This is a genomic window from Streptomyces roseochromogenus subsp. oscitans DS 12.976 (assembly GCF_000497445.1).
Lineage (GTDB): Bacteria > Actinomycetota > Actinomycetes > Streptomycetales > Streptomycetaceae > Streptomyces > Streptomyces oscitans.
In genome coordinates this window covers 2,545,035-2,586,576 of the sequence record NZ_CM002285.1, presented here as the reverse complement: position 1 = coordinate 2,586,576, position 41,542 = coordinate 2,545,035, and the positions used below count along the sequence as shown (strand labels likewise).

Annotated in this window: 30 protein-coding genes and 3 pseudogenes; 22 read left to right on the top strand and 11 right to left on the bottom strand. The window is 70.9% G+C overall.

All coding sequences use genetic code 11. The annotated features are described in order from the left end of the window. Positions 1 to 4,332, top strand: a 4,332-nt coding sequence (locus M878_RS60985; protein WP_023546401.1) for an NACHT and WD40 repeat domain-containing protein, incomplete at its 5' end; no start/stop codon positions are given. Positions 4,333 to 4,447: 115 nt separating this feature from the next. Here the strand turns inward: M878_RS60985 and M878_RS60980 are convergent. After that, on the bottom strand, positions 4,448 to 5,134 hold the full coding sequence (locus tag M878_RS60980) for a glycerophosphodiester phosphodiesterase (RefSeq protein ID WP_023546400.1): 687 nt from the start codon (positions 5,132 to 5,134) through the stop codon (positions 4,448 to 4,450). Between the two features lie 31 nt (positions 5,135 to 5,165). Beyond that, positions 5,166 to 6,340 (bottom strand): annotated as a pseudogene (locus M878_RS60975) (adenosine deaminase); the annotation flags it as partial. A 90-nt stretch (positions 6,341 to 6,430) separates the two neighbouring features. On the opposite strand from M878_RS60975, the gene M878_RS60970 reads away from it, so the two are divergent. Both M878_RS60970 and M878_RS60965 read left to right on the top strand, forming a co-directional pair. Continuing rightward, positions 6,431 to 7,171: a DUF4190 domain-containing protein gene (locus M878_RS60970; protein WP_037730103.1), complete on the top strand. Its 741-nt coding sequence runs from the start codon at positions 6,431 to 6,433 to the stop codon at positions 7,169 to 7,171. Between the two features lie 105 nt (positions 7,172 to 7,276). Further along, the gene (locus M878_RS60965; protein WP_023546397.1) at positions 7,277 to 7,699 is read left to right on the top strand and encodes a DUF4190 domain-containing protein; all 423 of its coding nucleotides are present in this window, start codon (positions 7,277 to 7,279) and stop codon (positions 7,697 to 7,699) included. 119 nt (positions 7,700 to 7,818) lie between these two features. Here the strand turns inward: M878_RS60965 and M878_RS60960 are convergent, their stop codons facing one another. Continuing rightward, positions 7,819 to 8,382 (bottom strand): riboflavin biosynthesis intermediates N-glycosidase, encoded by a 564-nt coding sequence (locus M878_RS60960; RefSeq protein ID WP_023546396.1) that lies wholly within the window; start codon positions 8,380 to 8,382, stop codon positions 7,819 to 7,821. Positions 8,383 to 8,591: 209 nt separating this feature from the next. On the opposite strand from M878_RS60960, the gene M878_RS60955 reads away from it, so the two are divergent. From M878_RS60955 to M878_RS60920, 8 genes are all read left to right on the top strand, one after another. Beyond that, positions 8,592 to 10,127, top strand: coding sequence for a gamma-aminobutyraldehyde dehydrogenase (locus M878_RS60955; RefSeq protein WP_023546395.1), 1,536 nt, complete (start codon positions 8,592 to 8,594; stop codon positions 10,125 to 10,127). Between the two features lie 49 nt (positions 10,128 to 10,176). Further along, a complete protein-coding gene (locus M878_RS60950) occupies positions 10,177 to 11,424 on the top strand; it encodes an ABC transporter substrate-binding protein (protein WP_023546394.1) in 1,248 nt (415 codons plus the stop codon). Between the two features lie 8 nt (positions 11,425 to 11,432). After that, positions 11,433 to 12,581 (top strand): ABC transporter ATP-binding protein, encoded by a 1,149-nt coding sequence (locus tag M878_RS60945; protein ID WP_023546393.1) that lies wholly within the window; start codon positions 11,433 to 11,435, stop codon positions 12,579 to 12,581. Then, positions 12,581 to 13,510 (top strand): ABC transporter permease, encoded by a 930-nt coding sequence (locus tag M878_RS60940; protein ID WP_023546392.1) that lies wholly within the window; start codon positions 12,581 to 12,583, stop codon positions 13,508 to 13,510. Before M878_RS60945 ends, M878_RS60940 begins: the two co-directional genes overlap by 1 nt. Next, on the top strand, positions 13,511 to 14,311 hold the full coding sequence (locus M878_RS60935) for an ABC transporter permease (protein WP_023546391.1): 801 nt from the start codon (positions 13,511 to 13,513) through the stop codon (positions 14,309 to 14,311). Positions 14,312 to 14,346: 35 nt separating this feature from the next. Further along, complete coding sequence (locus M878_RS60930; RefSeq protein WP_031224710.1) at positions 14,347 to 15,777, top strand: NAD(P)/FAD-dependent oxidoreductase; 1,431 nt, start codon at positions 14,347 to 14,349, stop codon at positions 15,775 to 15,777. A gap of 175 nt (positions 15,778 to 15,952) precedes the next feature. After that, entirely contained in the window at positions 15,953 to 16,240 is a 288-nt protein-coding gene (locus tag M878_RS97450) for a hypothetical protein (RefSeq protein WP_023546389.1), read from the top strand. Between the two features lie 137 nt (positions 16,241 to 16,377). Further along, the gene (locus tag M878_RS60920) at positions 16,378 to 16,836 is read left to right on the top strand and encodes a hypothetical protein (protein WP_023546388.1); all 459 of its coding nucleotides are present in this window, start codon (positions 16,378 to 16,380) and stop codon (positions 16,834 to 16,836) included. 147 nt (positions 16,837 to 16,983) lie between these two features. Here M878_RS60920 and M878_RS000000101810 read toward each other — a convergent pair whose 3' ends face one another. Both M878_RS000000101810 and gabT read right to left on the bottom strand, forming a co-directional pair. Further along, on the bottom strand, positions 16,984 to 17,757 hold the full coding sequence (locus tag M878_RS000000101810) for a phosphatase PAP2 family protein (RefSeq protein WP_023546387.1): 774 nt from the start codon (positions 17,755 to 17,757) through the stop codon (positions 16,984 to 16,986). Between the two features lie 376 nt (positions 17,758 to 18,133). Beyond that, entirely contained in the window at positions 18,134 to 19,468 is a 1,335-nt protein-coding gene (gabT, locus tag M878_RS60915; RefSeq protein ID WP_023546386.1) for a 4-aminobutyrate--2-oxoglutarate transaminase, read from the bottom strand. 393 nt (positions 19,469 to 19,861) lie between these two features. On the opposite strand from gabT, the gene M878_RS60910 reads away from it, so the two are divergent. The 4 genes from M878_RS60910 (at position 19,862) to M878_RS60895 (ending at position 27,122) form a co-directional block, all read left to right on the top strand. After that, complete coding sequence (locus M878_RS60910) at positions 19,862 to 22,126, top strand: type IV secretory system conjugative DNA transfer family protein (RefSeq protein WP_342452717.1); 2,265 nt, start codon at positions 19,862 to 19,864, stop codon at positions 22,124 to 22,126. A 125-nt stretch (positions 22,127 to 22,251) separates the two neighbouring features. Then, positions 22,252 to 23,907 (top strand): PucR family transcriptional regulator, encoded by a 1,656-nt coding sequence (locus M878_RS60905; RefSeq protein ID WP_023546384.1) that lies wholly within the window; start codon positions 22,252 to 22,254, stop codon positions 23,905 to 23,907. Positions 23,908 to 24,056: 149 nt separating this feature from the next. After that, positions 24,057 to 25,505, top strand: coding sequence for an aldehyde dehydrogenase family protein (locus tag M878_RS60900; protein ID WP_023546383.1), 1,449 nt, complete (start codon positions 24,057 to 24,059; stop codon positions 25,503 to 25,505). A 249-nt stretch (positions 25,506 to 25,754) separates the two neighbouring features. After that, the gene (locus tag M878_RS60895) at positions 25,755 to 27,122 is read left to right on the top strand and encodes a S53 family peptidase (RefSeq protein WP_023546382.1); all 1,368 of its coding nucleotides are present in this window, start codon (positions 25,755 to 25,757) and stop codon (positions 27,120 to 27,122) included. Positions 27,123 to 27,369: 247 nt separating this feature from the next. On the opposite strand, the pseudogene M878_RS60890 reads toward M878_RS60895, so the two are convergent. Next, a pseudogene (locus M878_RS60890) lies at positions 27,370 to 27,745 on the bottom strand (glycoside hydrolase family 3 protein); the annotation flags it as partial. Between the two features lie 33 nt (positions 27,746 to 27,778). Then, a pseudogene (locus M878_RS60885) lies at positions 27,779 to 28,754 on the bottom strand (LacI family DNA-binding transcriptional regulator). A gap of 204 nt (positions 28,755 to 28,958) precedes the next feature. Between M878_RS60885 and M878_RS60880 the strand changes: the two are divergent. Further along, on the top strand, positions 28,959 to 30,896 hold the full coding sequence (locus tag M878_RS60880) for an acyl-CoA dehydrogenase family protein (RefSeq protein ID WP_023546379.1): 1,938 nt from the start codon (positions 28,959 to 28,961) through the stop codon (positions 30,894 to 30,896). A 34-nt stretch (positions 30,897 to 30,930) separates the two neighbouring features. Here the strand turns inward: M878_RS60880 and M878_RS60875 are convergent, their stop codons facing one another. Beyond that, positions 30,931 to 31,398: a hypothetical protein gene (locus tag M878_RS60875; RefSeq protein ID WP_245238076.1), complete on the bottom strand. Its 468-nt coding sequence runs from the start codon at positions 31,396 to 31,398 to the stop codon at positions 30,931 to 30,933. A gap of 325 nt (positions 31,399 to 31,723) precedes the next feature. Between M878_RS60875 and dxr the strand changes: the two genes are divergently transcribed. The 4 genes from dxr to M878_RS60855 all read left to right on the top strand — a co-directional run bounded on the left by dxr (position 31,724) and on the right by M878_RS60855 (position 36,616). Further along, positions 31,724 to 32,995, top strand: coding sequence for a 1-deoxy-D-xylulose-5-phosphate reductoisomerase (dxr, locus tag M878_RS60870; RefSeq protein WP_023546377.1), 1,272 nt, complete (start codon positions 31,724 to 31,726; stop codon positions 32,993 to 32,995). Then, positions 32,992 to 34,296, top strand: a complete 1,305-nt coding sequence (locus tag M878_RS60865) for a M50 family metallopeptidase (protein ID WP_023546376.1) — start codon at positions 32,992 to 32,994, stop codon at positions 34,294 to 34,296. The genes dxr and M878_RS60865 overlap by 4 nt, the downstream gene beginning before the upstream one ends. 169 nt (positions 34,297 to 34,465) lie before the next feature. Then, positions 34,466 to 35,623: a flavodoxin-dependent (E)-4-hydroxy-3-methylbut-2-enyl-diphosphate synthase gene (gene ispG, locus M878_RS60860; protein ID WP_031224708.1), complete on the top strand. Its 1,158-nt coding sequence runs from the start codon at positions 34,466 to 34,468 to the stop codon at positions 35,621 to 35,623. A 144-nt stretch (positions 35,624 to 35,767) separates the two neighbouring features. Next, positions 35,768 to 36,616 (top strand): GNAT family N-acetyltransferase, encoded by an 849-nt coding sequence (locus tag M878_RS60855; RefSeq protein ID WP_023546374.1) that lies wholly within the window; start codon positions 35,768 to 35,770, stop codon positions 36,614 to 36,616. An 81-nt stretch (positions 36,617 to 36,697) separates the two neighbouring features. Here M878_RS60855 and M878_RS60850 read toward each other — a convergent pair whose 3' ends face one another. Then, a complete protein-coding gene (locus M878_RS60850; protein WP_023546373.1) occupies positions 36,698 to 37,741 on the bottom strand; it encodes a questin oxidase family protein in 1,044 nt (347 codons plus the stop codon). 188 nt (positions 37,742 to 37,929) lie between these two features. Here M878_RS60850 and M878_RS60845 point away from each other — a divergent pair, with 188 nt between their 5' ends. Both M878_RS60845 and M878_RS60840 read left to right on the top strand, forming a co-directional pair. Further along, the gene (locus M878_RS60845) at positions 37,930 to 38,460 is read left to right on the top strand and encodes a GNAT family N-acetyltransferase (RefSeq protein WP_023546372.1); all 531 of its coding nucleotides are present in this window, start codon (positions 37,930 to 37,932) and stop codon (positions 38,458 to 38,460) included. Between the two features lie 74 nt (positions 38,461 to 38,534). Beyond that, the gene (locus M878_RS60840) at positions 38,535 to 40,238 is read left to right on the top strand and encodes a proline--tRNA ligase (RefSeq protein WP_023546371.1); all 1,704 of its coding nucleotides are present in this window, start codon (positions 38,535 to 38,537) and stop codon (positions 40,236 to 40,238) included. Between the two features lie 99 nt (positions 40,239 to 40,337). On the opposite strand, the gene M878_RS60835 is transcribed toward M878_RS60840, so the two are convergent. Further along, positions 40,338 to 41,246 (bottom strand): aminoglycoside phosphotransferase family protein, encoded by a 909-nt coding sequence (locus M878_RS60835; protein ID WP_023546370.1) that lies wholly within the window; start codon positions 41,244 to 41,246, stop codon positions 40,338 to 40,340. Positions 41,247 to 41,306: 60 nt separating this feature from the next. After that, positions 41,307 to 41,486: a DUF4439 domain-containing protein gene (locus M878_RS60830; protein ID WP_425347930.1), complete on the bottom strand. Its 180-nt coding sequence runs from the start codon at positions 41,484 to 41,486 to the stop codon at positions 41,307 to 41,309. Positions 41,487 to 41,542: the final 56 nt, after the last annotated feature.

Genomic DNA, 41,542 nt, shown 5'->3' with positions numbered 1-41,542 from the left:
CCGGGGGAGCCACGGCGGCGGGCGGTCCAGTGGCGGCGGGCCGACCGGGCCTTCGCGCCCGTACCGGGGGAAGCCCCTGATCCGGACCCGGTCGCCCCCGACCCCGAGCCCCGCGCCGTACAGACTCCCGCCGAGATACTGCTCGCACGGGTCGCCGAAGTGTGCCGCACCCGGCACGAGGGCGCCCAGCTGCGCCCGGTGGACGGGCCGGTGCCCCAACTGCTCGTCACCTGGACCCAGTCGGGCTTCGTGCGGCAGCAGCGGGTGGCGGTCCACACCGGTACGCCGACCGCGCAGGACGTCGACCGGTTCGTGGCCCTCGTGCACGCCGCCGACGCCGAGACCGAGGCCGAACTCGTCCACGACGGCCCGCCGCCCGCCCGCGAACTGCGCGACGCGGCCCGCCGCCGGGGCGTCAGGGTGCGCAGCTTCACCGAGTTCCAGGGCCTGCTCGACCTGCGCGGCTACGTCTCCGCGCAGAGCGAGCGGCTGCGCACCGACCCCCGCTATCCCCCGGGCATGTACCTGCCGCAGAGATATCGCGAGGTGGAGCGCCTCGACGCCGAGGACCGCGACGGGCTGGTCGACGAGATGCTGCGCCTGCTCGACTCCGACCAGGGGCGCTTCCTGCTGCTCCTCGGCGACTTCGGGCACGGCAAGACCTTCGCGCTGCGCGAGCTGGCCCGCCGTATCCCCGTCGAACTGCCCCACCTCGTCCCGCTGTTGATCGAGCTGAACGCCCTGGACCGGGCCTACTCCTTCGAAGGACTCGTCGCCGGCCACCTCGCCGCCCACGGCGTCGACAACATCGACCTGCGGGCCTTCAGGTACATGCTCCAGCAGGGCCGGATCGTGCTGCTCTTCGACGGCTTCGACGAACTCGTCAACCAGGTGACGTACGACCGCGCCGCCGAACGCCTCCAGGTGCTGCTGGACTCCGCCGTGGACAGCGCGAAGATCCTGGTCAGCAGCCGTACCCAGCACTTCCGCTCCCAGGGCCAGGTGCTCACCGCGCTCGGCGAACGCGTCGGCCTGCTCCCGCACCGCCGGGTGCTGGCCGTCCAGGAGTTCAGCCCGCAGCAGATCCGCGCCTACCTGGTCAACCGCTACGACGGCGACGAACGCGCCGCCGAGCACCGGCTGCGGCTGCTGGACGCCATCCCCGACCTGCTCGCCCTGTGCCGCAACCCCCGGCTGCTCGGCTTCGTCGCCGACCTCGACGACGACCAGCTGCGCGCCGTCGCCGGCGCCGGGCGCGCGCTCAGCCCCGCCGGCCTGTACCAGGAGGTGCTCACCGCCTGGCTGGGCTTCGAGGCGCAGCGCGCCAGCGGCGGCCCCGGCCGGGCGCCCGGACTCTCCCTGGACCAGCTGTGGGACGCGGTCACCGCGCTCGCCCTGCGGCTGTGGGAGAGCGGCCAGGACTCACTGCGGCTCGACGAGCTGACCGACGTCGCCGAGACCCTCACCGGGCTCGCGGAGGCGCGGCTGTCGGTGCCGCAGACCGCGCACGCCATCGGCTCCGGCAGCCTGCTGGTGCGCGGCGACGACAGCGTGTTCCGGTTCATCCACGGCTCGGTGGTGGAGTGGCTCGTCGCGCGCGAGTGCGCCCGCAGGCTCACCGACGGCGACAGCACCCTGCTCGGCCGGCGTCAACTCAGCCAGCTGGCCGTCGAGTTCCTGTGTGACCTCGCCGACCACCGGATCTGCCAGGCCTGGGCCGAGCGGGAGCTGTCCGGCACGCCCGGGGACGGCTCGCTGGACGCCGCCCACGCCAACGCGGTGAAGATCCTCAGCCGGCTCCGCGTGCCCGCCCACACCGACCTGCGCGGCGCCGCCCTCGCCGGGGAGGACCTGTCCCACCGCGACTTCTCCGGCGTCGACCTCACCCGCGCCGACCTCACCGACGCCCGGCTCGTCGGCGCCGGCCTCTCCGGTGCCGTGCTGCGCGGCGCCCGGCTGGTCGGCGCCCGGCTCGACGGCGCGGATCTGACCGGCGCCGACCTGCGCGGCGCCGACCTCAGACGGGCCCGGCTGATCGGCACCGACCTGACCGGCGCCCGGGTGGACGGCAGCCGGTGGCGGCGCGCGGCGCTGATCTCGGCGACCACCGGGACCCTGGCAGGGAGCCCCGAACTCGCCATCGCCGCGAGTGCGCCCGGCATGGCCGTCGACTCCGGCTTCCGGCCCGCCGCGGTCGGGGTGCCGTACGGGTTCAGCAGCCGTACCCGGCTGCCCGAGCCCATCTCGTACAGTCCCGACGGCGAACTGCTCGCCGTGGGCAGCGAGGACGGCGGCGTCCTGGTCGCCGATGTCGCGACCGGCCTGCCCCTGCGTACCTTGCAGGGCCACACCGGCCGGGTCTACGCGGTCAAGTTCCGCGAACGGGTGCTGGCCACCGGCAGCTCCGACGGCACCGTACGGCTGTGGGACCCGGTCTCCGGGCGCTGTCTGCACCGGCTGGAGATTCATCCGGACGGGGTCTGGCCGGTCGTCCTCGACGCCGAGGGGCTGCTGCTGGCCACCGGGGACGCCGACGGCGTGGTCACCGTCTGGGACACGGCCTCCGGTGTCGCGCTGCACCGGCTGCCCGGACACACCGGGCCCGTGTACACGGTGGCGTTCGCACCGGACGGCGCCACCCTGGTCACCGGCGACGCGACCGCCGTCGTACGCCTGTGGGACCTGTCCACCGGCCGGCTCACCGGCGAGCTGCCGGGGCACCGCAACGCGGTGTACCGGGCGCGGTTCAGCCCGGACGGCACCGTGCTGGCCACCGGCGACCAGGGCGACGACCGGGCCAACGGCACGATCCGGGTGTGGGACCTCGCCGCCGGGACCGTGCGGCACGAGTTCACCGGCCACTCCGGGCGCGTCTACACGCTGGACTTCCACCCGGGCGGCCGGTTCCTGGTCAGCGGCGACACCGACGGCGAGGTACGGCTGTGGGACCTGGCCGCCGGACGCTCCGCGGGGCTGCTCGGCGGCTGCAGCGGGGCCGTCTACCAGGTGCTGTTCGACCCCGACGGAAACCTGCTCGCCGCCGGGGACAGCGCCGGGGTGGTCCGGCTGTGGCGGATCGACCCGGAGGCCGACCCCGTCGCCGTACCGCTGAACCGGCAGCCCGCCGAGCACCGCGGCTCGGTGTGGGTGTGCAAGTTCCGCCCGCACGGCGACACACCCGCCCAGGGCCCCGGCACGCTGCTGGTGACCGGCGGCAACGACGGCGTCGTACGGCTGTGGGAGCCGGCCACCGGCCAGGGGCGGCGCATCCTGCGTGGCCACGGACGGCGCATCGGCACCCTGTCCTTCAGTGCCGACGGCTCGCTGCTGGCGGCCGGTGGCAACGACGGTGTGGTCCGGGTGTGGCACTCCGCCTCGGGCCGGCGGCTGCGCGAACTGACCGGGCAGAGCGACCGGCTGGTCTCGGCCGCGTTCGGCCCCGCCGGACCCCTGCTGGCCACCGCGAGCAGCGACGGCGACATCTATCTGTGGAACGCGGCCACCGGCGAGTACCAGCGCGAACTGGACGTCGAGACCGACCATGTGTGGGCGGAGTCGTTCAGCGCCGACGGCGAACTCCTCGCCACCGCCAACGACGACGACACGGTACGGCTGTGGTACCGGACCACCGGAGCGCATGTCGCCACCATCACCGAGCACTTCGGGCGGGTCCGCGCGATCGCCTTCCGGCCCGACGGCGCGGTGCTGGCCACTGGCTGTGACGACCGCAAGGTGCGGATCGTGGACATGGACGGCCACCATGTCTCCGCCGAACTCGACGGCCACTCCGACCGGGTGTACGCCGTGGCCTTCGCCCCTGACGGCTCCTGGCTGGCCAGCGCCTCCTGGGACGGTACGGCGGTGATCTGGAGGGACGGCGAGATCGACCACCGCCTCACCGGCCACACCGGCAAGCTCTGGACGGCCGCCGTCCATCCCCGGCGCCCCCTGCTGGCGACGGCGGGCGACGACCGGACCGTCCGGCTGTGGGACCCGGACACCGGGGAGCAGACGGCGCTGCTGACCGGTCACACCGGCCGGATCCTCGCGGCGGCGTTCAGCCCCGACGGCTCCCTGCTGGCCAGCGGCGGCGAGGACGGCACGGTACGGCTGTGGGACGTCCCCGACGACGCCCCGCCCGCCCTGCGGGCCACCCTGGTCGGGATGCCCGGCGGCTGGGCCGCGCTGTCGCCGTCCGGCGGCTACAAGTACGAGGGAGACGTCACCGGCGAGTTCTGGCACGCGGTCGGGATGTGCCGCTTCGAACCGGGGGAGTTGGACGGGTATCTGGCGGGGGTGCGGCACGTTCCCCTGGACGAACCGCTGGGGTGACACCGGGAAGAGGGGTGGTTTTGAACGCGTTCAATTTTCGGTGCCCGTCCCGCAGTACGTCACCCGCGCCACGCCCACGGACCCGGCGACGGTGGCTCAGCGCTCGCGGGTCTGGTCAGGCGCCGTCGCGCAGGGCGCGCAGGACGTCGACTCGGTTGGTCGTGATCGAGTCGACCCCCAGGTCCAGCAGGCGGCTCATCGAGCGGCGGGTGTCCGGGGTCCAGACGGAGAGGAGATGACCGTCGTGGTGGACTCGGGCCGCCAGGTCCCGGCTCACCAGGGAGAAGCGGTAGTTGAGCCAGCGGGGGCGGACCGCGTCCAGCAGCGCGGGCCGGGGCGGGGCGAGGGTCGTCCAGGTCAGCGCGATCTCGGCGGCCGGGTCGGCGGCGCGGACGGCGAGCATGGCCTCGGCGCCCGCGCAGTAGTAGACCCGCTCGCCGGCCCCGCTCTGCCGGATCACGTCCACCACGCGCTCCGCCGTCCGCCGGTCGACGCGCCCGCACAGGTCCACCATCACCCGGCTGTCGCCGGTCGCCATCAGCGCCTGAGCCAGCGTCGGCACGCCGCCCGCCGTGAGCCCGCGCACCTCCTCGGCGGACAGCGCGGCCAGCGGCCGGCCGAGTTCCCACAGCCGCTCCAGCGTGTCGTCGTGCAGCAGCACGGGGACGCCGTCGCGGGTGAGCCGTACGTCGATCTCGACCGCGTCCGCGCCCCGGTCGAGCGCGGAACGCAGCGAGTCGAGGGTGTTCTCGCGGAAGCGGTAGGGGTCGCCGCGGTGGGCCACGGCGGTCACGGTCTGCATGACCCCCATTGTGGTGTGCCCACCGCTGGGCTCAGGAGGCGAGCCAGGTGCTGGTGTACGTGTCGATCTCCGCCGCGATCCGGGCCTTGCCGGCCGGGTCCAGGAAGGACGCCTCGACGGCGTTCTTGGCGAGGTCGGCCAGCCCCCGCTCGTCCAGGTCGAGCAGCCGGGCGGCCACCGCGTACTCGTTGTTCAGGTCGGTGCCGAACATCGGCGGGTCGTCGGAGTTGATCGTGACCAGCACCCCGGCCCGTGTGAACTCCTTGACCGGGTGCTCGTCCAGGGTGCGCACCGCGCGGGTGGCGATGTTCGAGGTCGGGCAGACCTCCAGCGGGATGCGGTGCTCGGCGAGGTGGGCGAGCAGCCTGGGGTCCTGTGCCGAGCTGGTGCCGTGCCCGATGCGCTCGGCGCGCAGCTCGTTCAGCGCGTCCCACACCGTCTCCGGGCCGGTCGTCTCGCCGGCGTGCGGCACGGAGTGCAGTCCGGCGGCGATGGCCCGGTCGAAGTACGGCTTGAACTGCGGCCGGGGCACGCCGATCTCGGGCCCGCCGAGCCCGAAGGAGACGAGTCCCTCGGGGCGGGTCCGGTCGTCGGTGGCGAGGCGGGCGGTCTCCTCGGCGGACTCCAGCCCCGCCTCCCCGGGGATGTCGAAGCACCAGCGCAGTACGGTCCCGAACTCGGCCTCAGCCGCCTTGCGGGCGTCCTCGATCGCCGCCATGAAGGCCAGCTCGTCGATGCCGCGCCGGGTGGAGGAGAAGGGCGTGACGGTCAGCTCGGCGTAGCGCACCTGCTGCCGGGCCAGGTCACGGGCCACCTCGAAGGTCAGCAGCCGGATGTCCTCCGGGGTGCGGATCAGGTCGACGACCGCCAGATACACGTCGATGAAGTGGGCGAAGTCGGTGAAGGTGAAGAAGTCGGCCAGGGCTTCGGGGTCGGCGGGGACCTTGGAGTCGGGGTGGCGGGCGGCCAGTTCCGAGACGATGCGCGGGGAGGCGGATCCGACGTGGTGGACGTGCAGTTCGGCCTTGGGCAGTCCGGCGATGAAGGTCCGCAGATCGCGGTCGGCGGTGCCGGCGGCTGTTACGGAGCTGTCGGTCATGGGGTCCTCCCCGGGAAGGGCGCCCGCCGAGCGGAGTCCGTGGTGCGGAGTCCGTCGTGCGGGCGCGGTGATCGGCTGATCGGTTGCGCGGGATCATCGTAGGCGGGTGGCGGCCCGGGCGGCCGGGGGACCGGGCCGCCGTGGTGCGGAGGCGAGGCCGTAGCATGGCGGGACGAACGACCGAGGGGGACACGCCCGTGAGCGACGGAGCACAGCCGAGTGGAGCCTCGGGGGGCGACTACAACCCGTGGGCGCCGCCCGAGCAGCGGACTTCACTGGAGAAGACGCCGCCCGAGCCCCAGGATCAGGTGCCCGCGCAGCCGCCGTCCGTGCACGACCAGGCGACCGTGACCTCCTTGCAGACCGACGGCTTCACCCCGCCCATGTCTCCCCCCGGCTTCGCTCCGCCCGCGTCTCATCCCGGCTTCGCTCCGCCCGCCGCCTCCGGTTTCGGCGTACCGGGCGCGGCCCCGGTGGGCGCCGAGGCGGTGCCGCCTCCGCCGATCGCGCCCTCGGGCCCCGGCATACCCGCACCGCCCGCTTCCGGCGGCTACGGCTACCCCGGCTACCCCGCGGGCTACGGCTGGCCCGGTATGCCGATGGCCCCGCAGAACGGCATGGGCGTCGCGGCGCTGGTGCTCGGCATCCTCTCGATCTGTCTGTTCTGCCTGTACGGCGTGGTCTCCCTGGTGCTGGGCATCCTCGCGGTGGTCTTCGGCATCAAGGGCCGCCGGCGGGCCGAGCTCGGCGAGGCCACCAACCACGGCCAGGCCCAGGCCGGCCTGATCATGGGCATCATCGGCATCGTCCTCGGTATCGCCGTGATCGTCCTGCTCGCGATCGGCATCAACGCCGCCATCCATGAGGGCAGCACGCACTCCGACCCGTACGACGACTCCGCCCGCAGCGTCTCGGTGACGGCGGCCGCCGACCGCTGAATCCGGCGGAGCGCAGCCTTCCGGAACCGTCGGCCGGAACCCGCCCTCTCCTCCTGTGTCCTGCCATTACGATGCCTTGACTGTCAACGGAGGGGAGACCACTTCATGTCCTATACCAACCCCACACCCGGCGGCTACGGTCCGCCGAACCAGCCCCCGCAGCAGCCGGCCCCGGGCTACGGCTACCCCCAGGCGGGTCCGTCGTACCCGGCCGCGCCGCCGGTGGGCTACGGGCAGGGCCCCGGTTATGCCATGCCGATGCAGCCGAGCAACGGCATGGGCACCACGGGACTGGTGCTGGGCATCATCGGGGTGGTCTGCAGCCTCACCTTCTTCCTCTGGTTCTTCGGAGTCATCCTGGGCATCCTCGGGATCATCTTCGGTGCCATCGGCCGAGGAAAGGCCAACCGGGGCGAGGCCACCAACAGGGGAGCGGCGACCGCCGGACTCGTCTGCGGCATCGTGGCGACCGTGATCCTGCCACTGCTGGGTCTGCTGCTCTTCGCGAGCATCATGGGCGCGTCCTGAACCGGGACCGGCCCGGCCGGTGAGGGGGGCGGCCCACGCGGCCGGCCCCCTCAGCCCTCAGGCCGCGTGGCGGCGCCGCATCCGACCCTCTCAGCTCTCGGCCTGCGTGGCCGGCCCTCTCAGACCTCGGCCCCCGACAGCCGCTCTCGCGCCTCCATCAGCGCGAACCCCAGCAGATTCGGCCCCCGCCACCGCTCCGGATCCGAGGCCGCCGCATCGTCCGCCGCGAGCCCGATGCCCCACACCCGGTCCACGGGACTGGCCTCCACCAGGACACGGTCACCGGTGCCCAGCAGGAACGACCGCAGCTCCTCATCCGCCGCGAACTTGTGCACGCTGCCCTCGACCACGATCCGGAAGCGCTCCCGCTCCCATATCGCCTCGTCGAAGCCGCGCACCAGCCGCCCCGCCTTCTTCGCCTCGGCGGGATGCTCCGCGGCCAGGATCCGCCGCTCCGCCTCCGCGTCCTCGAACAGCCGCGCCTTGCCCGCCATCATCCAGTGCTCGGCCGTCGCGTATTCCACCCCGTCGACCACGAAAGGTGACGGCCACCACTGGCTCAGACAGCTCGCGCCGATCCTGCCGTCCGGCCTCGGCCGGTGCCCCCAGAAGTGCAGGTACTTCACCCTCGCTCCGGCCCGGACCTCGCTGATCAGTGCTTCCACCCCGTCGATCTTTCCCATGCACGCGAGTCTGGCACGCACCACTGACACTCCGTCCGCCCTTTTCGACCTCCACTCGACACCTGGTCGACAGATTCCGTCGCGTAACCAAAAGGCAACAACGGAATCACTTGTTGGAGTCCTGTTGCTCTGTCAGGATCGGCACTCAAATCGAGCTGGAGCTACGCCACCCACCCCCTGGGACGGGGCGAACGGCGGAGGAGAGCGACATGCACAACCCGGGCACCGCCACCCCGGAACGATTCCCCGCACAGGACCGACTCGCCGCTGGCGCGCAGTTCATCGCCGGTCGCCTGACCCAGGGCACCTCGGGCCGCACCCACGCCGTGGTCGACCCCGCCACCGGCGCGGAGGTGTACACCTATGAGCTGGCCGGCACCGACGACGTCGACGCGGCTGTCGCCGCCGCGCGCGAGGCCTTCCCGGGCTGGTCCTCGGCCACCCCGGGTGAGCGCTCCGATGCCCTGCACCGGTTCGCCGCCGTGCTCGCCGACCGCGCCGAGGACTTGGCCCGCGCCGAGTCCCTGCAGTGCGGCAAGCCGCTGAAGCTGACCCGCGAGTTCGATGTGCCGGGGACCGTCGACAACACCGCCTTCTTCGCGGGTGCCGCCCGGCATCTGCAGGGGCAGTCCGCCGGTGAGTACTCGGGCGACCACACGTCGTACATCCGGCGCGAGCCGATCGGCGTCGTAGGGTCCATCGCGCCCTGGAACTACCCGCTGCAGATGGCCGCCTGGAAGATCCTCCCGGCGATCGCCGCGGGCAACACCGTCGTGCTGAAGCCCGCCGAGCTGACCCCGCTCACCTCGCTGTTGTTCGCGCAGGCCGCCACGGACGCCGGTATCCCGGACGGAGTCGTCAACATCGTCACCGGGACCGGGAAGGAGGCCGGGCAGCACCTCGTCGGGCACCCCGACGTCGCCATGACCTCCTTCACCGGGTCCACCGCCGTCGGCAAGCGCGTCGCCGAGGTCGCCACCGCCACGGTCAAGCGGCTGCACCTGGAGCTGGGCGGCAAGGCGCCCTTCGTCGTCTTCGACGACGCCGATCTGGAGGCCGCCGTCCATGGAGCGGTCGCCGGGGCGCTCATCAACACCGGCCAGGACTGCACCGCCGCCACGCGCGCGTACGTGCAGCGACCGCTCTACGACGCCTTCGTGGAGCAGACCGCCGCGCTGATGGAGACCGTTCGCCTCGGGGACCCGTTCGCCGCGGGCACCGACCTCGGCCCGCTCATCTCGCACGTCCAGCGGGACCGGGTGGCGGGGTTCGTGGACCGGGCGCGTGGCTACGCGCGCGTGGTGACCGGCGGCGAGGCGCCACAGGGCGACCTAGCGAAGGGCGCCTACTACCGGCCGACCCTGATCGCCGACGCCGGCCAGGACAGCGAGATCGTCCAGTCCGAGATCTTCGGGCCGGTACTGGTCGTACTGCCGTTCGACCATGATGATGAGGGCATCCGGCTGGCCAACGACACCCCGTACGGCCTCGCCGCCTCGGCGTGGAGCAGCAATGTGTACCGCGCGAACCGCGCCACCCGCGAGATCAAGGCGGGCTGTGTGTGGATCAACGACCACATCCCGATCATCAGCGAGATGCCGCACGGCGGCTACCAGGCCTCCGGGTTCGGCAAGGACATGTCCGTGTACTCCTTCGAGGAGTACACGCAGGTCAAGCACGTAATGTTCGACAACACCGCGGTGGTCAGGAAGGACTGGCACCGCACCGTCTTCGGGGACCGATAGCCGACCGGGCCCTGACCAGGCCCACCCCTCCCGAAAGGGCACCACGCGCATGGAGCAGTACGAGCCCGACCGCCTGACGCCGGTCGAAGCCGCCGCCGTACGGCGCAGCCTCCGCAACGGCCGGGCCGCCATGACCCGCCGCTCGCTGCTGCGCGCCTCCGCGGGCGGCGCGCTGGCGGTCGGCGGCCTAGGGGCGCTGAGCGCCTGCGGGATCCCCGCGGCGAACAAGTCGCAGGGCGGGGTCTCCGCCGACGACCACTCGGCCACGGAGAAGGTCGTCAACTTCTCCAACTGGCCGGAGTACATCGACGTGGACGACAAGACCAAGCGCCACCCCACGCTCGACGGGTTCGCCCGGCAGACCGGCATCCAGGTCAAGTACACCGAGGACATCAACGACAACGACGAGTTCTTCGGCAAGATCCAGCCGCAGCTCGCCGCCGGCCAGGACACCGGCCGTGACCTCATCGTCCTCACCGACTGGCTGGCCGCCCGCATGATCCGGCTGGGGTACGTCCAGAAACTGGACGCGTCCAACCTGCCGCACGCCTTCGCCAACCTGTCGGACCAGTTCCGCGACCCCGACTGGGACCCGGGCCGCGCCTACTCGTACCCCTGGCAGGGCGTGTCGACCATCATCGCGTTCAACAAGAAGGCCCTGAACGGCATCGAGGTGAAGTCGGTCTCCGACCTGCTGGACAACCCCAAGCTCAAGGGCCGCGTCGGCTTCCTGACCGAAATGCGCGACAGCATCGGCATGACCATGCTCGACATGGGCAAGGACCCGGCGAAGTTCACCGGCGACGACTTCGACGCGGTGATCGCCCGCCTGCAGAAGGCCGTCGACAAGGGCCAGATCCGCCGCTTCACCGGCAACGACTACACCTCGGACCTCACCAAGGGCGACTTCGCCGCGTGCATAGCGTGGGGCGGCGACATCGTCCAGCTCCAGGCGGACAACCCGGACGTCGGTTATGTCATCCCCGACAGCGGCTACATGACCTCGACCGACAACATGCTGATCCCCAACAGGGCGCGCCACAAGACGAACGCCGAGCGGCTCATCGACTACTTCTACGAGCCCCAGCCGGCCGCCGAGCTGGCCGCGTACATCAACTACGTGAGCCCCGTCGCGGGAGTGCAGCCCTATCTTGCGAAGATCGACAAATCGGCGGCGAGCAACCCGCTGATCATTCCCGACAAGGCCATGCAGGCGAAGTCCCATGCCTTCCGCGCGCTGACGCAGAAGGAAGAGACGGCCTATCAGCAGAAGTTCTCGAAGCTCACAGGGGCGTGACGACGACGATGACGACACCAGACAACAGCGGCGACGTCCGCCTCTCCGGTATCTCCAAGACCTACGGCGCCTTCACCGCCGTACACCCGCTGGACCTGACCGTGCCGCAGGGCTCCTTCTTCGCCCTGCTCGGCGCCTCCGGCTGCGGCAAGACCACCACCCTGCGCATGATCGCCGGCCTGGAGGAGCCCACGTCGGGCGCCGTCCACCTCGGCGACCAGGAAGTGACCCACCTGCCGCCGTACAAGCGGCCCGTGAACACGGTCTTCCAGTCCTACGCCCTCTTCCCGCACCTCGACATCTTCGAGAACGTCGCCTTCGGCCTGCGCCGGCGCGGCATCAAGAGCGTGAAGAAGCAGGTCGAGGACATGCTGGAGCTGGTCCAGCTCGGCGAGCAGGCGCGCAAGAAGCCGCATCAGCTGTCGGGCGGCCAGCAGCAGCGAGTGGCGGTGGCCCGCGCCCTCATCAACCACCCGAAGGTGCTCCTGCTCGACGAGCCGCTCGGCGCCCTCGACCTCAAGCTCCGCCGCCAGATGCAGCTGGAGCTCAAGCGCATCCAGACCGAGGTCGGCATCACCTTCGTACACGTCACGCACGATCAGGAGGAGGCCATGACCATGGCCGACACGGTCGCCGTGATGAACGCGGGCCGTGTCGAACAGCTCGGCTCGCCGACCGATCTGTACGAGAACCCGAACACGACCTTCGTCGCGAACTTCCTCGGCACCTCCAACCTCATCGAGGCCGAGGTGGACACGAAGAACGGCGACGACATCGTCCTCAAGGCCGGCGGCGGCAAGCTCGTGCTGCCCCAGTCGCGATGTTCGGCGCCCGCGAAGGCCGGCGGGAAGGTGCTGGTCGGCATCCGCCCCGAGAAGATCTCCCTCACCCACGCCGACGACGCGGGCGAGATCCCCGAGGGCCGCAACCGCCTCACCGGCAAGATCGCCGACGCCAGTTTCATCGGCGTCTCCACGCAGTACGTGATCGACAGCCCGGTCTGCGACGAACTCTCGGTGTACGTGCAGAACGTCGAACGCGACGGCCGGCTGGTGCCCGGCGCCGACGTCGTCCTGCACTGGAGCCCGGCGCACACGTTCGGCTTCGACGCCGCCCAGGATATCGATGCGGGCACCGAGGAAGAGGCGGCCGCCTGATGTCGACGCTCACCGAGGCACCCCCGCCTCTCGCGCCCACCGCACCGGAGAAGAAGCCCCCGCGGGGGCGCGGCCGTTGGACGCCGTACTGGCTGCTGCTCCCCGGCATCCTCTGGCTGATCATCTTCTTCGCGCTGCCGATGATCTACCAGGCCTCCACCTCCGTGCAGCAGGGCTCCCTGGAGGAGGGCTACAAGGTCACCTGGCACTTCGCGACGTACTGGGACGCGCTGTCCGAGTACTGGCCGCAGTTCCTGCGGTCCGTCTTCTACGCCGCCGCCGCGACCGTCCTGTGCCTGCTGCTCGGCTATCCGCTGGCCTACCTCATCGCCTTCCGCGCGGGCCGCTGGCGGAACCTGATCATGATCCTGGTGATCGCGCCGTTCTTCACCAGCTTCCTGATCCGCACCCTGGCCTGGAAGACGATCCTCGCCGACAACGGCCCGGTCGTGCACGCCCTGAACTCGCTGCACGTCCTGGACCTCACCAACTGGCTCGGCTGGACGGCCGGCGACCGCGTCCTCGCCACACCGCTGGCGGTGGTGTGCGGACTGACGTACAACTTCCTGCCGTTCATGATCCTGCCGCTGTACACCTCGCTGGAGCGGATCGACGGACGGCTGCACGAGGCGGCCGGCGACCTGTATGCCAAGCCCTGGACCACCTTCCGCAAGGTCACCTTCCCGCTGTCCATGCCGGGCGTGGTCTCCGGCACGCTGCTGACCTTCATCCCGGCGGCCGGCGACTACGTCAACTCCGAACTCCTCGGCTCCACCGACACCCGCATGATCGGCAACGTCATCCAGACGCAGTTCCTGCGCATTCTCGACTACCCCACGGCCGCGGCCCTGTCGTTCATCCTCATGGCCGCCATCCTGGCCATGGTCACGATCTACATCCGCCGGTCCGGGACGGAGGATCTGGTCTAAATGCCCTTCGTCAACTGGCTCAAGCGCCATCTCGTCGTCATCTTCGGGCTTTTGACGCTCGCCTATCTCCTGCTGCCGAACGTCATCGTCACCGTGTTCTCCTTCAACAAGCCGAAGGGGCGCTTCAATTACGAGTGGCAGCAGTTCTCGCTGGACGCCTGGAAGCAGCCGTGCGGCGTCGCCGACATGTGCGGCTCGCTGTCCATCAGCCTCCAGATCGCGATCTGGGCGACGATCGGCGCCACGGTCCTCGGCACGATGATCGCCTTCGCGCTGGTCCGCTACCGCTTCCGTGCCCGCGGCGCCGTCAACTCGCTGATCTTCCTGCCGATGGCGATGCCCGAGGTCGTCATGGCCGCCTCGCTGCTCACCCTGTTCCTCAACATGGGCGCTCAGCTGGGCTTCTACACGATCCTCATCGCGCACATCATGTTCTGCCTCAGCTTCGTCGTCACCGCGGTCAAGGCGCGTGTGATGTCGATGGACCCGCGCCTGGAAGAGGCCGCCCGGGACCTGTACGCCGGTCCGGTGCAGACCTTCCTGCGGGTCACCCTGCCGATCGCGGCACCCGGAATCGCCGCGGGCGCGCTGCTGTCCTTCGCGCTCTCCTTCGACGATTTCATCATCACCAATTTCAACGCGGGCTCGACCGTCACCTTCCCCATGTTCGTGTGGGGTTCGGCGCAGCGCGGAACACCCGTTCAGATCAATGTCATCGGTACGGCCATGTTCCTGGTCGCCGTACTGTTCGTCCTGATCTCGATGATCATCAACAACCGCCGTAACAACCAAAAGGCATAAGCCTTTCAAGAAAGTCCTCGTAGGGAGTTGAAATCATGGCCCCAAGCGCCATGAGTCGTGGCAAAGACAACTGGATCGCCTCTCTCTCCGAAGCCCAGCCGGTCCCGTACTGGCTGGAAGACCCCGGCAAGCCATCCGCCGAGCCCGCCCTCACCGGCACCGACACCTGCGATCTGCTGGTCGTCGGCGGCGGCTACAGCGGGCTGTGGACCGCGCTCAACGCCAAGGAGCGCGACCCGCGGCGCGAGGTGGTGCTGCTGGAAGGCCGCGAGGTGGGCTGGGCCGCCTCCGGCCGCAATGGCGGCTTCTGCGCCGCCTCCCTCACCCACGGCCTGCCCAACGGGCTGACCCGCTGGCCCGGCGAGATCCACCGGCTGGAGGAGCTGGGCCGGCGCAACCTCGACGAGATCGAGGCCGCGGTCGTCCGGCACGGCATCGACTGCGACTTCGAGCGCACCGGCGAGATCGACGTCGCCACCGAGACCTACCAGGCCTGGGAACTGCGCGACTGGCACCGGGAGTTGGAGGAGAAGGGGCTCGCGGACGGCATCGAGTTCCTGGACGCCGACGCGGTGCGCGAGCAGGTGAACTCGCCGACGTTCGAGGCGGGCCTGTGGGACCGCCGCGGCGTGGCCATGCTGCACCCGGCCAAGCTCGCCTGGGGCCTGAAGCAGGCCTGCGTCAAGCTGGGCGTGCGGGTGTACGAGCACACGCCCGCGCTCACCCTGAAGCAGTACGGCGCCGGCATGGCCGTCAGCACGCCGTACGGCGCGGTCCGCGCCCGCAGGGTCGCGCTCGGCACGAACATCTTCCCGAACCTGCTGCGGCGCGTGCGCTCCTACACCGTCCCGGTCTACGACTACGCGCTGATGACGGAGCCGCTGACCGCCGAGCAGCTGTCGGACATCGGCTGGAAGAACCGCCAGGGGCTCGGCGACTCGGCCAACCAGTTCCACTACTTCCGGCTGTCCGCCGACAACCGGATCCTGTGGGGCGGCTACGACGCGATCCACCACTACGGCGGCCGGGTGCGCGCCGAGTACGACGACCGTCCGGAGACGTACGCCAAGCTCGCCGGCCACTTCTTCACCTGCTTCCCGCAGCTGGAGGGCATCCGCTTCACGCACGCCTGGGGCGGCGCGATCGACACCTGCTCGCGCTTCTCGGCGTTCTTCGGCACGGCGCACCGGGGGAGGGTCGCGTACGCGGCCGGCTACACCGGCCTCGGCGTGGGCGCGACCCGCTTCGGCGCGGACGTGATGCTCGACCTGCTGGACGGGGAGCGCACCGAGCGGACGGAGCTGGAGATGGTCCGCAAGAAGCCGTTGCCGTTCCCGCCCGAGCCGTTCGCCTGGACCGGGATCGCCCTCACCAAGTGGTCCCTGGCCCGCGCGGACGCGCACGGCGGCCGCCGCAACCTGTGGCTGCGGACGATGGACCGGCTGGGGCTGGGCTTCGACAGCTGATCCCTTTGACGGATTCTGTGGCCTGTGCGGCCTTTTGCGGCTTTTACCCGGCCCTTATGGCCGCGTCAAGCCACGAATTTCCGGAGCATGACCCCGCTCCCGCATTCCGGCGTACTGGAAGCACGGACCTCACCGGGAGGCACCGACTTCCACACCGGATCAGCAGGAGAAGATCATGAACCGCATCATCCGCGTCAACCGTAAGCGGGACGAGTCCCGTCCCAAGCGCCGCCTGGGCCTGGCTACGGCGGTGGCCGCCGTAGCCGTCGCCGGAGGTGTGATGCTCCCGGCCGTGGCCGCCTCGGCGGCGCCGATGCACCAGGTGTCCACGGTGACCATGGCTCCCCGCCATGACCACCACGACCATGACTCCTGGGATCACCACCACAAGCACTACTACTGGGACTACTACCACCACTGCTGGTCCTACTACTGGGACTGGGACCACGACTACAGCTGGTAGTCGACAGTCGGCCAGTGAAATGTGACCTAGGTCACCGCAAGGGGAACGCGGAACCCGCGTAATGCCCCCGGGAAAGCCTCCCTCTCTCTCCCTGACGCGACCGCGCACGGTCGGGCGAGAGAAAGGGAGGCCTTCTGATGACTGGGGCGAAGACGGCCGTCGAGTGGCTGGCATCCGTCGCACCGGATCCCGACGCCTGCCGCTGGGAATGGGAGCGCAACCCCCTGGGAGTCGCGCTGCTGCCCGCCGGCAGGGCCTGGGACGTACTGATCCTGCCGGGCGACCTCGGCCATCCGACCCTGGACGTGCTCACCCGGGTCCTCGACCAACCCGGCCCGGTACTCGTCGGCCTCGGCGACAATCGGGTCGGGTTCTTCGTACCGCCGGGCACCGCGGCCCGCTGGGTAGGCACCGGCATCCGTACCGCGGGACCCGGCACCTGGATCGTCGTACCGTATCCAGGCCGGGCGACCCAGGGCGTGCGCTGGCTGGTGCCACCGGACGGCTCGGGCACGCTGACCGATCCCGCGCTGCTGGAGCTGGCGATGCACGAGGCGGCGGCGGGGCTGGCCGGGGGCGGGGACGGGGGTGGCTAGGGCCTCTTTTTCGGATCTTGCCGGGGTCGCGGGCGCCGATGCGCCCTGCACGCGAGGTGTCCCAGATCCGTCCTCGCCCTGCTCATGGTTGCTCTGCTCGCCGCGCCCCTGCCCCGGTCGGCAACGGGTGCGTACCGCCGTCCGAGGTCACGAAGCCCCCGGACTGCCTGACGGAGAAGACGAACTGCGGCGCGTACGCGACCCATGGGACCTGGTCGGCGCTGCGTGGTCTGATGCTGCGTGGTCTGATGGCATGGCCGGTGAACCGGGACCGCTGCCCGGACGGGGAGGTCCGGAAGAACTTCGACGCGTACTTAGGCCGATCACCAGGGACAGGCTGGTCAGCAGCACGGTGCACAGACACCAGCTGGCCAGCACGTCCAGCGGCCAGTGATAACCGCGCCGGACCAGGCCGTACGACACCCCGAGGACCAGGGCGGTACAGAGGACGACCAGGCTCCGGCGAGCGGCAGGCGAGCGCAGCCAGGGGAGCAGGAGCAGGGTCGCGGAGCCGTAGGCGACGGCCGCCGTGGCCGTGTGGCCGGAGGGAAAATAGCCGACGGCCGGGGGCACCACGGGGGTCCCCGGCCGGGCGGTCCAGTCCTTGAGCGGGACGATGATCGCCGGGACCAGTGCCATCAGGACGAACGCGGCGAGCGGCGGCAGCCACCAGCGGGGCATACCGCTGCCGCGGCCCCGCCACAGGACGTAGCCGATGGCGACGAGGAGCACCGGCACGGCGATCTGGCCGTTCCCGAGGTCGGAGAGGATCTCGGAGAACCGGTCCGGATGGACGAAGGCCCGGCTGAGCCGGGCGTCCAGGCGCAGCAGCGGGCCGTGCGCCACGACCTGCCAGGTGGACAGGGCGAGGAGCACGGCCGGGAGGACGAGCAGCGGGGCACGGCGGACAACGGTCGACACGGCGCCCAGCTTCGCAGGTTGTTCGGAGGAAGGAGGTCGGCCGCCCCGGAACAGGGGGGGTGGTTCCGAGGCGGCCGTCCGGATCGGAACGTCGCGCGCCCCGGGGGGTTTGGGGCGGCGACCGTCCGATCGGTGAGGAGATCCCGGAGCCGTCAGGCGCCGGTTATGTGCGCGAGGGCACGACCAGGTCGAAGCTGGGGAGGCCCCGGCCTGAAATCGCCCACAGTCCCCTGTGGACGGGGTGTATCTCTCATCTGGGTAGAACCTACGGCAGGCCGAGGCGCTTGGGCAGACGGAATCGCGTCCCGTCATCCACCTCCCACACGTTCTTCACACGGCCTGCCGTAGGTGCCGTTCAGAGGTGCGGATCGCTCGCTCAGATGCGCGCGAAGGCCTGCTCGATGATGTCGAGCCCCTCGTTCAGGAGGTCCTCGCCGATCACCAGCGGGGGCAGGAAGCGCAGCACGTTGCCGTAGGTGCCACAGGTCAGGACCAGCAGGCCCTCCTGGTGGCAGGCCTTGGCGAGCGCGGCGGTGGCCTCGGGGTTCGGCTCCTTGGTCGTACGGTCCTTGACCAGCTCGATGGCGATCATGGCACCGCGCCCACGGACGTCACCGATGATGTCGAACTTCTCGGCCATGGCGGCGAGGCGACCCTTCATGATCTCCTCGATGCGCTTGGCCTTGCCGTTGAGGTCCAGCTCCTTCATCGTCTCGATGGCACCGAGCGCGCCGGCGCAGGCGACCGGGTTACCGCCGTAGGTGCCACCCAGGCCACCGGCGTGCGCGGCGTCCATGATCTCGGCGCGCCCGGTGACGGCGGCGAGCGGAAGCCCACCGGCGATGCCCTTGGCGGTGGTGATGAGGTCGGGAACGATCCCCTCGTCCTCACAGGCGAACCACTGCCCGGTCCGGCAGAACCCGGACTGAATCTCGTCGGCGACGAAGACGATCCCGTTGTCGGCGGCGAACTGCCGAATCGCCGGGAGGAACCCCTTGGCCGGCTCGATGAAGCCGCCCTCGCCGAGTACGGGCTCGATGATGATCGCGGCGATGTTGTCCGCGCCGACCTGCTTGGACATCTGGTCGATGGCCTGCGCGGCGGCCTCGGGACCGGCGTTCTCCGCCCCGGTCGGCCAGCGGTAGCCGTACGCCACCGGCACCCGGTACACCTCGGGCGCGAACGGCCCGAACCCGTGCTTGTAAGGCATGTTCTTGGCGGTGAGCGCCATGGTCAGGTTGGTCCGCCCGTGGTACCCGTGATCGAACACCACCACGGCCTGCCGCTTGGTGTAGGCACGAGCGATCTTGACGGCGTTCTCGACGGCCTCGGCGCCGGAGTTGAACAGCGCGGACTTCTTGGCGTGGTCACCCGGGGTCAGCTCGGCGAGAGCCTCCGCGACCTCCACGTATCCCTCATACGGGGTGACCATGAAACAGGTGTGGGTGAAGTCGGCGAGCTGGGCGGAGGCACGCCGTACGACGGCCTCGGCGGAGGCGCCGACGGAGGTCACGGCGATACCGGACCCGAAGTCGATGAGCCGGTTGCCGTCGACGTCCTCGATGATCCCGCCACCGGCGCGCGTGGTGAAGACCGGCAGCACCGAGCCCACGCCCTGCGCGACCGCGGCGGTACGGCGGGCCTGCAGCTCCTGCGACTTCGGACCGGGGATGGCGGTGACGACGCGGCGCTCCTGCGGAAGTGCGGTCATGAGGGCTCCTGATGATCTTGCGTACCGGGCGGTCTGATCTGGCGTCCCGGACGATTCCGGGCGGTGCGTTTCGGCCGCTTACCTATCTTTCTTCGCAGGCTAGGGCCGGGGGTGGGGGGTGGGCATGCTCCATGTGGGCGTTGTCGGGGACTGCGGTTGTCCGCCATGGACATAGCCGCGGGATCGGGGTACGCCCAGTCGGCGGGTGCTCTCGGCCACGTATGCGGTGAACTCCCCTTCCCGGGGCGTTAGATTGGCTCGCTGACGGTGGACGGAACGGCTGGTCAGGGGGCAAGGGCGATGGACAGCGACGGCACACGAGACGCACGCGGCACGCATGCGCATCCTGTACCGCGTCCTGCGAGACCGCCACAAGGGGGTGGCATGCCACCGATGCCCACGTCACCGCCTGGGGTCCCGCCCACGTCCGGCGGGGCGGCGTTCTTGCAGTGGCTGCATACCCCCCGCCCGGAAGTCACACCCGGGGTGTGGCGTTTCGGGTACCGGCCCCGGCCTCAGGAGGCGGGCGTCCGGGTCTCCGACCGTGCGCTGCTGACGGGCGCCGTCGGCGCTCTGCTCGCGGCCCTGCTCGTATGGTCGTTGTGGGGCAACAATCTGGTGCCCCACAAGAGGATCCTGCTGGAGCTGGTCACGCCATCCGATTGGTGGGGCGGTGCGCCGTCCCGAGCGGCATCCACCGCCAGCTCCATCTACGACAGCCTCTTCGCCACCCTCGTTCTGTACTACTTCGCCCGTGTGGGCAACTGGAAAGAGGTAGTCCAGCGGTACGTGATCGACCGGCCACAGCCGTCGCGCGCCCTGCGCGCCGCCGTCCTCGGGGCGCTCGTCGTCTGGCTGGTCGTCTGGCACGGTCTGCTTTCGTACTACAGGCTCGTCGTGAGCTTGACCCCGTCCGATTGGCTCTTCGGGGGCGGGGACCCGGAGACCACACTGCAGCGGCTGCAGCTCCTCAAGACTGCCCTCACACTGCTGGCCCTCTGGCCGTTCGCAGTGGCGGGCGACTGGCTGGGGCTGCTGCGCAGCCTGAATCGCCCCAAGACGGCGTCTGAGAGCCGCGTGACGGCGGCGCCCGACCCCGTCGCGGACTGGCAGGAATTGCGTATCCACGGCCAGAGCGCGACGGCCGAACGGCTGGCCGGTGAGGCGAGCACGGGTCGGATGAACGACGTGGACTGCGCGAGGATCCGTCGTGCCTGGCGTTCCGTGGTGGCCGACCCGGTACGGCTGGACGCGTTCACCTCAGCCGTGCTCAGCGACGGCGCCCGCGCCTGTCTGCACCCCTCCGGGCAGCGTGACCTTCCGACCCGCATGGCCACCCATGACTTGCTGACCTCTCAAGTGCGCATCGGCCGCTATACGGACGCCGAGCGCACACCGCCGGCCCACCGCGCCGCGGGCGCTGCCGTGGATCCCGGTACGCTCGGCACCTCCCTGCTTGTGGTTGGCCCGTCTGGCGCGGGCAAGACCTCGCGCCTGGTGCGGCCCATCGCCGAGTCCCTAGCCCTCCAGGCCCTTGCCGGGCAGGCGGCGCTCGTCATGGTGAGCGCCTCCGGAACGCCTTTGGGGCCCGATCAGGGCTACGACATCGTGATCAAGCCAGGGGACCGTACATCGACGTACGACCTCGATCTCTACGGTGGGACGGATGACCCTGACGAGGCGGCCACGCTCCTCGCAGACGTCCTGGCCGGCGACTGGACAGAGGTCGACCTACGGCGTGCGATGACCGTGCTGGCACAGCTCTTGGGGCCCTTCCGGGCCGTCCACGGCCGGTTCCCGTCCGTATCCGAACTCCGGGCGCTGCTGGATGGGGAACCGTCTGCTCTGGAGCGGCTGAAGACACTGCTCGACCCGCACGAGCACTCGCTGCTGTACCGGGAATTGGACGCGCGTGCGCGCCAAGCAGGCGTCCCTGGGGATCTCGGGATAGTGCTCAGCGACCGGCTCGGCTGTCTGGACCGTCCGGTCTTCACCGGCTTCTTCGACACCTCCGTCGACGCTCGGCCCTTCACCCTGCGGTCGCTCGACCACCCGCTGAGGATCAGGATCGACCTGCCGGAACGGGCCCATCCCGAGGCCGCACAGCTGCTGGCCCGGTTGGTGCTGGCCCAGTTCACGGCGAGCACGGCCACGCGTACGGATCGGTCCCTGTTCGCCTGTCTCGTCCTGGACGATGCGACCCATGCGATCACTGCGGGGTCCGTGCGCGCCCTGCGCAGGCTGAGGGAGAGCCACGCCGGTGTGGTGCTGAGCCTGCGCGCGCTCGGCGATGTGCCGGAACACCTGCGGCAGCCGCTGGTCGCAGCGGTCGGCTGCCACGCCGCCTTCTCGGGGATCACCACCTGGGAGGGCGCGCTGTTCGCCCAGGCGTGGGGCACGGAGTGGGTGGAGACGACCGAGGTCGCCAAGCACACGGTGTTCGCGGACCAGCCGCTGACCCGGTTGATTCATGCCGTACGGAAACTTGGCACCGGTAAGCCCGTCACCACGGACGCCGTCACCGTCCGGCAAGTCGAGCGGGAGCGGTGGTCGGCTTCTGAGTTGGCTCATGGGGTGCCGGCCGGGCACGCGGTGTTGTCGTTGACGAGTGTGCGGGGGGAGCATGCGCCGCCGTTGCTGGTGGATTTGAGGGGATGAGGTGCGGGCGCGGGGACCGTACGGTGAGGCAGAATCGGTGTAGGCCGTTCATACGGTTCGGCCAAAGATTGCAGTGATTGTCCCGATCACTGCGATCACCGGAAATTCCTCGTCCTGAAGGCCTCATGCCCCCCACCCTCGCCTCGCTCGTCCACCACTCCGCGCTCAAGCTGACCGTGCGCGCGGGCGAGGACCGTCTCGATGTGCCCGTCCGCTGGGCCCATGTCAGCGAGCTGGCCGATCCCGTGCCGTACATGGAGGGCGGCGAGCTGCTGCTGATCACCGCCCTGAAGCTGGACGCGGAGGACCGGGAGGCCATGCGGCGGTATGTGAAGCGGCTGGTCGGCGCCGGTGTCGTCGGGCTCGGGTTCGCCGTGGGGGTGAATTACGAGGAAATCCCCGACGCTCTTGTCGAGGCCGCGCAGGCGGAGGGGCTGCCGTTGCTCGAAGTGCCCCGCCGCACCCCCTTCCTCGCCATCAGCAAGGCCGTGTCCGCCGCCATCGCCGCCGACCAGTACCGGGCCGTCACCGCGGGCTTCGCCGCCCAGCGTGAGCTGACCAAGCAGGCCCTGAACGCCGGGCCCGAGGGGCTGCTGGGCGCGCTCGCCGCGCAGGTCGACGGATGGGCCGCCCTCTACGACGCCTCCGGCGCTGTCGTCGCCGCCGCGCCGGAGTGGGCAGGACGGCGTGCCGCCCGGCTGACCGCCGACGTCGAGCGGCTGCGGGAGCGGCCCGCACCCGCCTCCTCCGTCGTCGGCGGGCCCGAGCATGAGGACCGCGTCGAGCTGCACTCCCTCGGGACGGGACGACGGCCGCGCGCCGCGCTCGCCGTCGGCACCGCCGCCGCCCTCGGCACCGCCGAGCGATACGCCGTGCACTCCGCCATCGCCCTGCTCACCCTCACCACCGAACGCTCCCGCTCCCTGCACGCGGCCGAACAGCGCCTCGGTACGGCGGTGCTGCGCATGCTGCTCGCCGGGGAGCCCGACCACGCCCGCGCCGTCGCCGGTGACCTGTACGGAGGGCTGCTCGACGCGCCGTTCCGGATGATCGTGGCCGAGTCGGCGTCCGGAACCGCCGCCCGGGTGCACGCGGACGCCCACGGCCATGTCGCCCCGTCGGTGTCCGGGGGCGCCGCCCTCGTCGCCGGCGCCGGCGGTGATCCGCTGGGCGGGCTCACGGAGAGCGTGGAGGCCGCCGCCGCGCGCTCCGGAGAGGCCGTACTGGTCGTGCCCGACGGTGAGCGGCTGGTGGTGCTCGCCGCCGACGGGGGCGCGGCGGTGACCGCCTGTACGCAGTACGCGGCGGCGCTGGAGGCGGCACGGGCGGTGCCCGAGCAGGCCGGGGGCGAAGAGGAGGAGCTGGTCGTCGGGCTGTCCGCGCCCGCCGGGCCGATCGCCGCGGCCGCCGCCTACAAGCAGGCCGAGCAGGCGCTGTCCGTGGCGCGGCGGCGCGGCCGGGTGCTCGTGGAGCACGAGCAGCTGGCCGCGGGCTCCGTGCTGCCGTTGCTGGCCGACGACGCGGTGAAGGCGTTCGCGGACGGGTTGCTGCGGGCGTTGCACGAGCACGACGCGACGGGGCGGGGGGATCTGGTCGCCTCGCTGCGGGCGTGGCTGTCCCGGCACGGGCAGTGGGACGCGGCCGCGGCGGACCTGGGCGTGCACCGGCACACGCTGCGGTACCGGATGCGGCGGGTCGAGGAGATCCTCGGGCGGTCCCTGGACGATCCCGACGTACGGATGGAGCTGTGGCTCGCTCTGAAGGCGACCAGCGCCGAGTAGGCCGAGCAGATCAGCGCCGAGTAGTCCAAACAGTAGTGCCGGGGCCGGCTACTGCTACGACTCGGACAAACGACCCCCGGTCGCCCCCGCCCTACCGTTGAGCACGAAAGCCAAGCACACCTCCAACGCGGAAGGGCCGGGACTCGCAGATGACTTCCACCCACGCCTTCTGGCTCGCCGGCCGCCAGGTCACCGGCGAGGACACCTTCGACGTCACCTCCCCGTGGGACGGCCGGCTCGTCGGCAAGGTCAGCGTGCCGACCGACGCCCAGGTCGAGGAGGCCGTGGCCGCCGCGTACGCCGTGCGGGACGAGTTCGCCGCCACCCCGGCGCACGTGCGTGCCGCCGCGCTCGACCACGTCAGCAAGCGGCTGGTCGAGCGCACCGAGGAGATCGCCCAGCTGATCTCCGCCGAGAACGGCAAGCCGATCAAGTGGGCCCGAGGGGAAGTCGGGCGCGCCGTATCGGTGTTCCGGTTCGCCGCCGAAGAGGCCCGCCGGTTCAACGGCGGTGAGGCCCAGCGGCTCGACACCGACCTCGGCGGTCAGGGGCGTCTCGCCCTGACCCGCCGCTTCCCGAAGGGCGTTGTGCTCGGCATCGCGCCGTTCAACTTCCCGCTGAACCTGTGCGCCCACAAGATCGCCCCGGCGATCGCCGCCGGCGCCCCGATCATCCTCAAGCCGGCACCCGCCACCCCGCTCTCCGGCCTGATCATCGGCGACCTGCTCGCCGAGACCGAGGGGCTGCCCGCCGGCTCGTGGAGCATCCTGCCGGTCGCCAACGACAAGATGCCTGCCCTCGTCCAGGACGAGCGGCTGCCGGTCATCTCCTTCACCGGTTCCGAGAAGGTCGGTTACGCGATCATGGACTCGGTGCCGCGCAAGCACTGCACGCTGGAACTGGGCGGCAACGGCGCGGCCGTCGTCCTCGGCGACTACGCCTCCGACGCCGACCTGGACTGGGCCGCGACCCGCATCGCGACCTTCTCCAACTACCAGGGCGGCCAGTCCTGCATCTCCGTGCAGCGCGTGATCGCCGACGCGTCGGTGTACGACCGCCTGCTGCCGCGCATCGTCGTCGCCGTCGAGGCCCAGGTCACCGGTGACCCGACCGACGCCAAGACGGACGTCGGCCCGCTGGTCAGCGAGGCCGCGGCCCAGCGCGTGGAGTCCTGGGTGAAGGAGGCGGTCGAGGCCGGCGCCACGCTGCTCACCGGCGGCGACCGCGACGGCGCCTCCTACGCGCCGACCGTCCTCACCGACGTACCGGCCGATGTCACCCTCTCCTGCGAGGAGGTCTTCGGGCCCGTCCTCACCGTGCAGAAGGTGGAGGGAGAGGCCGAGGCCTTCGCCGCCGTCAACTCCTCCAAGTACGGCCTCCAGGCAGGCGTGTTCACCCACGACCTGCAGGTCGCCTTCCGCGCCCACCGCGCCCTTGAGGTCGGTGGCGTGGTGATCGGCGACGTGCCGTCCTACCGCGCCGACCAGATGCCGTACGGCGGTGCCAAGCAGTCCGGTGTGGGCCGTGAGGGCGTCAAGTTCGCGATGGACGACTACACATACGAGCGCGTGCTGGTCCTGACCGGCCTCGCGCTCTGACCTGCCACGGACAGGTCAGCCGGAGACGGCCGCAGCCCACTGTGCGGGGGCTGCGGCCGTTTCCCTCTTTTCTGCTTGTACTTTTCTGCCTGTTTTCTGCTCCTTGGTAAAGGAATCGATATCGGCGGTTCAAGAGTCATGCCCTAAGTCTTGTTCTGTCCATGACTCACCCGATGGGATGCGCCTGACCACTTCGTCCGAGTCGGGTCCGTCCTGCTCGGGACGGAACAGGACCACTCAGGGGACCACATGCACATAGCCCGTTCCGGGCGCGGCGTCGCGGCGTCCGCAGCCACCGTCGCGCTCGTCGCCGCCGCACTGGCGGCCACCTCCCAGGCCGGCGCCACCACCGCCGCGCCCGCCGGCGTACCGCACACCTTCGCGCAGCCGGCCATCGCGGGGCACAACCTGGTCCACGGCGTGGCCAGCCCCCTCCCCATCGCGCAGTGCCAGGCCAAGTGGCACATCAACTGCTACAACCCGCTGCAGTACCGCACCGCGTACAACCTGAACCCGCTGTACAAGAAGGGGATCACGGGCAAGGGGCGGACGATCGTCATCGTCGACTCCTTCGGCTCCCCGACCGTCCAGCACGATCTGGACGTCTACAGCAAGCAGTTCGGGCTGCCCAGCACCAAGGTCAACGTCGTCAAGTGGGGCCATGTCCCGCCGTTCGACCCCAAGAACTCCGACATGACCGGCTGGGCCGGCGAGACCACGCTGGACGTCGAGATGGCGCACGCCGTCGCGCCGGACGCGAAGATCGTGCTGGTCGAGACGGCCGTCGCCGAGACCGAGGGCACCACCGGTCTGCCGGAGATGATGTCCGCCGAGAAGTCCATGATCGACCACGGGGTCGGCGACGTCATCAGCCAGAGCTTCGGCGCCACCGAGAACACCTTCCCGGGCTTCGACAAGGGCGACTTCTCCAGCATCAAGAAGCTGCGGTACGCCTTCGAGGACGCCCAGCGCAAGCACGTGACGGTCCTCGCCTCCTCCGGTGACGGCGGCGCCACCGACGCCATGGCGGACGGCAAGACGTTCTACAAGTACCGCGTCAACTCCTGGCCGTCCTCCGACCCGTTGGTCACCTCCATCGGCGGCACCCAGCTCCACCTGAACGACAAGGGCGAGCGCGTCAAGCCGGACAGCGTCTACAACGACAACGGCGCGGGCGGCGGCGGCCAGTCCCACGTGTTCACCCGTCCGTCCTTCCAGGACGGCGTGAAGAACGTCGTCGGCACCCGCCGCGGCACCCCGGACATCTCGATGGCCGCCGCGGTCAACGGCGGTGCCTGGGTGTACGGCAGCTACGACCCGACCGCCACGGGCTGGGACGTCTCCGGCGGCACCAGTGAGGCCAGTCCGCTCTTCTCGGGCATCGTCGCGCTCGCCGACCAGGCGGCCGGCCACCGCGTGGGCGACATCAACGCGGCCCTCTACGCGCTTCTGAAGCAGAAGAACCCGGGCGTCGTCGACGTCAACGACGGCACGGACAACAGCTACCAGGGCGTCGAGGGCTACAAGGCCGTCAACGGCTACGACATGGCCACCGGCGTCGGCACCCTGGACGCCCTCCGCTTCGTCCCGGCCCTCGCCAAGGCGAGCCACGGCTGACGATCGGGCGCAAGCACCACCAATGCGACGGCCCGGGTCCTGGACCCGGGCCGTTTCGCATGCCCGCACGCAGAAGGAGCCCGCCACCGCTGCCTTCCGGCGCCGGGCCCCTGCCCGCCGTCGGTCTCCTCCGCGGACGTCGTGCACGCCCTCGGTGGCGAGGGCGGCGGTCAGGGTGGTGCAGGCGTAGACGTCGGCGGCGGGGGTGCCGGGCGTCAGCACAGCCAGCACCGGGCCGCCGTCCAGGCGAGCCGTCCTCGACACCGGCCGAGACGTCGGCGTACGCGAAGGACGCGTATGACAGGCCGTGGCCGAAGGGGAAGAGCGGGCTGCCGTCGAAAGAGGTAGGTCTGCCGGGCGCCTATGACGTCGTAGTCGAACAGGTCCGGCAGGTCGGCGTCGGAGGCGTACCAGGTCTGGGGGAGGCTGCCGGCCGGGGAGACGTCGCCGGCCAGGGTCCGGGCCAGGGCCGTGCCCGCCGCCTGGCCGCCGTACGCGGTCCACAGCACCGCCGGCAGCCGCGTCACGTCCACCACGTAGGGATAGGCCGAGGTCAGCTCCAGCACGGTGTGCGGGTTCGCGGCGCGGGCCGCACGCAGCAGCCGCCGTTGGTGCGCGGGCAGCGCCCGGGGTGCGGGCACGGTGAAGCATCCGCGTCAGGACGCCGCCGGTGCCGGTCCCGAACTCGCCCGTACCGTCAGCTCGGGCGCGAGCAGCACGACCTCGTCGCCGCCCCGCCCGTCCAGCTTGGCCACCAGGTGCTCGACCGCGTACCGGCCCATCTCCTGCGCCGGGATGGCGACCGAGGTCAGCCGTACCGAGGCCTGGGCGGCGACCTGGTCCGGGCAGATCGCTACGACGGACACGTCCTCCGGCACGGCCCGGCCCTGCTGGCGCAGCAGCGCGAGCAGCGGCTCCACCGCCGACTCGTTCTGCACCACGAACCCGGTCGTCGCCGGGCGCTCGTCGAAGATCCGGGCCAGGGTGAGGGCCATCGCGTCGTACCCGCCCTCGCAGGGGCGGTGCAGCACCCGGACGCCCGTCTCGCGGGCCCGGGAGCGCACTCCGTCGAGGGTGCGCTCGGCGAAACCGGTGTGCCGCTCGTAGACGGCCGGGGCCTCGCCGATGACAGTGATGTCCCGGTGACCGAGCCCCGCCAGCTGCTCCACGCACAGCGCGCCGGTCGCGCTCCAGTCAAGGTCCACGCAGGTCAGACCCGCCGTGTCGGCGGGCAGGCCGATCAGCGCCGAGGGCTGGTCGGTCTCCCGCAGCAGCGGCAGCCGCTCGTCCTGCAGCTCGACGTCCATCAGGATCATCGCGTCGGGCCCCTCCTCTCCGGTGAGCAGCAGGACGTCGTATCCGTGGAGGCGTGCCGTGGTGGCCACCGCGATGGGATCTCCATCTCACCGGCACATACATGTCGGTGCGCAGCGGGATCATCAGCGCGATGATGTTCGACCGTCTGCCGGCCAGGGCGCGGTCGCCCGCGTTCGGGTGGTAGCCCAGTTCCCGGATGCTCTGCTCGACCCGCTGCCGGGTGGTCGCGGAGATGGACCGCTTGCCGCTGAGGACATAGCTCACCGTGCTCGCCGAGACTCCGGCGTGCTGGGCGACCTCGGCGAGGGTGACCATCCGTGCTCCAAGCTGTGTGAAGCGCTTCGACAAGGCGCGCTGCTGACTAGGGCGAGTGAGGGTGATATGGACACTAGGCAGGGCTTTCGGCCGGATGGCCGCGCGAGGGGTGGTGGGGTGGGCCCGTTTCGGGTACGAACGATCCAGTAGCACTGGTCGGTAGCGAACGTCCCCGTCATCCCTCTTCGCGGCGAGGTGAGCCTCATGTCCGCCCCCACCACTTCACGCACCACCGTCACCGAGCGCGAGGCACGCCGGGTGGCGGAGGCCGCCCGGGAACAGGACTGGCGCAAGCCCAGCTTCGCCAAGGAACTGTTCCTCGGACGCTTCCGGCTCGACCTCATCCATCCCCACCCGCTCCCCGACGACGAGTCCGTGCGACGCGGGGAGGAGTTCCTTGCGAAACTGCGCGTGTTCTGCGAGACCACCGTCGACGGGGCCCGCATCGAGCGCGAGGCCCGTATCCCCGACGAGGTCGTGGCGGGCCTGAAGGAACTCGGCGCCCTCGGCATGAAGATCGACCCCAAGTACGGCGGTCTCGGCCTCACCCAGCTCTACTACAACAAGGCCCTCGCCCTGGTCGGCTCCGTGAGCCCCGCCGTCGGCGCCCTGCTCTCCGCCCACCAGTCGATCGGTGTACCGCAGCCGCTGAAGATGTTCGGCACCCAGGAGCAGAAGGACGCCTTCCTGCCGCGCTGCGCCCGCACCGACATCTCCGCCTTCCTGCTCACCGAGCCGGACGTCGGCTCGGACCCGGCACGGCTCGCGACCACGGCCGTACCCGACGGGGAGGACTACGTCCTCGACGGGGTGAAGCTGTGGACCACCAACGGGGTGGTCGCCGATCTGCTCGTCGTCATGGCCCGGGTGCCGAAGTCGGAGGGGCACAAGGGCGGCATCACCGCGTTCGTGGTGGAGGCGACGGCGGAAGGCATCACGGTCGAGAACCGCAACGCCTTCATGGGCCTGCGCGGCATCGAGAACGGCGTCACCCGCTTCCACCAGGTGCGCGTCCCGGTGGCGAACCGCATCGGGCCCGAGGGTGCGGGCCTGAAGATCGCGCTCACCACCCTCAACACCGGCCGGCTCTCGCTGCCCGCGATGTGCGCGGGCTCCGGCAAGTGGTGCCTGAAGATCGCCCGCGAATGGTCGGCGGAGCGCGAGCAGTGGGGCAAGCCGGTGGCGCTGCACGAGGCCGTCGGCTCCAAGATCAGCTTCATCGCGGCCACCACCTTCGCCCTGGAGGCCGTCCTCGACCTCTCCTCGCAGATGGCCGACGAGGACCGCAACGACATCCGTATCGAGGCCGCCCTCGCCAAGCTCTACGGCTCCGAGATGGCCTGGAAGATGGCCGACGAACTGGTCCAGATCCGCGGCGGCCGAGGCTACGAGACGGCCGAGTCCCTGAAGGCACGCGGCGAACGGGCGGTCCCGGCCGAGCAGATGCTGCGCGATCTGCGCATCAACCGCATCTTCGAGGGCTCCACGGAGATCATGCACCTGCTGATCGCCCGCGAGGCCGTCGACGCCCATCTCTCGGTCGCCGGTGACCTCATCGACCCCGACAAGTCCCTGTCCGACAAGGCGAAGGCAGGCGCGAACGCGGGTGTCTTCTACGCCAAGTGGCTGCCGAAGCTGGTCGCCGGACGGGGGCAACTCCCCATGTCATACGGCGAGTTCAAGCATGACGTCGATCTGTCCGGGCAGCTGCGCTATGTCGAGCGCACCGCCCGCAAGCTGGCCCGGTCCACCTTCTACGCCATGTCCCGCTGGCAGGGCCGCATGGAGACCAAGCAGGGTTTCCTCGGGCGGATCGTGGACATCGGTGCCGAGCTGTTCGCGATGAGCGCGGCCTGTGTCCGCGCCGAACTGCTGCGCGGCCGGGGCGAACACGGGCGCGAGGCCTACCAGCTGGCCGACGCCTTCTGCCGGCAGGCCCGCATTCGCGTCGAGGAACTCTTCGACCGGCTGTGGACCAACACCGACGCCGTCGACCGGAAGGTGGTCAAGGGTGTGCTCGGCGGGTCCTACACATGGCTGGAGGAGGGCATCGTCGATCCCTCCGGGGACGGCCCGTGGATCGCCGACGCGACCCCCGGACCGTCCGCTCGGGAGAACGAACGCCGTCCTTACGGCGCCTAGCAGCCCCCTGGTCCGGCCGACCGGGCGCCTGGGGTCAGTTGCCCCAGGTGCCCTGGTTCACGGCGCAGGTCCAGCCCGAGCCGCGCAGGGTGAACTTCACCTGGTAGGCGCGGGTGTTGAGCAGGTGCGTCTGCACCGTCACGCCGAGGCTCGCCTTCTTGTTCAGCGTCCCCGTGGACACGGTCACGGTCGTCGACGTCTTGTGGGTGACCTTGCCGCCCGTGGCCTTGGCCGAGCCGAAGCGGATGTTCTTCATGTCCGTGATGGTGAGCGAGGCGTTCTTGAAGGCCTTCGTGGTGCTCACGTTCTTGATGCCGAAGTACAGCCCCCCGTTGGTCACCCAGCCGTGCGAGTTGATGTAGAAGCGGCTCGGGTAGACCAGGTCGATCGGGCAGCCGGCGCTCTGCGGCGCGCGGGTGGCGGCGAACGCGCCCCCGGCGAGGCCGAGTTGAGCGGCGGTCAGCAGACCGGCCGTCGCCAGGACGGTCGCGGTCGTACGCATGCGGTTCATGGTGGTGGTTCCTCCCCCTATGTGGCCCTCTTGGCGGGCGCCGACGAAAGGATGTCATGATCGGCGCCCGGACGTGCGGGAATTCTGTACAGAGTCACGCCGACGAGTGCAGCCAGGGCGGAGCGCAGGCGCACGGTGCGCATGGAGATCCCCCCAGGATGCCGTCCGCGAAGCGATGTGACTGAAGTATTATCACGCGATCTTCACCAGTACTTCACAACGGGAGAACCGCTCCGTCCCGCGACGAAACCTGTTGACGCACCCGCCCGGGGGATGCCCTGTCCTGACCGTCACCGCTTGCGGCAACAATGGGGGGATGACCGACAGCCTCGCCCATCCGGCACCCCTCGCCGACCCGCACCTCGTCTACGACCCCCTCGCGGGCCACGGACCCAAGGACGTGGTGATCCTCGGCTCCACCGGATCCATCGGCACCCAGGCCATCGACCTCGTGCTGCGCCACCCCGACCGCTTCCGGGTCACCGGCGTGTCCGCGAACGGCGGCCGGGTCGCCCTCCTGGCCGAGCAGGCACACCGGCTGCGGGTGCGGACCGTGGCGGTCGCCCGCGAGGACGCCGTACCCGCACTGCGCGAGGCACTCGCCGCCGAGTACGGCCCCGGGGAGCCGCTCCCCGAGATCCTCGCCGGCCCGGACGCGGCCACCCAGCTCGCCGCCTCCGACTGCCACACGGTGCTGAACGGCATCACCGGCTCCATCGGCCTCGCGCCCACCCTCGCCGCACTGGGCGCGGGCCGCACCCTCGCCCTCGCCAACAAGGAGTCCCTGATCGTCGGCGGGCCGCTGGTCAAGGGGCTGGCCAAGCCCGGCCAGATCATCCCGGTCGACTCCGAGCACGCCGCCCTCTTCCAGGCCCTGGCATCCGGCACGAGGGCCGACGTCCGCAAGCTGGTCGTCACGGCGTCCGGGGGGCCCTTCCGGGGCCGCACCAAGGCTGACCTGGCTCAGGTGACCGTCGAGGACGCCCTCGCCCACCCCACCTGGGCCATGGGCCCGGTGATCACGATCAACTCCGCGACCCTCGTCAACAAGGGCCTGGAGGTCATCGAGGCACACCTCCTCTACGACATTCCCTTCGACCGCATTGAGGTGGTCGTGCATCCCCAGTCGTATGTCCACTCGATGGTCGAGTTCACCGACGGATCCACGATCGCCCAGGCGACGCCCCCCGACATGCGCGGGCCCATCGCCATCGGTCTGGGCTGGCCCGAACGCGTCCCCGGCGCCGCGCCCGCCTTCGACTGGAGCAAGGCCTCCACCTGGGAGTTCTTCCCCCTGGACAACGAGGCCTTCCCCTCGGTGAACCTCGCCCGGCACGTGGGGCAGCTCGCGGGGACCGCCCCGGCGGTGTTCAATGCGGCCAACGAGGAGTGCGTCGAGGCCTTCCTGGGCGGCGCGCTGCCCTTCAACGGGATCATGGAGACCGTCACCCGGGTCGTCGAGGAACACGGCACCCCGGACTCGGGAACTTCACTCACGGTGTCGGACGTCCTCGAAGCGGAGACCTGGGCCCGCGCCCGGGCCCGTGAACTGACTGCCACGACGGCGACCGCGGAGGCGCGTGCATGACGACCTTGATGTTCATCCTCGGCATAGTGGTCTTCGCGGTGGGCCTGCTCGTCTCGATCGCGTGGCACGAGCTGGGGCACCTGTCCACGGCCAAGCTCTTCGGCATCCGCGTCCCGCAGTACATGGTCGGCTTCGGCCCGACCATCTGGTCGAGGAAGAAGGGGGAGACCGAGTACGGCATCAAGGCGGTCCCGCTCGGCGGCTACATCCGCATGATCGGGATGTTCCCGCCCGACGAGCAGGGCCGGGTCTCCTCCCGCTCGACCTCCCCGTGGCGGGGCATGATCGAGGACGCCCGCTCGGCGGCCTTCGAGGAACTGCAGGCCGGTGACGAGACGCGCATGTTCTACACGCGCAAGCCGTGGAAGCGGGTCATCGTCATGTTCGCGGGCCCCTTCATGAACCTGATCCTCGCGATCGGCCTGTTCTTCACCGTGCTCATGGGCTTCGGCATCCAGCAGCAGACCACCACCGTCGCCTCCGTCTCGCCCTGTGTCATCGCGCAGAGCGAGCACCGCGACAGCTGCAAGAAGTCCGACGCCGCCTCCCCGGCCGAGGCGGCCGGCATGAAGAAGCGCGACAAGATCGTCTCCTTCGACGGCAAACCGACGAAGGACTGGAACACCCTGTCGGACCTGATCCGGGACAGTGCCGGGAAAACCGTCCCGATCGTCGTCGAGCGCGACGGCGGGCAGCTCACCCTGCACGCCACCATCGCCACCAACCTGGTCGCCCAGAAGGACTCCAGCGGGCAGTACGTCCAGGGCAAGTACGTCAAGGCCGGCTTCCTCGGCTTCGGCGCCGCCACCGGCGTCGTCCACCAGGACTTCGGCCAGTCCGTCACCTGGATGAGCGACCGGGTCGGCGACGCCGTCGACTCCCTCGCGGCCCTGCCCGGCAAGATCCCCGCGCTGTGGGACGCGGCCTTCGGCAACGGCCCGCGCGAACCCGACTCCCCGATGGGCATCGTCGGCGCCGCCCGGGTCACCGGCGAGATCGCCACCCTGGACATCCCCGCCTCTCAGCAGGTGGCGATGTTCGTGATGCTGCTCGCCGGCTTCAACCTCTCCCTGTTCCTGTTCAACATGCTCCCGCTGCTCCCGCTCGACGGCGGGCACATCGCCGGGGCCCTGTGGGAGGCGCTGCGGCGGAACCTGGCCCGGGTGCTCCGGCGCCCGGACCCGGGTCCGTTCGACGTGGCGAAGCTGATGCCGGTGGCGTACGTGGTGGCCGGGATCTTCGTCTGCTTCACCATCCTGGTACTGATCGCGGACGTGGTTAACCCGGTGAAAATCTCGTAGCCATGCGACGTTCGAGGCGGCCCGGAACGCTGTGTTCCGGGCCGCCTTCTCTTGGGTGTGTTTACGGGTGGGATGTGCCCGGGCCAAGGCCCGTGCCGTAATCTCGAAGCCTGGAGCCCGCCGGTCGACGGGACCGGACCTAGATCCACGACTTGGGGTTGCACAGCAGATGACTGCGATTTCTCTCGGCATGCCGTCCGTTCCGACCAAGCTCGCCGAGCGCCGGAAGAGCCGGCAGATCCAGGTCGGAAGCGTGGCGGTCGGCGGAGACGCGCCCGTCTCGGTCCAGTCGATGACCACGACCCGTACGTCGGACATCGGCGCCACCCTCCAGCAGATCGCCGAGCTGACGGCGTCCGGCTGCCAGATCGTCCGCGTCGCCTGCCCCACCCAGGACGACGCCGACGCCCTCGCGACCATCGCCCGCAAGTCCCAGATCCCGGTCATCGCCGACATCCACTTCCAGCCCAAGTACGTCTTCGCCGCCATCGAGGCGGGCTGCGCCGCGGTCCGCGTCAACCCCGGCAACATCAAGCAGTTCGACGACAAGGTCAAGGAGATCGCCCAGGCCGCCCAGGACCACGGCACCCCGATCCGCATCGGCGTCAACGCCGGCTCCCTCGACAGGCGCCTGCTCCAGAAGTACGGCAAGGCGACGCCGGAGGCACTGGTCGAGTCGGCGCTCTGGGAGGCGTCCCTCTTCGAGGAGCACGGCTTCAGGGACATCAAGATCTCGGTCAAGCACAACGACCCGGTGATCATGATCGAGGCGTACAAGCAGCTGGCGGCGCAGTGCGACTACCCGCTCCACCTCGGCGTGACGGAGGCGGGCCCCGCCTTCCAGGGCACGATCAAGTCGGCGGTGGCCTTCGGCGCGCTGCTGTCCCAGGGCATCGGCGACACGATCCGCGTGTCCCTGTCGGCTCCCCCGGTGGAGGAGGTCAAGGTCGGCACCCAGATCCTGGAGTCCCTGAACCTCCGTCAGCGCGGCCTGGAGATCGTCTCCTGCCCGTCCTGCGGCCGCGCCCAGGTCGACGTCTACAAGCTCGCCGAAGAGGTCACCGCCGGCCTGACCGGCATGGAGGTCCCGCTGCGCGTCGCCGTCATGGGCTGCGTGGTGAACGGTCCGGGCGAGGCCCGGGAGGCCGACCTCGGTGTCGCCTCCGGCAACGGCAAGGGGCAGATCTTCGTCAAGGGCGAGGTCATCAAGACCGTCCCCGAGTCCAAGATCGTGGAGACCCTCATCGAGGAGGCCATGAAGCTGGCCGAGCAGATGGAGAACGACGGCGTGGCCTCCGGCGAGCCGTCGGTATCGGTCGCCGGCTGAGCCCGCACACACCCTGATCCGAGTCCCGTCACCACGTGGTGGCGGGACTCCTCTCCTCGGGCCCCGTCCCTCACCCCCAAGCGCGCCACAATCGCTCGGGGTAAAGTTCCGAGACCAGCAGAACCCCAGGGTGAGGCCCCGCACGTGTTGACCCAGACCAGCTCACGGGTGCTCGAACCGAGCGACCTTGACGCCGCGCTCGCCGTCCTCGACCGCGAGCCGGTGGCGAACGCCTTCGTGACCTCCCGGGTGCAGGTCGCCGGCCTCGACCCATGGCGCCTCGGCGGCGAGATGTGGGGCTGGTACGAGGACGGCATGCTCACGTCCCTGTGCTACGCGGGCGCCAACCTGGTTCCGGTCTGCGCCACCCCGCGCGCCGTCCGCGCCTTCGCCGACCGGGCCCGCCGGACCGGCCGCCGCTGCTCCTCCATCGTCGGCCCGGCCGAAGCCACCGCCGCGCTGTGGCGCCTGCTGGAGCCCCACTGGGGTCCCGCCCGCGAGGTCCGCGCGCACCAGCCCCTGATGGTCACCGACCGCATGCCCGCCGACATCGCCCCGGACCCCTACGTCCGCCGCGTCCGCAAGGACGAGCTTGAGACGATCATGCCGGCGTGCGTGGCGATGTTCACCGAGGAGGTCGGCGTATCGCCGCTGGCCGGCGACGGCGGTCTGCTGTACCAGGCCCGCGTCGCCGAACTCGTCGGCTCCGGCCGCTCCTTCGCCCGCCTCGACGAGCACGGCAAGGTCGTCTTCAAGGCGGAGATCGGCGCGGCGACCAGCGGGGCCTGCCAGATCCAGGGCGTCTGGGTGGCCCCCGAGTACCGGGGGAGAGGCCTGGCGGCACCGGGGATGGCAGCCGTCCTGCGCTATGCGCTCGCCGATGTGGCCCCGGTGGTCAGCCTCTACGTGAACGACTTCAACACGGCGGCGAGACGGACGTACCAGCGCGTCGGGTTCCAGGAGATCGGCGCGTTCATGAGCGTGCTGTTCTAGTCCACCCCCGTCCACTTCCCGCCCCCGTCCACTTCCCGCCCTCCGTCCGCTTCCCACTCCCGGTGCACTTCCCATCCACCGCTACACGGTCAGCTCCTCGACCAGACCGGCCGCGCGGACCACCGCCGCGAGTGCCTCGGGGCGGCCGGTGCGTGCGTGTACCTCCAGACAGGTGTCGGCGAGCTTGATGACGTGCTCGTCCCCGTGCCGGGCGGCCAGCTCGAACACCTCCTCGGCCGATCCGGGAGCGGTGGGCAGGCTGTCCGGGGGCGCGGCCGCCGCCGGGGCGTAGGCCGCCGTCACGGCCGCACTCGCCGCCCAGGCCGCGTGCAGGCTCGCCACCCACTCGGTGCGGGGCAGCGCGGGCAGTGTGCGCAGTACGGCCATGGGCGCGGTCGCCGCGTGCACCAGCATCACCGGTGAGCCGTGCGCGGCCGGGAGATAGTGCAGCGCCGCCGCCGTGGTCACCTCCGCCAGCAGATCCCGGGCCTGCCTGGCGTCGGCGGCCGGGCGCAGGGCGGCCAGTGCGGTCGGCCAGCCGGGCAGGCCGGAGAGCTGGCCGAGCCGGTGGCTGATGCCGCCGCTCTGGTCGGGGACCCGGACCACGCCGGCCAGGGCGGCGGCGGGCTCGGCGGTTCCGGACGGGGTGGTGAGCGGGACCCGCTGCCAGCGTGCCGCCCAGTAGCCGAGGGCCTGGCCCAGTTCGGCGAGCCGGGGCTCATCCTCGTGGTCCAGCAGGGCGTGGACGGCGTGGCCGGTCCGGATCACCCCGTGCGTGGCGCCGGCCGCGATCCCGGGCAGCAGCCGCGGCCACCATGACTCCAGTACGGTGCGCCAGGGCCGCTCCCGGACCTCCCGCGCGAAGAAGGCGAGCCAGTCGGCGAGCCGGCGCGGGTCGCCGAGCGCCGCGCGCCAGTCGTCGGCGGTGACCGGCGACAGACCGCGCGGCAGTTCGTCCAGCCGGTCCATATAGCGGTCCAGCCAGCGGTGGACATGGCGTGCCTGTCCGTGCCGGACCAGCGCTTCCACGGCCATGGGGCCGTGATTGCTCAGCCATCCTTCGAACTCCGGCCCGGTCCGGTGCAGTCGTTCATAGGCCTCGTCGAGCGTGCTGTCAGCGTCCATGACACAGGACGCTAGGCGAGCGCCGGGGCGGCATCATCGGCCGCGGGGTCGAGCCGGGTCCGTGCGCAGGGCCTAGGACCGCGGACGGACCGGCGTCAGTCCCGCCCTTCACCCAGTCCCGCGCGCCGGGCACAGCCCCCGCTCCGCACGCCGGTCCGGCCGCGGTCAGCCCCCTGTACGCTCCCGGCATGGACCTCGTGATCGGCACCCTGGACCTCTCCGCCCACGTGGACGAGGCCTTGGCCGTCCAAGCCGTCGCCTTCGGACTCGGCCCGGACGAAGTGGCCGTACGCCGGCAGATCGTCCAGCGCCATATGCAGTACCAGGGTGCGCGGGCCCTCGGCGCGACCGCCGGCGGACGGCTCGTCGGATTCGTGTACGGCATGCCCAACTCCCGTACCCACTGGTGGTCGACGGTCGTGGAGCCGTACCTCCACGCGGTCGGCAACGACTTCTGGCTGGACGACTCCTTCGTGATCACAGAACTCCACGTCCACCCCGACCACCAGAACCGCGGCATCGGCCGCCGCCTGATCACCACCATCACGGACTCCGCCGCCGAACCCCGCTCGATCCTCTCCGCGATCGACACGGACAGCCCGGCCCGCGGCCTCTACCACTCCCTCGGCTATGTCGACCTCGCCCGCCAGGTCCACTTCCCGAGCGCCCCGCGGCCGTACGCGGTGATGGGCGCCCACCTCCCCCTGCGCAGGCCATAACCGATTTCCGCCCGCACAGGCGGCCCGGCTAACCTCCTATGCCATCACCCTTACCCGGCAGGAGTACGAGAACCATGGCCAACGCACCGGTCCAGCGCATGTCCCAGTTGATGGCGAAGACGCTGCGCGACGACCCGGCGGACGCCGAGGTCCTCAGCCACAAGCTGCTCGTCCGCGCCGGCTACGTCCGCCGCACCGCCGCCGGCATCTGGAGCTGGCTGCCCCTCGGCAAGAAGGTCTTCTCCAACGTGGAGCGGATCGTCCGTGAGGAGATGGACGCCATCGGCGCCCAGGAGGTGCTGCTCCCCGCCCTGCTGCCCCGCGAACCGTACGATGCCACCGGCCGCTGGGACGAGTACGGCCAGGAGCTGTTCCGCCTCAAGGACCGCAAGGGCGGCGACTACCTCCTCGGCCCCACCCACGAGGAGATCTTCACCCTCCTGGTCAAGGACCAGTGCACGTCCTACAAGGACCTGCCGGTGATCCTCTACCAGATCCAGACCAAGTTCCGCGACGAGGCCCGCCCCCGCGCCGGCATCCTGCGCGGCCGCGAGTTCCAGATGAAGGACTCGTACTCCTTCGACCTGGCGGACGAGGGTCTCGCGCAGTCCTACGCCCTGCACCGCGAGGCCTACCAGCGGATCTTCCAGCGCCTGGGCCTGGACTACCGCATCTGCGCGGCCACCGCCGGCGCCATGGGCGGCTCGAAGTCGGAGGAGTTCCTGGCCCCGGCCGAGGCCGGCGAGGACACCTTCGCCGACTGCCCGAACTGCGACTTCGCCGCCAATACCGAGGCGATCACGTACGCGCTGCAGCCGGTGGACGGCTCGGCCGTGCCCGCGCTGGAGGAGATCCCGACCCCCGACACCCCGACCATCGAGACCCTGGCCGCCTCCCTCGGTGTCCCGGCCTCCGCCACGCTGAAGAACCTGCTGGTGAAGGTGGACGGCGAGATCGTCGCCGTCGGCGTGCCCGGCGACCGTGAGGTCGACCTGGACAAGGTCGAGGCGCACTTCGCCCCGGCGACCGTCGAGATGGTCACCGAGGCCGACTTCGCCGGCCGCCCCGACCTGGTCCGCGGCTACGTGGGCCCGCAGGGCCTGGGCGAGAAGGTGAAGTACGTCGCAGACCCGCGCGTGGCCCCCGGCACCTCCTGGATCACCGGCGCCAACAAGGACCAGACCCACGCCAGGAACGTCGTCGCCGGCCGTGACTTCGAGGTCGACGCGTACGTGGACGTCGTCGTGGTGCGGGAGGGCGACCCCTGCCCGAAGTGCGGGACCGGCCTGAAGCTGGACCGCGCCATCGAGATCGGCCACATCTTCCAGCTGGGCCGCAAGTACGCCGACGCCCTCAAGCTCGACGTCCTCGGACAGAACGGCAAGCCGGTCCGCGTCACCATGGGCTCCTACGGCATCGGCGTCTCCCGCGCCGTCGCCGCGCTCGCCGAGCAGACCGCCGATGACAAGGGCCTGGTGTGGTCCAAGGAGGTCGCCCCGGCCGACGTGCACGTGGTCGCCGCCGGCAAGGCCCTGCAGACCGAGCTGGCCCTCGACGTCGCCGAGAAGCTGGCCGCCGCGGGCGTCCGCGTCCTGGTCGACGACCGGGCAGGTGTCTCCCCGGGCGTGAAGTTCACCGACGCCGAGCTGATCGGCGTCCCGCAGATCCTGGTCGCCGGCCGCCGCTCCGGCGAGGGCGTCCTGGAACTGAAGGACCGCAAGACCGGCGAGCGCGAGGAGCTGACGGTCGAGGACGCGATCGCCCGCCTGACGGCGTAGCGGCAAAGGGAAGCCCTCGGTAAAGGAAAGCCCCCTGAGACCCGCGGAGGTCTCAGGGGGCTTCTCCCATGGCCTTCACAGCCGGCCGGTGAACGGCTCTCACAGCCAGCCTGCGAACTCCAGCAGAAGTTCCCCGTCTTGCGGCCGGCCCACGCGAAGCGCTCGTACACCGGACTCCACCGCCCGGAACAAGGTCCACCCCCGCAACCGCTCCTGATCGACCTCCAGCGACTCCGCGAGCCGCTTGATCCGCCGCCGGACGATCGCCGCCCCGGACGGCGCCGCGATCAGGTCCTCCACCCGGTCCCGCACCAGCCGCGCCAGATCGAACGCGCACTCGCCGACCACCGGATCCGGCCCGACCGCGAGCCACGGCATCCGCTCCCCGGCGAGCACCTTGCTCTGCCGGAACGTCCCGTGCAGCAAACGCTGTTCAGGCGGGGCGGCCACCAGTTCGTCCCGGGCCGCCAGCGCCGCGTCGACCAGCGGCGCCACCTCGGGTTCGGCGTCCGCGCCCGCACGCATCGCCGCCGCCTGCCGCCCGGTGCGCCCGGCGACGGTCTCGAATACCTCGAAGACAGGGCCCGCCGGCGGCTCGGTCCACAGCCGCCGCAGCGTCCCTGCCGCCTCCAGCAGCGCCTTCGCCTCCGGCAGAGACCGCACCGACACATCCGGGTGCAGCCGCTCCAGCAGCAGCGCCCCGTCCTCCGCACCGTCCTCCAGCAGCTGTACGGCGCCCAGCCCGCCCCAGTGCGCCAGCGCCGCCCGCTCGCTCTCCGGGCGGGCCCTGGGCGGGGCCAGCTTCAGCACGGCCGGGGTGCCGTCGGCCCGCCGTACCAGGACCACCAGGCTGCTGCGCCCGCCCGGCACCTGCACCCGCTCCACCGTCAACTCGCGCCTGGCGACGGCCTGTTCGGCGGTGGCCGGCAGCCGCGCCAGCCAGTCGTCCCCGGCCGGAGCCGTCTCACCGAGCGCCCTTACCAGGCGCGGTGGCGGTTCGAAAGCCATGCGCGAGTCGTTCCCTTCCAGTCCGCGGTCGTGTCGTACGGGCGCCTGCCGGGTCACCGGTCAGGGTGCCGTAGAGGCGGCGGCCGACGGCGTGGTACCGGCCGCGCCCGTCCCCTCGTCGACCCGCTCGGCGAGCCCAGGGAAGGCTACGCTCTGCCCGCTCCAGCGCACCGAGCGCACCGTGGCCTCCCGGAGCGCTGCGGCGGCCGCCCCGCGCCGCGCGCCCGTCGTCGCCCGCACCAGGTCCGCGTACACCCCGGCCACNCGTTCCTCCAGCTGGGCGGCGAGCAGCACGG

Bases quoted from the DNA above. Each gene is read 5' to 3' on its own strand.
- M878_RS60980 (WP_023546400.1), bottom strand. From the start codon at position 5,134: ATGCAGACCGTGACCGCCGTGGCCCACCGCGGCGACCCCTACCGCTTC.
- M878_RS60965 (WP_023546397.1), top strand. From the start codon at position 7,277: ATGTCCTATACCAACCCCACACCCGGCGGCTACGGTCCGCCGAACCAG.
- M878_RS60960 (WP_023546396.1), bottom strand. From the start codon at position 8,382: ATGGGAAAGATCGACGGGGTGGAAGCACTGATCAGCGAGGTCCGGGCC.
- M878_RS60955 (WP_023546395.1), top strand. From the start codon at position 8,592: ATGCACAACCCGGGCACCGCCACCCCGGAACGATTCCCCGCACAGGAC.
- M878_RS60950 (WP_023546394.1), top strand. From the start codon at position 10,177: ATGGAGCAGTACGAGCCCGACCGCCTGACGCCGGTCGAAGCCGCCGCC.
- M878_RS60945 (WP_023546393.1), top strand. From the start codon at position 11,433: ATGACGACACCAGACAACAGCGGCGACGTCCGCCTCTCCGGTATCTCC.
- M878_RS60940 (WP_023546392.1), top strand. From the start codon at position 12,581: ATGTCGACGCTCACCGAGGCACCCCCGCCTCTCGCGCCCACCGCACCG.
- M878_RS60935 (WP_023546391.1), top strand. From the start codon at position 13,511: ATGCCCTTCGTCAACTGGCTCAAGCGCCATCTCGTCGTCATCTTCGGG.
- M878_RS60930 (WP_031224710.1), top strand. From the start codon at position 14,347: ATGGCCCCAAGCGCCATGAGTCGTGGCAAAGACAACTGGATCGCCTCT.
- M878_RS97450 (WP_023546389.1), top strand. From the start codon at position 15,953: ATGAACCGCATCATCCGCGTCAACCGTAAGCGGGACGAGTCCCGTCCC.
- M878_RS60920 (WP_023546388.1), top strand. From the start codon at position 16,378: ATGACTGGGGCGAAGACGGCCGTCGAGTGGCTGGCATCCGTCGCACCG.
- gabT (WP_023546386.1), bottom strand. From the start codon at position 19,468: ATGACCGCACTTCCGCAGGAGCGCCGCGTCGTCACCGCCATCCCCGGT.
- M878_RS60910 (WP_342452717.1), top strand. From the start codon at position 19,862: ATGCCCACGTCACCGCCTGGGGTCCCGCCCACGTCCGGCGGGGCGGCG.
- M878_RS60905 (WP_023546384.1), top strand. From the start codon at position 22,252: ATGCCCCCCACCCTCGCCTCGCTCGTCCACCACTCCGCGCTCAAGCTG.
- M878_RS60900 (WP_023546383.1), top strand. From the start codon at position 24,057: ATGACTTCCACCCACGCCTTCTGGCTCGCCGGCCGCCAGGTCACCGGC.
- M878_RS60895 (WP_023546382.1), top strand. From the start codon at position 25,755: ATGCACATAGCCCGTTCCGGGCGCGGCGTCGCGGCGTCCGCAGCCACC.
- M878_RS60880 (WP_023546379.1), top strand. From the start codon at position 28,959: ATGTCCGCCCCCACCACTTCACGCACCACCGTCACCGAGCGCGAGGCA.
- M878_RS60875 (WP_245238076.1), bottom strand. From the start codon at position 31,398: ATGCGTACGACCGCGACCGTCCTGGCGACGGCCGGTCTGCTGACCGCC.
- dxr (WP_023546377.1), top strand. From the start codon at position 31,724: ATGACCGACAGCCTCGCCCATCCGGCACCCCTCGCCGACCCGCACCTC.
- M878_RS60865 (WP_023546376.1), top strand. From the start codon at position 32,992: ATGACGACCTTGATGTTCATCCTCGGCATAGTGGTCTTCGCGGTGGGC.
- ispG (WP_031224708.1), top strand. From the start codon at position 34,466: ATGACTGCGATTTCTCTCGGCATGCCGTCCGTTCCGACCAAGCTCGCC.
- M878_RS60850 (WP_023546373.1), bottom strand. From the start codon at position 37,741: ATGGACGCTGACAGCACGCTCGACGAGGCCTATGAACGACTGCACCGG.
- M878_RS60845 (WP_023546372.1), top strand. From the start codon at position 37,930: ATGGACCTCGTGATCGGCACCCTGGACCTCTCCGCCCACGTGGACGAG.
- M878_RS60840 (WP_023546371.1), top strand. From the start codon at position 38,535: ATGGCCAACGCACCGGTCCAGCGCATGTCCCAGTTGATGGCGAAGACG.
- M878_RS60835 (WP_023546370.1), bottom strand. From the start codon at position 41,246: ATGGCTTTCGAACCGCCACCGCGCCTGGTAAGGGCGCTCGGTGAGACG.